The organism is Actinophytocola sediminis (assembly GCF_054779715.1).
The window spans coordinates 1-54,514 of the sequence record NZ_BAAGXS010000060.1 but is presented as its reverse complement, the minus strand read 5'-3'; the positions used below and the strand labels follow the sequence as shown (position 1 = coordinate 54,514).

Below are 54,514 nucleotides of genomic sequence, written 5' to 3'. Positions count from 1 at the left end.
CCGGGCGGCTGGCCATGATCGACGGCGCGGGCGTCGTCGCCATCGACGTCGAGCGGGCCAGCGGCGGTCGGTTCGGCCCGGACCCGCAGGGCGTCTACGACGACTGGGCGGAGTTCGTCGAGTGGGCGGCCGGCGTCGACCCCTCAGGGGGGCAGCCGTTCCGCGTGGCGGAGCTCGGTCCGCCGGCCCCGGCCCCTCGGCAGGTACTGGCGATCGGGCTGAACTACGCCGACCACGCGGCCGAAGCCGGCCTGGCCGAACCCACCGCCGCGACCGTCCTGTTCACCAAGTGGCCGTCCTGCCTGACCGGACCCGTCAGCGACGTCGAACTGCCGGCGGGCGGCCGGGTCGACTGGGAGGTCGAGCTCGTCGTCATCATCGGCCGGTACACCCACCGCGTCCGCGAGGACCGGGCCTGGGACAGCGTCGCCGGGCTGACCGTCGGTCAGGACCTCTCCGAACGCATCCTGCAGACGGCCGGGCCCGCGCCCCAGTACAGCCTCGGAAAATCGCTTCCCGGCTTCGGTCCGATCGGCCCGTGGCTGGTGACCCCCGACGAGATCGAGGATCGCGACGACCTCGAGATCGGCTGCTTCGTCAACGGTGAGCAGGTCCAGCGGAGCCGGACCAGCAACCTGATCTTCTCCGTCCCGTCGATGGTCGCCCAGCTGTCCGAGAACCTGCCGTTGCTGCCGGGAGATGTGCTGTTCACCGGAACGCCGGGCGGCGTCGGCGTGGCCAGGACGCCGCAACGCTGGCTGGCTCCCGGTGACGAGCTCGTGAGCTACGTGTCCGGCATCGGCCAACTTCGGCAACGCTGCGTCACTGCCACCTCCTGACCACCGCAGAAAGGACGACGTTGTGCCACTGCACCGCCTGACCCAGATCGTCATGGGCGTACCCGACCCCGAGGCGACCGCGGCCTACTACACCGACTTCGGGCTCCAGCCGACCTCCGGCGAAACCCCTCCCACATCGACCTCACCCGGCGACCACGTCTTCGCCACCGCCGACGGCGGCGAGCAGTTGCGCATCGTGCACTCCGCACGCCGCCGGCTGCTGCGGCTGGGTGTCGGCGCCGACGATCCGGACGACCTCGACCGCGTCGCCGCGTCGTTGGCCTCGCTGGGCGTCACTCCGGAGCGCACCGCCGCCGGCCTCCGCGCGACCGACCCCGGCACCGGGGTCACCGTGCGGGTCGAGATCGCGGACCGCGTCTGGCAGGAGCCTCACCCGGCCCCGCCGTACAACAGCCCCGGCGTGGCCGCCCGCGTCGGCACGCGCGCCCCGGGCATCCTGCGCGACACACCGGTCCGGCCCCGCAAGCTCGGCCACGTCGTCCTCGGCTCCACCGACCAGGAGGCGTCCGAGGCGTTCTTCCAGCAGGGCATCGGGTTCAAGGTCAGCGACACCGTCCCCGGCCTGGCCGCGTTCATGCGGTGCTCCACCGATCACCACAACCTCGCCGTCCAGAACGCCCCCATCCAGTTTCTGCACCACACCTCGTGGCAGGTCGACGACGTCGACGAGGTAGGCCGCGGCGCGACCGCCATGCTGGCGAAGGACCCCGACCGGCACGTGTGGGGCCTTGGCCGCCACCACATCGGCTCGAACTTCTTCTGGTACCTCAGGGACCCGGCGGGCAACTTCTCCGAGTACTACTCCGACATGGACTGCATCGTCGACGACGCGCTCTGGCACGCCGAGGTCTGGGACGCCGCGCACGCCATGTACACCTGGGGTCCGCCACCACCGGCCTCCATGCTGGCTCCCGAGGATCTCGCGGGCTACATGGTCGGCGCACACTCCGCCACCGAGGGTGGGCCGCGATGAGCACACCGATGACCACACCGGACCAGCTGCTGGACCAACTGCTGTCCGCCCCGGAGCGCCCGGTGCTCATTCGGGGTGCCGCGATCGTCAGCATGGATCCGGCGGTGGGGGATCTCGCCGCCGGCGACATCCTGATCCGCGGCTCGAAGATCGAGGCGGTGGGTGCGGACCTGAGCGAGATCGCGGCCAGTGCCCAGGCCAGCGTCGTCGACGCGGCGGGCCAGGTAGTGATTCCGGGGATGATCGACGCTCACCGGCACTGCTGGCAGACCCAGGTGCGCCGGCTGTGGGCCGACGTCGACATCATGGAGTACTTCGCGCTGGCGCACACCCGCCTCGGTCCGGTGTACCAACCCCAGGACATGTACCTGGGCACGAAGCTCGCCGCTCTCGGCGCACTGGATGCCGGCGTGACCAGCGTGCTGGACTTCAGCCACAACATTCGCTCGCCCGAGTATTCCGATGCCGTGGTGGCGGCGTGGAAGGACTCCGGCGCGCGCGGCGTCGTCGCCTCCTCGCCGCCGATGGGCGGCGAGTGGGACCCGAGCTGGCTGACGGACCTGACGCGGGTGCGGGCCGAGCACTTCCCCTCGGACGACGCGCTCGTGACCCTGCGGATCGGACTGATTCCCCAGGTCCTGCCGACCCTCGAAGGCGACGCCCTGCTGTCGGGTGAGCGAATTCGCCAGGCGCGCGACCTCGGCATCGGCATCTCGGTGGACGGCGCGCAGGGGCCAGGGGCGGCCGCGCACATCCAGCGGCTGGCGGCGGAGGACGTGCTCGGCCCGGATCTGACGTGGATCCACGGCGGCACGCTCGACGATGCCGCCTGGAAGATCATCGCCGACACCGGCGGGCAGGTCGCGCTGGCCGTCACCTCCGATCAGCAGCTCGCGATCTTCGAGTCGATCTCGCCGGTCCAGAAGGCACTGGACGTCGGGCTGCGCCCGGCCTTCAGCATCGATGTCGAGTGCTCGCTGTCGTCGGACATGTTCACCCAGATGCGGGTGGCGCTGAACGTCCAGCGGATGCAGGCGGGGAACCGGCGTTTCCGCGGCGAGGCGGACGCTCCGGCGCCGATCGGGGTCCGTGACGTGCTCGAGTTCGCGACGGTGTCCGGCGCGAAGGCGAACGGCGTGTGGGATCGGGCGGGGTCGATCACGCCGGGGAAGGAGGCGGACCTGGTGCTCATCGACGCCGGCGAGTTCACCAACTTCCCGCTCAACAACTCGGTCGCCACCGTCGTGCTCGGCGCCGACGCGCGCAGCGTGCGCACGGTCTTCGTCGCGGGCAGACCGCGCAAGTGGCGCGGCGAACTGCTCGTCGAGGACGCGGCGCGGCTGCGCCGTGAGGTCGTCGAGTCACGCGACCGGCTCCTGGCGGCGATCGAGTACGACCTCGACATCACGGTGTGAGACGAGCCGTTCTCGGCGGTGATCCGTGTGCCACAATTGTGGCCATGACCACCGAGCCGTTGCGGGCCGTGCGGGACCACCTGTCGGAGTTCGTCGACAGGGCGGAGCGCGAGCATGAGCGTGTCGTGGTCACCCGCAACGGGCGTCCCGCCGCGGTGCTGATCGGATACGACGATCTGGCGGCGCTCGAGGAGACGCTGGAAGTTCTCAGTGATCCGGAGACCATGGCCGGTATTCGCGAAAGCCGCGATGAGGTCGACCGTGGGGACGTGGTTCGTGGGGTGGACGCGATCCGCGCACTACGACTGCGGCCGTGACCGAGTCCTATGGTCTTCAGGTTTCCACAAGCGCCGCCCGCACCATTCAACACACGCTGCCAGAAGGCGTCGCTGCGGCTGTGGTCGAGTTCATCACCAGTACATTGCTGGACAATCCGCACCGCGTCGGTAAAGCCCTCCGCTATGAACTGGATGGCATCCGATCGGCTCGACGGGGGGCGTTTCGTGTTCTGTACGAGATCGATGACGAGCGTCGAGAGGTCACGGTCCTTCGCATAGAACACCGCGCCGACGTCTATCGCCCGCGTTGACGTCAGGCGAGTTGTAACCTGTCGTCAAGGGTGAGCCGCCAGTACTGCCGCGAGGCCTTCCTGCAGGTCCTTGACGAAATACTCGGGAACCTCCAGCGATGGGAAATGTCCCCCGTTCTCCGGCGATCGCCATCGAACGATCTGCCGGTACCGCTCCTGTGCCCAGGCGCGCGGATACTTCTCGATGTCGCGGGGATACATACTGATCGCGGTCGGGACGTCGACCCGGAGTTCGGGGTCCAGCGAGTTGTGGCTTTCGTAGTAGATGCGGGCCGACGATGCACCGGACCGCGTCAGCCAGTACAGGGTGACGTCGTCAAGAACGCGGTCTCGGGAAATCGTCTCGAACGGGCTGTCTTCGGTGTCTGACCACTCGGCGAACTTGTCAAGGATCCAGGCAAGCAGCCCGACCGGTGAGTCGACGAGCGAGTAGCCGATGGTCTGCGGCCGGGTCGCCTGCTGCTTCGCGTACCCCGCGCGGTTGCGCCAGAAATCGCGCGTTTCCTCGGTCCACCCGCGCTCGACCGCCGTCAGCCCGTCCGTTGTCAATCCGGGCGGTCCCTCCGCGAACGTGGTGTGAATGCCGAGCACGTGTGCTGGGAACCTGCCGCCGAGAACCGTGGTGATATTGCCTCCCCAGTCGCCGCCGTGGGCTACGAACTTGTGGTAGCCGAGCCTGCCCATCAGTTCCACCCAGGCGGCCGCGATCTTTTCGGTTCCCCACCCGGTGGTGGCCGGCTTGTCGCTGTAACCAAAGCCGGGTAGCGATGGCACCACGACGTGAAATGCTGGCGTGTCCGCGTCGTGCGGATCTGCCAGCTCGTCCACTATGTCGATGAACTCGGCAATGCTGCCCGGCCAGCCGTGCGTCAGGATCAGCGGCGTGGCATCCGCGCGCGTGGATCGGCGGTGCAGGAAATGGATTCCCAGACCATCAATGGTCGTGCGGAACTGCCCGATCCGGTCAAGGCGCTCTTCGAACGACCGCCAGTCGTACCCGGTGCGCCAGTAGTGCACGACCTCGACGATGTCGGCGAGCGGGACGCCCTGGTCCCAGCGGCGAGGGTCGGGCGCGGCGCGATAGACCGTCTCGGCCTCCGGTAGCCGCGCCGCGGCCAGTCGCGCGCGCAGATCGTCGAGGTCAGCGTCCGTCGCGCGGGCGGCAAACGTTTGCACGTCACTGGTTTGGCGGGACATGAGACCTCCTGGCCATCGCGGCACCGGCTACAACCTGGGGAGAACCGGCTAAGACGGTTCTAACATGTCGTCGGGTCAGCGCGCAACCGGCTAAGGTGGTTCCATGGGTGCTGGGTTCCCCGACTTTCGCCTCGGTAGCGTGCTGGCGACCAGCTTCACGGGGACGCTGACGGAGCGGCGGGGCAACGCGGTGGAGCGCATTCCCACGCCGCAGCGACTCGTCGACTGGCTGGCGGTGAACGGTCTGGCCGTGGACTCCTGCACCGCCGCCCAGCTCGACCTCGCACGGGAACTGCGAGAGTCAATTCACGCCGCCGCGACCGCGACCGCGACGCACGACGCTCTCCCGGCGGCCGCCGTCCACATCATCAATGACCGCAGCATCCAGGGCCGGGCCGCGGCCGTCCTGACGCCAGCGAGAAATCGTGAATGGCGACTTGGCCCAGCTTCCCGCGTGGAAGACGCCCTCAGCGTGATCGCCGCCGACGCGATCAGCATCATCGCCGGCGAACGAGACGGAAGACTGGCCCTGTGCGCGTCGCCAACCTGTCAGGCCGCCTTCTTTGACACCAGCCAAAGTCGCACCCGCAAATGGTGTGACATGAACACGTGCGGGAATCGCCAGAAGAAGGCGCGCTTCAACGTCAACCAGCGCAAGAACGGGACAACCGCACGGAATGTGTTCGAATCTGAGATTTGAGAACCCTCCCGCATTACCTCATGAGGTGGTTGTCGAAGTGTTGGAGAGGGCTCTGCGCGACCGCTCACAGGAGAGCGAGGCAGCCCGCGTCCTGGTCGGCAGCGCGTTGAACGATGACGATGGGGAGTTTGTCGCGCAGTCCTGCGTGCGGGTTGGCACGCGGGCGGTATCGGGTAGTCCGCTGCTTGGGTTGGCGGGCCTGTGTCTGGGCCACGCCGCCCGGCGCTTCGGGCATCTCAACGATGAAGCCCTGGAGTTGGCAGCGTCGCTGGCGGCGCGCGCGGAGGCGGATCCGTCGGACGTGGACGGTCGGGCCATCGACGGTTATGACGACGTTCGGGATTTTCTGCGCCAGCGGTGAGTCATCAGTGTCGCGATGCGGGCCGCATCGAGTGGCCCCACCGGTGACTTCGTACTGCCAGCACGGCATGTCGCGCCCGTCGAACGTGCCGGTGCCGAGTTTGCCCTTCAGTTGGTGTTGGCGTGTTGTAGAAGGTTGCGGGCGTGGATTCGTGCGCAGCGCTTCCCATGCACGCAAAAGGTTGTGTGGGACCTGGCGGCACAGTTCTTCCCAGCCCTTGGCTGCGTCGTTGGTCGCGTACCGCAGGTCCCACTCGTCTGGACCGGGTGGCGGTGCCACCCGGTCTTTGCGTTTGGGGCTCATGACGCGGGTGGTTTGGACACTGCCCCGTAGTCCTTACCGTCTTGCGTGATGGCGGCGAAGACCTCAGGATCGGCATAGACCTCGGCGGTGTGCCGCCACTCGGTGATCACCTGAACCACCGGGGCGGGGCTGTCAAGTTCTTCGACCGCACGCAGGGTGCCGACCATCTCGACGAGAAAAGCCTGCACGTCCTCTCTGGGGAGGAACCGCACCCATGGGAACGCCTCAGGGATCACGTCAAGCAACAGCGCACGCGCCTGCTGGTCGTGCTGCATGAGTGCGACGAACAGGCGCGTCGTCGCGGAGACGAACTCCATGTTCTGCTCGGCACGCGCGGCAGTGGTGAGTACGAGGTCCTCGGCATCGCGGCGACGCAGCCGCAGGTCTCGCGACCCTCTCAGCTTGGCCACGGTGTCCTTCGGCTTGTTCACGAGGTCAGAGAACAGCGCCTCCATCATGACTTTTAAAGTACTTGAAAAGTCATCGTTGTCCATGTTTGTCCATGAAGAGCCGGTCGGCGCGCTGCCCACCCCAGTCGATCTCCGCCGCGGTCACCGGCCGAGCGTAATCGCCACCGGCACGTCAGGAAGTGTGTCGCTTCGCGATACTGAAAAGGTGCGCAACCACCGCGAACGCCGAGACACCCCGTGACTGCCGGCGCGACCGGGGGATACCTCAAGGGTCGGATCCGCCGGGAGGACATCCTCACCGCAGCGGTCGCGGTGTACGGCGAGGCCGGCTACCACGGCTCGTCCCTGCGGGAAGTGGCCAAACGGGCCGGCATCACCCACGCCGGCCTGCTGTACTACTTCCCGACGAAGGAGGCCCTGCTCGCCGCCGTGTTGGAGCGCCGCGACGCCGAGGACACCGAACGCGAACAGCTCGGCTGCCCACCCGGGCTCGCCCTGCTCCGCAACTTCATCACCCTCGCCGAGCACAACGTCGCCCATCCCGGCATCGTCGACCTCTACTCGCGCCTGGCCGCCGAGGCGGTCGCGCCCGACCATCCGGCGCACGACTACTTCGTCCGCCACTACCAGCTCGCCCGCTCCTCGGCGCTCGAGTCCTTCCGCGTGCTGGCCCACGACGGCGTGCTGCGCTCCGACGTCGACCCGCAGGTCGCGGCCGTCACGTTCATCGCGCTGATGGACGGGCTGCAGGTGCAGTGGCTGACCACCCCGGACGAGGTCGCCCTCGTCGACACCCTGCGCAGCTACCTGGACAGCGTGCTCGCGTAGGGATCCCAGTCCGCCGGCAGCGCCGCGGGCACCTCGACGGTGCTCGCCACGGCCACCGGCTGCTCCCGCGTGATCGACTCCTCGATGGACAGCATCGTGTCCAGCACGTGGTAGGCGAGCTCACCGGACGCCCGTTCCGGCACCCCGGCGCGCACCGCCCTGGCCAGCTCCAGCGCCCCGGTGCCCCGGGAGGACTCGTGGCCGCTTGGCGCCACCACCACCGGCTCGTCCTGGTCGAACAGATGCAGCTCCGTCGATCCGTCGAAGCGGTTCGGGTCGGGCAGCACCGCGGTCCCCAGCGTGCCGGTGACCTCCAGCAGCACCCGGCGCAGCGGCGAGTCGAAGCTCAGCACCAGCTGCGCGGACCCACCGCGCTCGAACTCCACCAGCGCGGTCACCGTGGTCGGCACCGCCACCGGGAACTCGGTGCCCGCCCTTGGCCCGGAGCCGATGACCCGCGTGTCGCGCGCCCGGCCGCCGGCCCCGCTGACCCGGCGCACCGGGCCGAACAGCTGCACCAGCTCGGTCAGGTAGTACGGCCCCATGTCCAGCAGCGGCCCACCGCCGGGCGCGTACAGGAACTCCGGCGCCGGGTGCCAGACCTCCGGTCCCGGTGTCTGGAACACCGCCAGCGCCGTGCGCGGCTCGCCGATCCGCCCGGCGTCCACTGCCCGCCGCGCGGTCTGCAGACCGGCGCCCAGCACGGTGTCCGGCGCGCTGGCCACCCGCAGGTCGCGTTCCCGCGCCCGGTCGAGCAGCTTGGCGCCGGTCTCGCGGTCCAGCGCCAGCGGCTTCTCCGCCCAGACGTGCTTGCCGGCCTCCAGCGCGGCGATGCCGACGTCGACGTGCGCGGCCGGGATCGTCAGGTTCACCACCAGCTCGATCGCCGGGTCGGCGAGCAGGTCGGGCACGCCGCCCGACGTCGGCACGCCGTGTTTGGCCGCCTGTGCGGCCGCCCGCTCCAGGTCGAGGTCGGCGACCATGAGCACCCGCAGGTCGGGGAAGCTGGTGAGGTTGGTCAGGTAGGCGTCGCTGATCACGCCCGCGCCGATCACCCCGACTCCGACTGGTCCGTCGGTCATCGGTCACCTCCGGTCAGGTAGGCGCGGCTGGCCGCGAGGCCCTCGAAGATGTCCCCGGCGTACTGGTCGAACTCGATCACGCGCAGCGCGTCCGGAGCCGCGGCCAGCACCTCGTCGACCGGCACCCGCCCCTGTCCGGCCGGGACCTGCCCGGTCGCGTCGGTGGCCAGGTCGCCGTCCTTGACGTGCAGCGCCCGGACCCGCGCGCCGAGCCGGCGCAGCAGTTCCGGCGCGTCCGCCCCGCCGGCCGCCGCCCAGTAGGTGTCGACCTCCAGCACCACCTCGGGGTCGAGGTGGTCGACGAAAACCTCCAGCGCGCTGCGGCCACCGATCTCGGTCGACAGCTCCCACCAGTGGTTGTGGTAGCCGACGGTCAGGCCGTGCTCGGCGGCGAGCTTGGCCGCGCTGTTGAGCGCCGCCGCGGTGGCCGCGACGTCGGCCTCGGCCTGCCACTGCTCGGCGGGCACGTACGGGTCGATCACCAGCCCGACCCCGCACGCCGTCGCGGCGGCGAACACCGCCGGCAGGTCGGCGTCGACGAGCTTGGCGTGCGTGGTCGGCGCGGTGAGCCCGGCCGCCGGCAGCGCGGTCCGCAGCGCGGCCTCGTGCTCCAGCAGGCCGTAGGGCTCCACCTGGGTGAAGCCGATGTCGGCCAGGCGGGCGAGTGTCTCGCCGGGTTGGGCGGCGAAGGCCTCCCGGACCGAGTACAGCTGGACGGACAAACTGCTCATACCAACCCCCTGACCTCGACAAAAGCGCCTGTGAGAGCGCTCCCACACATTTCTACCACGTGGTAGAAATGTGCACCAGGGGTCACATCGCGGGCGCCAGCTCGACCCGCCGTTCCCGGCGCAGGGTGGCCGCCAGCGCCACCCAGGCCACCGCGGCACCGCCGGTCATCGTGACCGCCATCGCCGGGCCGTCGTTGCCGAGCACCCCGACCAGCGGCGCGATCAGCGCGCCGAGCCCGAACTGGGTGGCCCCGAGCAGCGCCGCCGCGGTCCCAGCCGCCTCACCGTGGCGCGACAGCGCCAGCGCGGGCGCGTTCGGCAACACGAAGCCGACCGCGCCGAGCAGCACGAACAGCGGCAGCACGAACCCGAGCAGCCCGCCGACGCCGGTCGCGGTCAGCACGACCAACACCACCCCGGCGGCGACCGCCACGGTGAGCGCGTGCAACACGATCCGCGCCGGGGTCAGCCGGTTGAGCAGCACGACGTTGAACTGGGACGCGGCGATCAGCGCGACCGCGCCGATGGCGAAGACCAGCCCGAACTCCTGCTGGTTGAGCCCGTAGTGGTCCTGCAGGACGAACGACGAGCCGGACACGTAGGAGAACAGCGCGGACATCCCCAGCGCGGACACCAGGGCCAGCACCACGAACTCCCGGTCGAGCACCAGCGAGCGGTAGGTGGCCAGCACCGGGCGCACCGCCCCGGTCCGGCGCCGCTCCGGCGGCAGCGTCTCCTTCAGCAGGAACACCGCGACCAGGATCAGCGCCACGCCGAGCGCGGCCAGCACCGCGAACACCCCCCGCCACGAGCCGTTCAGCAGGATCGCCGCGCCGATGGTCGGGGCCAGGATGGGCGCGACCCCCATCACGAGCATCAGCCTGGACAACACCGTCGCGGCCGCGCGCCCACTGAACAGGTCACGGACCACGGCCATCGCGACCACCATGGCCGCCGCCGCGCCGACACCCTGGAACAGGCGGAACAGGCCGAGCACGGCGACGTTGGGCGCGATCAGGCAGAGCACGGAGGAGACGATGTGTAACGCGGTGCCCGCGATCAGCGGCAGCCGGCGGCCGACCGCGTCGGACAGCGGGCCGATCACGAGTTGGCCGAGACCAAGGCCGAGCAGCGTCCCGGTGAGCGTGAGCTGCACCGAGGAGGACGTGGTCAGCAGGTCGTCGGCGATTGCCGGCAGTGCCGGCAGGTACATGTCGATAGTCAGGGGACCGAGGGCGATCAACGCCCCGAGCACGAGGATGATCCGCACGCGGGCTAACCCGGTCGGAGCCACCGCGGTGTCCGATAAGGACGTTCTGGGCAGGGTGGCGTGAGCCATCGAGAGGCCTTTCACACAAGGGGAAGCGTGGACTGACGCCGGTGTCTCCCTGATCAGCAATCAGGCGAGGCGGATTTGTTCCAAGATCCCAGAATGTGATGTGCCTCAGATTTTCGGCGCGGCTCAGCGGCGCCAGGCGGTGCGCTGCCGCACGCGCGTCCAGATCAGCCCGGCGGCCAGGAACACGCCGATGCCGACCAGCCAGAGCTGCTCGGTGCGCGCGACGTGGTTGCCGACGAAGGCCATCACGAACATGCCGATCGTGGTGAACCAGCCCGCGATCTCCCGGCCACGCGGGAACCGGCCGTGCCAGCCCCACTCCGCGGACGGCTCCTCGTGGGGGTCGACCGCGTTCTTCGGCCGCTTCACCAGCTGTGAGCCTGCCACGTTCCCTCCCGGCACCCGAGCATTCCCTTGCCGGGAAATGATCCCACACGACCCTGACCCGCTCCGCGCACCATCCGGGAGCGCCTCGGCGGGCATCGGGAAGAATGTGCCCGATGACCAGACGTAGCGTCCTCGTTCTCGGCTCGACCGGCTCGGTCGGTGTCCAGGCACTGGACGTGCTCGCCGCCAATCCGGAGCGGTTCGAGGTGGTCGGCGTCGCCGCCGCGGGCGGCGATCCGGGCGCCCTGGCCGCGCAGGCGGTCGCGAGTGGCGCCCGAGCGGTCGCGGTGTCCCGCTCGACCGCCGCCGAGGACGTGGCGCTCGCCCTGTACGCCGAGGCCAAGAAGCGCGGCTACGAGGCGGGCGACTTCGCCATGCCGCGCATCCTGGCCGGCCCGGAGGCGATCAGCGAGCTGATCGACACCGCCAGGGCCGACATCGTGCTCAACGCCATCACCGGGTCCATCGGCCTGGCGCCGACGCTGCGCGCGCTGGCCACCGGCGCGACCCTGGCCCTGGCGAACAAGGAGTCGCTGATCGCCGGCGGCCCGCTGGTGCTGCGCGCGGCCAAGCCCGGCCAGATCGTGCCGGTCGACTCCGAGCACTCGGCGATCGCCCAGTGCCTGCGCTCCGGGCGGGCGAGTGAGGTCGCGCGGCTGGTGCTGACCGCCTCCGGCGGCCCGTTCCGCGGCCGGCGGACCAGCGAGCTGGCCGATGTCACGGTCGAGGCCGCGATGGCCCACCCCACCTGGGACATGGGCCCGGTGATCACGATCAACTCCGCGACCCTGGTCAACAAGGGCCTGGAGCTGATCGAGGCGCACCTGCTGTTCGACGTGCCCTATGAGCGGATCGACGTCGTGGTGCACCCGCAGTCGATGATTCACTCGATGGTGGAGTTCGTCGACGGGTCGACGATCGCGCAGGCCAGCCCGCCGGACATGCGGCTGCCGATCTCGCTGGCGCTTGGCTGGCCGGACCGGGTGCCCGGCGCCGCGCGGCCCGTCCGGTTCACCGAGCCCACCGCCTGGACCTTCGAACCCCTGGACAACGACACTTTCCCCGCCGTGCGGCTGGCCAGGCAGGCCGGCGAGGCGGGGGGCTGCCTGCCGGCGATCTACAACGCGGCCAACGAGGAAGCGGTGGCCGCGTTCACGCGAGGACACACGACCTTCACCGCCATTGTGGACACTGTGCACCGAGTGCTCGACGACGCGGACGACTGGCACGCCGATCCGTCCGGGGTCGACGAGGTGCTCGCCGCGGAGACCTGGGCACGGACCACGGCCAGGCAGCGGCTCGGGGCAACGGTTGAGCCCGGTACCACCGGGCGGGGAGAGGACTGACAGACGTGCTCGTGTGGATCCTGGGGATCATCCTCTTCGCGCTCGGCATCTGTATCTCGGTGGCCCTGCATGAGGCTGGTCACATGGTGGCCGCCAAGGCCTTCGGCATGCGGGTGCGCCGCTACTTCATCGGCTTCGGCCCGACCCTGTTCTCCTTCCGCCGGGGCGAGACCGAGTACGGCGTCAAGGCGATCCCGTTCGGCGGTTTCTGCGACATCGCCGGCATGACCGCCCTGGACGAGGTCACCCCGGAGGAAGCGCCGCGCGCGATGTGGCGCTACGCGACGTGGAAGCGCTTCGTCGTGATGGTGGCCGGGTCCATCACCCACTTCATCGTCGGCTTCCTGATCCTCTACCTGATGGCCATCACCATGGGCCTGCCCAACGTCGGGGTCACCGCCGCGACCGAGCCCCCCGAGGTCGGCACGGTCAACGACTGCGTGGTCGACAAGGGCACCACCTCCGAGGACGGCTGCGCGCCGAACGCGGCGGCGCCGGCCAAGGACGCCGGCCTGCGCCAGGGCGACCTGGTGCTCTCCGTGGCCGGCACCCCGACGCCGACCTGGGGCGACATGGTCAAGAAGGTCGAGGGGCTCTCCGGGCCGACCGAGTTCGAGATCCGCCGGGGCGCCGAGACCCTCACCCTGACCGTCGACGTCGCGCAGGTCTCGACCGCCGACGGCGGCAAAGCGGGTGCCATCGGCGTCTCCGTCGCCCTGCCGCCGGCGATGATCGCCTACGGCCCGCTCGACGGCCTCGGCGGCGCGACGGAGTTCACCGGGGACATGTTCGTCGGCGTGTGGAACGGCCTGCTCGCGTTCCCGGAGAAGATCCCGAAGGTCATCGAGGCCATCGGCGGCGGGGAGCGCGACCCGGAGACCCCGGTCAGTGTCGTCGGCGCGAGCATCATCGGCGGGGACGCGGTCGAGAAGGGCATCTGGGAGCTGTTCCTGATCGTGCTCGCCACGCTGAACTTCTTCGTCGGCGTGTTCAACCTGCTGCCGCTGTTGCCGCTGGACGGCGGCCATATCGCGGTCCTGTTCTACGAGAAGATCCGGGACTGGCTACGCAAACTGCGCGGCAAGCCCGCGGGCGGCCCGGTCGACTACACCAAGTTGTCGGCCGTGACGATGGTCTTCGTCCTCATCGGTGGCGCGATAGTCCTGTTGACGGTCACCGCCGACATCGTGAACCCGATCCGTATCGAGTGACCACGATTCGCGGGCCCCGAGCGCCGATAAGTAGGCTGAAAGCATGACCGAGAGCATCATGTTGGGCACGCCGATCCCGCCGCCGCTGCTGGCGGAGCGACGCAGGACCCGACAGCTGCAGGTCGGCCGCGTCGGCGTCGGCAGCGAGCACCCGATCTCGGTGCAGTCGATGACCACGACGGTCACCGCGGACGTCAACGCGACCCTGCAGCAGATCGCCGAGCTGACCGCCGCCGGCTGTGACATCGTCCGGGTGGCCTGCCCGTCGCAGGACGACGCGGAGGCGTTGCCGGCGATCGCCGCGAAGTCCCAGATCCCGGTCATCGCCGACATCCACTTCCAGCCGAAGTACGTGTTCGCGGCCATCGAGGCCGGTTGCGCTGCGGTCCGGGTGAACCCGGGCAACATCAAGAAGTTCGACGACAAGGTGCGCGAGATCGCCGCCGCCGCGCGCGACCACGGCACCCCGATCCGGATCGGGGTCAACGCCGGCTCGCTCGACCCCCGGCTGATGGCCAAGCACGGCAAGGCAACGCCGGAGGCGCTGGCGGAGTCGGCGCTGTGGGAGGCGTCACTGTTCGCCGAGCACGACTTCCACGACCTGAAGATCTCGGTCAAGCACAACGACCCGGTGGTGATGATCCGGGCCTACGAGATCCTCGCCGAGCAGTGTGACTATCCGCTCCACCTCGGCGTCACCGAGGCCGGGCCGGCGTTCCAGGGCACGATCAAGTCGGCGGTCGCGTTCGGCGCGCTGCTGCGCCAGGGCATCGGCGACACGATCCGGGTGTCGCTGTCCGCGCCGCCGGTCGAGGAGGTCAAGGTCGGCACGCAGATCCTGCAGTCGCTGAACCTGCGCCCCCGCAAGCTGGAGATCGTGTCCTGCCCGTCGTGCGGGCGCGCGCAGGTCGACGTCTACAAGCTCGCCGACGAGGTGACCGCCGGTCTGGAGGGCATGGAGGTCCCGCTGCGGGTGGCCGTGATGGGCTGCGTGGTCAACGGGCCGGGCGAGGCCCGCGAGGCCGACCTCGGCGTCGCCTCCGGCAACGGCAAGGGCCAGATCTTCGTCAAGGGCAAGGTCATCAAGACCGTGCCGGAACACCAGATCGTGGAGACGCTGATCGAGGAGGCCATGCGCATCGCCGAGGAGGCGGGGGAGACCGCCGAGGCCGGCGAGCCGGTCGTGACGGTCTCCTGACGCCTACTTCTTCTTCTCGTAGCGCAGCAGCACCACGCCGCCGTCGAACGTCTTCGTCTCCACCAGCCGCAGCTCCACCCAGCTGGTCAGGTCGCGGAAGAACGGCGTGCCGGCGCCGAGCGCGACCGGGAAGTAGTACAGCCAGTACTCGTCGACCAGCCCGGCCCGCACGGCCGTGCTGCCCAGGGTGGCGCCGCCGATGTCCATCGAGCCGCCGTCGGTCGCCTTGAGCCGCTCGATCTCCGCCACCGGGTCGCCCCGGTGGAGCCGGGTGTTCCAGTCGACCTCGGTCACCGTCGAGGAGAACAGCACCTTCGGCCGCGCCACCCAGCGCTTGGCGAAGTCGCTCGAGACGGCGTCCGCGTCCGGGTCGTCCAGGACCGACGGCCAGTAGGGGACCATCGCCTCCCACAGCCCGCGCCCGTAGAACGTGAGGCCGTCCTCGGTGGCCTTCTCGTTGTGGTGCCGGTGTAGTTCGTCGCTGGGCATGGACCAGTCGAGGTTACGACCGGGTGCCTCGATGAAGCCGTCGAGCGACACGCTCAGGCTGTAGATCAGCTTTCGCAAACGTCTTCCCCTTCTCGCAGCTCAGGCGGCGGTTGGGCGGCGGTCGGCGCGCCCGCCGCGATCTGTGCGCGAAGGTACTCCTCCTGCGCGCGCAGCTCAGGGCTCAGCGTGTCGGCGAAGTCGGCGGGTTGGTCAGGTGCGATGACGGCGTCCTTCATCGCATCGGGCGGGACATCGGGCCGGTCGGGCATGGCGGCCTCCTGGGCTCGTGTTGGTGTCGGTGATGCGTCGAATCGGGACATGCCGAATCGACTGGCCGGCCTTGGCTGTCCCACGAGCCGGACTTCTGGCACGCTTGAGCATGTGTTGCGGCTTGCTGGAGCGCGGCTACTCGACGAGCGGGATCGGCTGGGCGTGCGCTCGATGCTCACGGCGGATCCGGTCTCGTCCTGCATGGTCGCCTCGCGCATCGAGACCCTCGGCATGGATCCATGGCGGCTGGGCGGTGAGTTGTGGGGTTGTGAGCCCCGCGGGTTCCGCGGTGGCCGCCTGGACGCCCTGTGCTTCGCCGGCTCGAACCTGATTCCCTTGCAGGGCAACCGGGCGGCGCTGCGCGCGTTCGCCGACCGGGCGCTGCGCAGGCGGCGGATGTGCTCGTCGGTGGTCGGCCCGGCCGAGCAGGTGCTCGGCCTGTGGGAGGAGCTCGAGCTGGACTGGGGCCCCGCCAGGGAGGTACGGGCCGAGCAGCCGCTGATGTCGATGGACCGCGAGTCGCTGATCCCGGCCGACCCGCTGGTCCGCGCGGTGCGCCCGGCCGAGCTCGACCGCTACCTGCCGGCGGCCATCGCGATGTTCATCGAGGAGGTCGGCGTCGACCCCCGCACCGGCGACGGCGGCGCCAGCTACCGGGCGCGGGTCGCCGAGCTGATCGCCGCCGGCCGGGCGTTCGCCAGGTTCGACGGCGGCGATGTGGTGTTCAAGGCCGAGATCGGCGCGCTGTCCAACGCGGTCGGCCAGATCCAGGGCGTCTGGGTGCACCCGGACCGGCGGGGCAAGGGCCTCGGCTCGGCCGGCACGGCCGCGGTGGTCAACCGGCTGGTGTGTGGGCTCGGGCGGACCGCGAGCCTCTACGTCAACGGCTACAACGTGGTCGCCCAGGCCGCCTACAAGCGGATCGGCTTCGCCACGGTGGGTCAGTACGCCACGGTGCTGTTCTGAGTGTCGGTGCGCTGAGCCATACTCGCCGAGTGCGTGCCTTCCACCGTCGTCGCCGGCTCATCGGCCTGGTCTTCGCCCTGCTGCTCACCCTGCCGCTGGCCGGCTGCGGCCTGTTCGGCGACTCCGGCCCTGGCCCTGGCGACGCCGCCGGCGACTACCTCGGCGCGTTCACCGCTGGCGACAACGCCAAGGCCGCGGCACTGACCGACTCACCGGACTCGGCGCGGAAGCTGCTGGACGAGGTCCGCGAGAAGCTCGGCCCGGAGAAGGTGTCGGCCAAGCTGGGCAGCGTGGCGGCCAACGACGACGAGACCTCGGCCTGGGCCAACTTCGACGTCACCTGGGACTTCGGCCACGGCCGGGAGTGGCAGTACGGCGGCCGGATGGAGCTGCGCGCCAAGGACGACGCGTGGCGGGTCCACTGGACCACCACGGTCGTGCACCCCGAGCTGGGCGAGCAGCAGTCGGTGGCGATCGAGAACGAGCAGCCAGACCTCGCGCCGATGCTCGACCGCGACGGCGCGCTGCTGATGTCGCCCGACCACGTGGTGTCGGTGCTGTTGGAGCCGGCGAAGGCGGGCGACGTGCGTGCCGTGGCCGGCGCGCTCGCCACCTCGCTGGCCAGGTTCGATCCGGCCATCACCCAGAAGTCCATCCTCGACGGCGCGGCCAAGGCGAAGCCCGACCAGCCCTACCAGGTGGTCACGCTGCGCTCAGCCGACTACGAACGGGTGAAGCCCCGGATCTACGAGCTGCCCGGGGTGCGGTTCACCTCGGCGCCCCGATTACTCGCGGCGGACAAGACGCTCGCGCCGACGCTGCTGCCCGGCATCCGCAAGCTGGTCGAGGACGAGCTGATCGGCAAGGCGGGCTGGCGGATCTACACCACCGACGTGTCCGGCGCCGAGGTGACCGAGCTGCACGCGCAGGCGCCGCAGCCGGCGGAGGCCGCGCGGGTGACGCTGAGCCGGGACGTGCAGGGCGCGGCGCAGGCGGCGATCGCGGGGGAGCGGAGCGCGGCGATGGTCGTGGCCGTGCAGGCGTCGACCGGTGAGCTGCTCGCCGTCGCCCAGAACCCGGTGGCCGACAAGCAGGGCCCGGTCGCGCTGACCGGGCGCTACCCGCCCGGCTCGACGTTCAAGATCGTGACCACGATCGCGGCGATCGAGGCCGGCAAGGTGAAGGCCGACCAGCCCGTCGCCTGCCCGCCGACGGTGGTGATCGACGGCCGGGAGATCCCGAACAACGACCGGTTCGACAAGGGCACGGTGCCGCTGCACAGCGCGTTCGCCTTCTCCTGCAACACGACGTTCGCCCAATTGGCCACCACGCTTGGCCCGTCGGCGATGACCGACGTGGCGCGCCGGCTCGGGATCGGCGCCGACTTCGTACTGCAGGGCGCGACGACGGTCACCGGGTCGGTACCGCCGGCCACGAACGTGGTGGAGCGGGCCGAGGACGCGATCGGTCAGGGCAAGGTGGTGACCAGCCCCTTCGGCATGGCGCTGGCCGCGGCGACGGTCGCGTCCGGCACGATGCCGACGCCGTCGCTGCTGGCCGGGACCAGCACGAAGAGCGACACCGAGAACCCGAAGCCGGTCGACCCCGCGCTGCTGACCTCGGTACGGCAGATGATGAAGGAGGTCACGCAGCGGACACCGGCGATGGCCGGGTTCCCTGACGTGCACGGGAAGACGGGCACCGCGCAGTTCGGGGACGGGAAGCGGTCACACGGGTGGTTCGTCGGGTTCCGTGGGGACGTGGCGTTCGCCGTGTTGATCACCGACGCGGGCACCTCGGCCAAGGCGGTCGCCGCGACCACCAGATTCCTCAGCGGACTGAAGTAACCAGAGCAACGAACGCCGTCGACGCAACGGTCAGCTGACCGCCTGCACGGTTCTTCGAGTCCCGCAGCCTGGTCGCCAGTGCGGTGAGGCGCACCTCGACGCAGTTGTCGCTTCCGGAGGAGCTGCGGCTGCTCTTGAACCATCCGCTGTCACGCATGGCTGACCTCGCGCAGTAAGGCGGCAAACGCAGACGGGGTGACTGTCAGGTGACCAGCATCAGGCTTCTTGGAGTCCCGCAGCTTGGTGATGTCCTCGGTGAGGCGCACCTCGACGCAGTTGTCGCTCGCGGCGGAGCTGCGGCTGCTCTTGAACCATCCGGTGTCGCGCACGGTCAATTCTCCTTGTCGATCCGGCGGATCAGCTGCGCTGAGGCCTTCTGATCCAACGCTAGCTCCATGAGCCGCTGGAACCCTCGGAGCAATGCCGTCGTGTCCGACTCCTGGTGGAGATAGGTAGACGGACCGAAGAGCACTGAGCAGAAGCCGACCGGCGGGCCTTTGTCTCCGAATCCGAAGACGGTGAACCCATTGCCCCGCGCGGGGTTGCCGTAGACCCTGCTCGGCAACACGCGCACGGCCAGGTTCGGGTTGCTCTCCAGCATCTCCAGGATATGCCGCCGCTGCTCCCGCATGACGTCCGGACTGCCGACACCACCACGCAAGGCGTCCTCAGTGAGTACGAAACGGATGCGCTTGGTGTCGCTCCCGAGCACCGAAGCCTGCCTGTCAAACCGGAACCTGATGCGTTCCTCCCGCTCGTGATGGGAGGCCGTCCACCAGACGCCGTCCCCGGAGTCGATCGTTGCGCGGACGTAGCCCAGTGATTGCAACAGACCGGGCACGAGGCCCACTTCGTAAGCGTTGATCTCGGTTGCGCTTGACTCCAGATCGGCGAACCGCTGGAAGGAGCCCGGCAGCAGGTCGGTGTAGGCCCGGCGCTTCTTCTGTCTGGTCCTGGCCAGGGTGCCCAGGTCCAGGGCTATCTGGCGCTCCTTGCCGGAGACGCCATAGAGATCGAGCAGGTCGGCCAGCTCGTCGGCGGTGACCGTGAACCGGCCGTCCTCCAGCTCGCCGATCCTGGTGCGGGCCTTGCCAAGCGTTTCCGCCGCCTGCTGCTGCGACTTTCCCGCCTCATCGCGGAGTCGCCGGAGCGTGAGCCCCAACTGGCGCCGCTCGAACGTCTGGCGGGCCTGGCCCATCTCAGCTCACTTTCACTCGAATGAACATGGCGATCTGTCGTGTCACACGACTAGATTAGCCGTGCTGCACGACGAATATTTCGTGCTTATAGAAACCCTAAACTGTGGAGGTTGTGACCGTGAGTATGGGGCTGTACACGATACCCAGCGTCTACCAGGCGACTTGGATCGAGATGAAGGCTGCCGTCACCATGAGCTACGAGGTCGACCGGCTGAACGAGAACGCCACCCTCAAGTTCGGCACCAGCGACGAGTACATGCTCACCATCGGCATCCAGAACCTGAACCAGCTGATCGAACTGGCCTCCGCCGCCCAGCTCGACCTCACCAGGTGCCAGGCCCGCGAAGGGTAACTCCGGTGCGGCGGACCGGAATATGCGTCGTAGGCTGGAACACATGCCAGTTCGTGCCCCACTACAGCCCGGCGTCCAGACCCCACGCCGGCCGGTGCCGTCGCCCATCGCGCGCCCCGAGTACGTCGACAAGCCCGCGCCCAAGCGCAACACCGAGCCCTGGGTGCAGACCGACGAGACCATCGAGGCCATGCGGGTCGCCGGGCGGATCGCGGCGCAGGCGTTGCAGGAGGGAGGCAAAGCCGTCAAGCCGGGCGCGTTGACCGACGACATCGACGCCGTGGTGCACGAGTTCATCCTCGATCACGGCGCCTACCCGTCCACCCTGGGCTACCGAGGGTTCCCCAAGTCGTGTTGCACCTCACTCAATGAGGTGATCTGTCACGGCATTCCGGACTCGACGCTCATCGAGGACGGCGACATCGTCAACATCGACGTGACCGCCTTCATCGGCGGCGTCCACGGCGACACCAACGCCACCTTCCTGGCCGGCGATGTCGCCGAGGACGTCCGGCTGCTGGTCGAGCGCACGCACGAGGCGACCATGCGCGCGATCAAGGCCGTGCGCCCCGGCCGGGCACTGAACGTGATCGGCCGGGTGATCGAGTCCTACGCCAAACGGTTCGGCTACGGCGTCGTCCGCGACTTCACCGGTCACGGCATCGCCCGCGCGTTCCACAGTGGACTCGTGATCCTGCACTACGAGGAGCCGTCGGTGGACACGGTGATCGAGAAGGGCATGACGTTCACCATCGAGCCGATGATCACCCTTGGCGGCATCGACTACGACATGTGGTCCGACGGCTGGACGGTCACCACCAAGGACAAGAGCTGGACCGCCCAGTTCGAGCACACCATGGTCGTCAACGACGACGGCGCCGAGATCCTCACCCTGCCCTGATTAACTCGGCGAGCACCTCCAGCACGGCCGTGGCGACCGGCTCCGGGTCGGCGGCCGGCGCCAGGTGCGACGAGGTCAGGCGGCGTACCGGCCAGCCGAGTGCCTCGGCCTCGGCGGCGTCCGGCGCGTACGGCTCGGACAGCGCGACATAGCCCGCCGGTCCGGTCCACGTCACCTCCGGCCGGGGCTCCTTGAGGAACGCCACCGGCACCTCGGGAGCCTCGTCCGCGATCTCCGAACGCAGGTCGGCGTCGGCGATCAGCTCCACCAGCGGGTCGGGAGTGAACCAGCGCTGCCAGCGCGGCAGCTGACCGTCCCGCGCGGCGCTCTTGAGCTGGTTGTACAGCTCGGCCGGCACGGTGTCCCGCCAGCTGCGGCCCGGCGTCGGCAGCCCGGCGTCGACGAACACCAGCCCGGTCACCGTGTCCTCCAGCACGTCGGCGAACGCCGGCAGCAGCGGGCCTGCGCCGCTGTGCCCGACGAGCACCACGTCGCCGGTGAGCTCCTCCTCGCTCATGGCGTCGGCGAACGAGCCGAGCAAGACCTGGTGCACCGGCGGGGCGACCACGCTCGGCCGTAGGTCCAGCAGCAGCGCCGGATGGCCGAACGCGGCGAGCGCGTCGGCCAGCGGGCGCAGGCTCGCCGGTCCGAGGAACGGGCTGTGCACCAGGACGGCGGTGATCGGGGACATGTTCGTCGGGGCCGGCATGTCCGCGATGATGGCAGACGTGCGTGGCGGGTTGTTGGTCGCTGGTACGTCCTCGGACGCCGGCAAGAGTGTGCTTGTCGCCGGCCTGTGCCGGTGGCTGGCCAGACAGGGCGTGCGCGTGGCGCCGTTCAAGGCGCAGAACATGTCCAACAACTCGGCGGTGACGCCCGAGGGCGGCGAGATCGGCCGCGCGCAGGCGATGCAGGCCGCCGCGTGCGGGCTGGCACCGAGCGTGCGGTTCAACCCGGTGCTGCTCAAACCGGGATCGGACCGCAGCTCGCAGGTCGTGGTCCTCGGCCGGCCGGCGGGGCAGGCCACCGCGCTGTCCTATCGGGACCGGACGGCCGGGCTGCGCGACGTCGTGCTGTCCACATTGGAGGAACTGCGGGCGGAGTTCGACGTGGTGGTCTGCGAGGGCGCCGGCTCACCGGCGGAGATCAACCTGCGGGCGGGTGACATCGCCAACCTCGGCCTGGCGCGCGCGGCGAACCTGCCGGTGCTGGTGGTCGGCGACATCGACCGTGGCGGGGTGCTCGCGCACCTGTTCGGCACGCTGGCGATCCTGGACCCGGCCGACCAGGCGCACCTCGCGGCGTTCGTGATCAACAAGTTCCGGGGTGACCCGGCGCTGCTCGCCCCCGGCCTGACCCGGCTGACCGAACTGACCGGCCGCCCGGTGCTCGGCGTGCTCCCGTGGCAGCCCGACCTGTGGCTGGAGGCGGAGGACTCGTTGTCCTACAGCGCCGACGGCGTCATCGGCCGGCCGACCGCGCCGGTGGGGGAGCAGTGGCTGCGGGTGGCCGTGGTCCGGCTACCTCGGATCTCCAACGCGACCGACGTGGAGGCGCTGGCGTGCGAGCCGGGAGTGGCGGTGCGTTTCGTGACCGACCCGTCGAGGCTGGCCGACGCCGACCTGGTGGTCCTGCCTGGCACGAAGTCCACGGTGGCGGACCTGCGCTGGCTGCGTGCGCAGGGCCTGGCGCGGGCGATCACCGCGCACGTGCGCGCCGGCCGCCCACTGCTCGCCCTGTGCGGCGGCTACCAGATGCTGGCCGACACGATCGTCGACGACGTCGAGTCGGCCGCCGGTGAGGTCGATGGCCTCGGCCTGCTCGACCTGACCGTGACGTTCGCGAAGTCCAAGACCCTGGCCCGCCCCACCGGCACCGCGATGGGCGAGCCGGTCTCCGGCTACGAGATCCACCACGGCCAGATCACCCGCCGAGGCGCCGTCCCGCCGCTGATCGAAATACTCGGCGAACCGGAAGGCGCGCTCACCGGCCCCATCGCCGCGACCCACTGGCACGGCCTACTCGACAACGACCCGTTCCGCCGCGAACTCCTCCGCTGGGCCGCAACGCACGCCGACCGCCCCCATTTCCGCCCCGCCCCCGACACCGACGTCACCGCCGCCCGCGAAGCCCAACTGGACCTCCTGGCCGACCTGGTAACCACCCACCTGGACACCCATTCCCTAACCCACCTGATAGAGCAGGGCCCACCCGCCCTGCCCCCGTTGCGGGTAACGCAGTGAAGGGTCCCTTCGCTGCACTGGCCGCAGCGAAGGGACCCTTCACTGCATTGGCCGCAATGGTGGGTCGAGGTCGGCCCGATCCTCGATACCTGGATGTACTACGTCAAGGCCGCCGAAAGGCACGTGTTCATCGTGACCTACGGATGTCATCCGATCGGGCACACTCGGCCGGTGCTTTCCCACGAGCACAGGGAAATCGGCCTGTTCGGCGAGGACGAGGTGTCATCACTGTCTATGCCGGATGGTTACCGGCGCTCGATCTCGACCTGGTACGCGCGGCTGCGCCGGTCAGTCCAGGGGGAGGGCCAGTAGGGCGTTCTCGACCAGCTCTGGCATGGCGGGGTGGATCCAGTACTGGCCGCGGGCCATGTCGCGGGCGCTCAGGCCGAAGCTCATCGCCTGGATCAGCGGCTGGATGAGGGTCGCGGCCTGTGGGCCGATGATGTGCGCGCCGAGGAGCTGGCCGGTCGCCGGGTCGGCGAGCAGCTTGGCGAAGCCGGAGGTGTCCTCCATCGCCCAGCCGTAGGCGATGCCGGCGTAGTCCTGGGTCGCGGTCACGCAGCGCACGCCCCTGGCCTTCGCCTGTGCCTCGGTCAGCCCGACCGACGCGATCTGCGGCGAGGTGAACACCGCGTGCGGCACGAACCGGTGATCGGACTCGATCGGGGCGTCCGGGTGCAGCAGGTTGTGCTGCACCACCCGGGACTCGTGGTTGGCCACGTGCTTGAGCTCGTAGGGCGAGGAGATGTCGCCCAGTGCCCACACGCCGTCGGCCGTCGTGCGTTGGGTGTCGTCCACGACCACGTGTCCGGAGGGCGCCACCTCGATCCCGGCCGCCGGCAGGTTCAGCAGGTCCGAGTTCGGGGTGCGGCCGACGGCCACCAGCACCAGGTCGGTCTCCACCGACGAGCCGTCGGTCAGGTCGATCCGGATGCCGCCGTCGACCTCGGTCGCGCCGGTCGGGGTCGCGGTCAGCCGCAGGTCCCAGCGCTGCCGGGCCAGCTCGGTGAACCGTGCGCTGATGTCGTCGTCCTCGTAGCGCAGCATCGTCCCCGACCGGCCGAGGACCGTCACGTCCACGCCGAACGAGGAGAACACGTGCGCGAACTCGGCGGCCACGAACCCGGTGCCGACGATCACCATCCGGCGCGGCAGCTCGTCGATGCGCATCACGGTGTCGCTGGTGTGGTGGGGCACGTCGGCGAGTTCGGCGGGCACCACCGGCCGGCTGCCCGAGGCCAGCACCACCCGGTCGGCGGTCAGCTCGGCGGTGCTCCCGTCCGGCAGCTCGACCAGCAGCGCGCGCGGGCCGGTGAAGTGGGCGGTGCCCTGGAACACAGTGACGTTCGCGTTGTCCGCGTGGGTGCGGCGGTAGGTCAGCCCGCCCTGGGCGATCGGGTCGATCCGGCCGAAGATCCGGTCGCGCACCTCGGGCCAGCGCACGCCCTGGAACTCCAGGTCGACGCCGAGCTTGGCGGCCGAGACCGGCGAGGCCGCCAGATCCGCGCTGTGTACGTACATCTTCGTCGGGATGCAGCCGACGTTCAGGCAGGTGCCGCCGAAGACGCCCTTCTCGACGATCGCCACCCGCCAGTCGGCGAAGCGCTTGTCGAGGATGGAGTTGCCGGAGCCGGTGCCGATGATGACCAGGTCGAAGTGCGTCACGTGTGCTTGAACCGCACCGGTACCGGCGGTCATTCCCTAGTGCTGGTAGGTCGGCGTGATGATCGCCCTGGCGAGGGTGTGGAAGGCCAGGTTGAAGCTGACCACGGCGGCCGAGGCGTCGGCGGTCACGTCCAGGGCGTCCACGTCGACCGCGTGCACCACGAAGTAGTACCGGTGCACCTGGTCGCCCTGCGGCGGCGCGGCGCCGCCGTACTCGCGGGTGGAGAAGTCGCTGCGGACGTGGAACGCCTCGCCGGGCAGGCTCGCGTCGTCGGTGCCCGCGCCCGCCGCCAGCTCGGTCGTCGAGGCCGGCAGGTTGACCGCGATCCAGTGCCAGAAGCCGCCGGGGATCGGCGCGTCCGGGTCGTAACAGGTGACCACGAAGCTCCTGGTCTCCGCCGGGAACCCGGACCAGGCCAGCTGCGGGGAGGTGTTCTGCCCGCCCGCGCTCTGGTGCACCGCGCTCGGCGGCAGCTGCTGGCCGTCCCGCACGTCGGTCGACGTCACGGTGAAGCTCGCGGCGGCGGGCAGCAACGCGTACGGGTCAGGCGAAACGGGACGTTCGAGGCTCATCGTCGTCTCCCGGGATGGTGATCTTTTACGGAGCGCGTTCACCCTAGTCTTTCCCCATCGGCCCCGCCGGGCCCGGATCGGGCATACCCTGGCCGGGACCGAGGATTGGGGTGCCACGTGAGCGAAGCAGACGGCCGAGGCGACGAGCTTGAGCCGATGACGAGGGTGCGGTTTCCGGGGATCAGCCCGAGGGCCTACGAACACCCCGCCGACCGGGGCGCGATGGCGACCCTGCGCGCGGTGCCCGGCGTGGCCTCGGTGCTCAAGGCGGTCGCCGGCATGTGGAACGAGCGCGCCGAGCGGCTGTTCGCCGTCGCGTCCTCGATCCGGGTGAGCGAGAAGCAGTACCCCCGGGTCAACCGGATGCGGGTGGACTGCGCCGAGACGCTCGACCTGGACACCGTCCCCGACCTGTTCGTGGCGCGCAGCCCGATCGCGAACGCCTACGCGATCGGCATCGACAAGCCGTTCATCGTGCTCACCACTGGTCTGGTCGAGGCGCTCGACCGGGACAGCCTGCGCGTGGTCATCGGGCACGAGACCGGCCACATCCTCTCTGGCCACAACGTGTTACGCACGCTGCTGATGCGGCTGCTTCGCTTACAGGCGACCGTGTCCTGGGTGCCGGCCGGCGCGCTCGGGCTGCGCGCGGTGATCGCGGCGCTGCTGGAGTGGTACCGCAAGGCCGAGCTCACCGCCGACCGCGCCGGGCTGCTGTGCGGGCAGGACCCGGCGGCCGCGCTGCGCCAGCACGTGTACATGGCCGGCGGCACCAGCATGGACGACATCGACATCCCCGAGTTCATGGCGCAGGCCAAGGAGTACGAGGAAGTCGACGACATCCGCGACAGCATCCTCAAGCTGATGACCGTGGAGAACATGAGCCATCCGTTCTCCGTGGTGCGCGCCGCGCAGCTGCAGAAGTGGGCGGCCTCCGAGGAGTACCGCGCGATCCTCGCCGGCGACTACCTGCGCCGCGCCGACGACGCCGAGGGCGGCTCGATGATGGACGACATCAAGTCGGCCGGCCGCTCCTACAAGGAGTCCTGGTCCAACTCGGCCGACCCGCTGGCCAAGGTGCTCGGGGACGTCGGCGAGGCGGTGTCCGGCGCCGCCGGCAAGGTCTTCAACAGGTTCGGCGGTGGCGGCTCGTCCACGGACGACACGGAGCCCAACGGCCGCAACTAGTACCCTGGGCCAACTCCGAAGGCCTGGCCTGTGCCGTTGTGGTCCGGTTGGGAACTGCCCTGAATGCCTCATTCGGGACGTTGAACGTCGCCAATGCCTCATTCAGGGCGTTGCGGCCGGTGCGGTTGTCAGCGGCGGGTTTCCTTTGGGACCAGGGTGAGTAGTTCGTCCACCGACCACTGGTCGTTGGCGTGCTCGCCGTACTTGCTGGCCACGGTCGTGCCGTCGGGCGCGATCAGGAAGTCGCCGGGCAGGCCGAGCCGGCCGCCGACCACCTTGCGCGGCGGCGGGCGGTCGCCTCGGCGCAGCGCGATGGCGATCGCGCGGACCATGCCCGGCCAGGCCCTCGGGTGCAGCAGCGAACGGGGCGTGGACTCGATGCCGAACTCGCGGTAGAGGTGCTTGTCCGGGTCGGCGATGACCGCGAACGGCAGGTCGGCCGCGTGCTCGAGCAGTTCCTCCCTCGGGGAGTGGAAGACGACCACCTCCCGTACGCCGGCGGCCTGGATCTCCGCGTGCCGGGTGACGATCGAGCGCAGGTGCAGGTTGCACAGTGGACAGCCGGCGAAGCGCCGGAACTGCAGGTGCACGAGCGTGTCCGGATCGGGTAATGCCACCTCGCTGCCGTCGATCGCGGTGAGCGTGCGCATCAGGGCCTCCCTCGTAGGCGTACAACGTACATCTACGTTGTATAGCGTATCTTGTACGCTGTCAACTCGTGCCCCGACCACGCTCACTGACCAGGCAAGGGATCGCCGCCGCCGCCCTCGCGGTGATCGACCGCGACGGCCTGGAGGCGCTCACCATGCGGTCGGCGGCCAAGGAGCTCGGCATGGCGACCATGTCGCTGTACCGCTACGTCGCCGACCGCGAGCAACTCGAGGTGCTGGTCGTCGACCACGTCCTGGGCGGCCTCGACCTCGCGCTCCCCGACGCCGACTGGCGCGGTCGGCTGACGGCGCTGCTGGACCGGCTGCGCGAGGTCTGTGGCGCGCACCGGGGGATGGTGCCGCTGCTCCTGCGCCACCGCCACGCCTCCCCGGCGTCGCTGCGCTGGATCGAGGTGATGCTCGGCGTGCTCGCCGAGGCCGGGTTCGCCGGCCGGCGGCGGGTGATCGCGCAGCGCACGCTGATCGGCTTCGTGCTCGGCGTGCTGCAGAACGACTACTACGGCCCGCTCGCCGGCGCCGGCACCGCCACCATGGCCCAACTGTCCACAGAGGACTTCCCGATGCTCGCCGAGACGGCCGCCCAGGCCCGCGAACTGTCCTCGGTCGAGGAGTTCCGTGGCGGGCTTGCGGTCGTGCTGGCCGGCCTGGCACTGACCGCCACCGGCGAGGAACCACTCTGAGTCGACCGCTTTCACCTGGTCGTGCGCCGTGTTCAACTTGCCTGCGCGGGAGCCTCGCGAAACTCTGGGTGACGCACTGTTGCTCATCGTGAGGAGAAGACATGGGGGGAACCTCCCGGGTCACGCGGCTGTTGCTCGCCGCGCTCGTGACCGCCACCGGCGCGGTCGCCGTCGGAGCCGGCCCGGCCGGCGCGGACGAGCGGATCGTCGGCGGCCACCGGGTCAGCATCGAGGACCACAGCTACACCGTCTACCTGTCCACACCGGACGGTTTCCAGTACTGCGGCGGCACCCTGGTCGCCGAGGACAAGGTGGTGACCGCGGCCCACTGCACGGCCGGCAAGCAGCCGGCCGACCTGGTGGTGGTCGCCGGCAGGGAGGACAAGGAGAGCGCCGAGGGCACCGTCTCGCCGGTGGTCTCGATCTGGATCCACCCGGAGTTCACCGACATCCGCTCCGGCGCGGACATCTCGGTACTGACCCTGGCCGACCGGCTGCCATATGCCCAGCTGCCGCTGGCCGACCTGGCCGACCAGGCGCTGTATCAGCCAGGCTTGCCCGGACTGGTCCTGGGCTGGGGCCGCACGGCCGCCGACGGCGCGCCGTCGCAGCACCTGCTCGGGGCGACCGTGCCGATCGTCGCCGACGACGACTGCCGCACGGCCTACCCGGCCTACCTGGCGGCGTCGATGGTCTGTGCCGGCCTGCCGCAGGGCGGGGTCGACTCGTGTCAGGGCGACTCCGGCGGCCCGTTGGTCGTCTTCGGCGTGCTGATCGGGATCACGTCCTGGGGTGAGGGCTGCGCCGAGCCGGGCAAACCGGGCGTCTACACCAGGATCGCGACCTACGCCGCAGACCTCGCCGGACAGATCTGATATCCAGCAGGGGTGACAGATCCACGTTTCGCCACCGGCGACGAGCTGACGGTCGCCGAGTTGTACGCCCTGCTGAAACTACGCATCTCCGTGTTCGTGGTGGAGCAGCGCGCGCCCTATCCGGAGCTGGACGGGCGTGACCTGCTGGCGGACACCGAACACCTCTGGTACCCGCCGGCCGGCGAGCCCCAGGCCTATCTGCGCCTGGTGCCCGAGCCGGCCGGCGGGTGGCGGATCGGGCGGGTGTGCACCACCCCGGCCGTGCGCGGCACCGGTCTCGGCGGCCGGCTGATGGCCGAGGCGATGACCCGGATCGGCGACGCGTCCGCGGTGCTCGACGCGCAGACCTACGCGCAGGACTTCTACGCGCGCTACGGCTTCGTCCCGGTGAGCGAGCCCTACGACGACGACGGCATCGAGCACATCACGATGCGGCGGCCGGCGGTGGAGCACAGCGGGTAACCACCTCGACCGCCCGGTCGAGCTCACCCTCGGTCAGGTCGGCGCGGGCGGTCAGCCGCAGCCGGGACACCCCGTCGGGCACCGAGGGCGGGCGGAAACAGCCGACCCAGACCCCGGCGGCCCGGCAGTCCTCCGCCCAGCGCACCGCCGACTCCGGTGACGGCGCGAGCACCGACACCACGGCCGCCGCCGGGTCGGTCACCCGCAGGCCGGCCGCGCGCAACCGCTCGGCCAGCGCCAGCGCGTTGGCGCGGACCCTGGTCGGCAGCTCGGGCTCGTCGCGCAGGATGTGCAGCGCGGTCAGCGCGGCCGCCGTGCTCGCCGGGGCCAGCCCGGTGTCGAAGATGAAGCTGCGGGCCGAGTCGACCAGGTGCTTGATCACCCGCCGGGGCCCGAGCACCGCGCCGCCCTGGGCGCCGAGGGCCTTGGACAGGGTCATCGTGGTCACCACGTCCGGCTCGCCGATCAGGCCGGCGTCGGCCACCGCGCCCCGGCCGCCGTCGCCGAGCACGCCAAGGCCGTGGGCGTCGTCCACGACCAGCGCGGCCTTCGTGGCCCGGCAGGCCTCGAACAGCGCCGGCAGCGGGGCCAGATCGCCGTCGACGGAGAACACCGAGTCGGTCACCATGAGCGCGCGTTCGGTGCGCCGGGTGCGCAGCGCGTGGGCCGCGGCGGCCGGGTCGGCGTGCGCGACCACGGCGACGTCGGCCCTGGACAGCCGGCAGCCGTCGATCAGCGACGCGTGCAGGTAGGCGTCGGTGACGATCGCGCTGCCCTTGCCCGACAGCGCGGTCACCGCGCCGAGGTTGGCGGTGAAGCCGGAGGAGAACACCAGCGCCGCCTGCGTGCCGCAGAACGCGGCCAGCTCGTGCTCCAGCTCGGTGTGCGCCTCGATCGTGCCGGTCACCAACCGGGAGCCGGTCGAACCGGCGCCCCAGCGCAGCGCCGCCGCGGCCGATGCACCGGCCACCCGCTTGTCCCTGGACAGCCCGAGGTAGTCGTTGCCGGCCAGGTCCAGCAGGTCGGAGCCGGGCCCGCGCGGGCGCAGCGTGCGCACCAGACCGGCCCGTCGCCGCTCGTCGGCACGGGTGTCCAGCCAGTCGAAAACCGAGGTCACGGGCACGAGTCTGACATCCGCCCAATCACCGGACGCTCGAGGCCATCCGGTGGGGTCAGCGATGCCGAGTACTCCCCAACCGCACCTCAGGGGAACGTGACGCGACCCAGCCACAAGTACGTACCCAACCAGCACCCTCAGTCCCCAACAGGACCAACACATCAGAGCGCGGGGAGGCGGACTAGCGCGGACTAGTAACGGTTTTGCATGATCCTTGCCCGGCTTCGCCGCTACCCGTTACCGTCCGAACCTGGCGTGATCGACGTCACGTCATCGGGTTCGGGGTTGTCAGGGGCTCATCGCGGAGCGGCCGTGTCAGCAACGCCATCCACATCGCCATCCACCGGGCCGCCGATTCTGGCGGTCGCCAATCTCGAGGTCGTCTACGACGACGTCGTCCTGGTCCTGCGCGGCCTGTCGGTCGAGGTGCCGGCGGGTGCGGTCGTCGCCCTGCTCGGGGCCAACGGCGCGGGCAAGACCACGTTGCTGCGCGCGGTCACCGGCCTGCTCATCGCCCACCGAGGGAAGATCGTCAAGGGCTCGGTCGCGATCGCGGGCGAGGAGACCACCGGCGCGGACCCGGCGCAGGTGGTCCGGCGCGGGGTCGGTCAGGTCATGGAGGGTCGGCGGATCTTCGCCGAGATGACCGTGGAGGAGAACCTGCGCGCCGGCGCGCACAGCCGCCCGCGCGCCGAGTACCGGGAGTCCATGACCAGGGTGTTCGACCTGTTCCCGGTGCTCGCCAAGCGCAGGCGCGGCACGGCCGGCTACCTGTCCGGTGGGGAGCAGCAGATGCTGGCCATCGGCCGGGCGCTGATGGCCAGGCCGAGGTTGCTACTGCTCGACGAGCCGTCGCTCGGGCTCGCGCCCAAGCTCGTCGAGCAGGTCCGGGAGATCGTCGTGCAGATCAACCAGCAGGGCACCAGTGTGCTGCTGGTCGAGCAGAACGCGGTGATGGCGCTGTCGATCGCGCACTACGGCTACGTGCTGGAGGTCGGCAAGGTCGTGCGGGACGGGCCGGCCGGCGAACTGCTCGTCGACGAGGACATCCGCGAGTTCTACCTCGGCGCCCTTGACGAGAAAGGCGGCGAGACCGCGCGGCGGCGCTCGTTCGCGGAGGTCAAGAGCTACCGGAGGAAGAAGCGATGGAGCGCCTGACCCCGCTGCTGGAGGTGGCGGACCTGACGCTGCGCTTCGGCGGGGTGACCGCGTTGGACGGGGTGAGCTTCGAGGTCGGCCGGGGCGAGCTGTTCGCGGTGATCGGGCCCAACGGCGCCGGCAAGACGTCGATCTTCAACTGTCTCAACGGGGTCTACCGGCCCCAGCAGGGCACGATCACGTTGGCCGGCAAGCGGATCAACGGCCGGTCGCCGGCCGCGATCGCCGGTCTCGGGGTGGCCAGGACCTTCCAGAACCTCGGGTTGTTCGAGCAACTGACGCTGGTCGAGAACCTCATGCTCGGCCGCCACCACCTGATGCGCACCGGGATGGTGGCCGGGATGGTGTGGTGGGGCAGGGCCAAGCGGGAGGAGATCGAGCACCGCGCGGCCGTCGAGGAGATCATCGAGCTGCTGGAGCTGGAGCCCTACCGGCACAGCTTCGCCGGCCTGTTGCCCTACGGCGTGGCCAAGCGCGCCGAGCTGGGCCGGGCGCTGGCCATGGCGCCGACGCTGTTGCTGCTCGACGAGCCGGTGGCCGGCATGAACGTCGAGGAGACCGAGGACATGGCCAGGTACCTGATCGAGGTCCGCCGTGAGCTCGGCCTCGCGATGATCCTGGTGGAGCACGACATGCGGCTGGTGATGGACGTGGCCGACCGGGTGCTCGCGCTGGACTTCGGGGTGCCGATCGCCAGTGGCACACCGGCGGAGATCCAGCGCGACCCCAACGTGATCGAGGCCTATCTCGGGGGTGGCGCGTGACGCTGACTGAACCGTCCACAGTGGACCAGCTGACCGGGACGCTGCCGGCCAGGCTGCTCGAGCACGCCCGCGCGTCGCCGGGACAGGTGGCGATCAGGGAGAAGTACCGGGGCTGCTGGCGGGAGTGGACCTGGTCCGGGTACGCCGAGCGGGTCGCCGCGGTGGCCGCCGGGCTGCGCTCGCTGGGGGTCGGGCCCGGCTCGCGGGTGGCCATCCACGCGGAGAACCGGCCGGAGTGGGTGCTCGCCGACCTGGCGGCGCAGGGGATCGGCGCCTGCGCGGTCGGGGTGTACCCGACCTCGCCGGCCGCCGAGGTGGCCTACCTGCTCGCGCACTCCTCGGCCGAGGTGCTGATCGCCGAGGACGAGGAGCAGGTGGACAAGGCGCTCGCGGTACGGGCGGAACTGCCGCTGCTGCGCCATATCGTGGTGATGGACCCGCGTGGGCTGCGGCTGGCCGACCTGCCGGGGGTGCTCACCTTCGCCGAGGTGGAGCAGCGTGGCGCCACACCGGCGGCGCTGGGCGCCTACGCCGACGCGGTGGCCGAACTCGACCAGGAGGCGACCGCGATCCTGGTCTACACCTCCGGCACCACCGGGCCGCCGAAGGGCGCGATGATCTCGCACGCGAACCTGGCCGCGGCCGGCAGGACGTTCGTGGAGCTGGGGGCGGTGCGCGGCGACGAGGTGCTCAGCTACCTGCCGCTGTGCCATGTCGCGGAGCGGCTGATCTCGGTGATCGACGGCGTGTGGGCCGGTCTGGTGGTGAACTTCGGCGAGGGCGGGGCGTCCTTCCAGCAGGACCTGCGCGACGTGCAGCCGACGCTTTTCCTTGGCGTGCCACGGGTGTGGGAGAAGATGCTGGCCTCGGTGGAGATCCGGATGGCCGACGCGTCCCGGCTCAAACGGGTGCTGTACCAGGCCTGTCTGCGTCAGGGCAGGCGGATCGCGCCGCGGCGGATGCGCGGGCGGACGACGGTCGGCGACCGGCTCGTGCTCGCGGTGTGCGAGCTGGTGATGTTCCGCGCGCTGCGGGAGAAGCTGGGCATGTCCCGGGTGCGGGCGGCCATCAGCGGCGCCGCGCCGATCGCGCCGCAGGTGCTGGAGTTCCTGTGGGCCATCGGGATTCCGGTGCGTGAGGGGTACGGGCAGACCGAGAACACCGCGATCTGCACGCTCAACACCGAGCACGACATCCGGCTCGGCACCGTCGGCCGGCCGCTGCCGGGTGTGTCGGTGCGCATCGCCGAGGACGGCGAGATCCTCACCCGCTCCGCCGGGGTGTTCGTCGGTTACCTGGACAACGCGGCGGCCACCGAACAGACCGTCGACCAGGACGGTTGGCTGCACACCGGCGATGTCGGCGCGTTCGACGAGGACGGGTTCCTGCGGATCACCGACCGCAAGAAGGACATCATCATCACCGCGGGCGGCAAGAACGTCTCGCCGTCGGAGATCGAGAACCTGCTGAAGGTCTCGCCGTTCGTGCGCGAGGCGGTGGTGATCGGTGACCGTCGCCGGTACCTGACCGCGTTGGTGGGCATCGAGCTGGACACGGTCGGCGACTGGGCGGCCCGCCGGGGGCTGGCCTACACCACCTACGCCGACCTGTCCGCGAAACGTGAGGTGGTCGCGTTGATCGACGGCGTGGTCCGGGCGGCCAACGAGCAACTGTCCCAAGTGGAACGGATCAAACGCTTCACCCTGATCCCCAAGGAACTAGACCACGAGGACGGCGAGCTAACCGCCACCCAAAAAGTCAAACGCACCGCCATGGCCAGCACCTTCGCCCCCCAAATCGAAGCCATGTACCCATGACCCGCCGACCAGGCCCACGCACCGCAGCGAAGGGCCCCATCGCTGCACTCGGCGCAGTGAAGGGACCCTTCGCTGCATGGAAACCGGGGGTGGGACGGTGACCACTTTTCTGACGAACGTTTTTGCCGGGGTGGCGTTGGGGTCCACGTACGCGTTGGTGGCGTTGGGGTTCGTGGTGATCTTCAAGTCCACCGGGGTGATCAACTTCGCGCAGGGTGGGTTGCTGGCGTTGGGTGCCTACCTCGGGTACACCTTCGCCAACGATCTCGCGTTGGCGTTCGGGGTGGCGGTCCTGCTGGCCTGTCTGGCCGCGGCGGTCGCCGGCGCCAGCGTGGAACGGTTGGTGCTGCGGCGGATGGTCGGCCAGCCGCCGTTCGCGGTCATCATGATCACGATCGGGCTGCTGTTCGTGATCGAGCCGCTGATCACCGCGATCTGGGGGTTCGACAACCTCAACGTGGCCAACCCGTGGAACATCCAGACGGTCGAGGTCGGCGGGCTGGTGCTCGGCGTGCGGGACCTGTGGACCATCGGGCTGACCGCGGCCGTCGTGGTCGCGTTCTTCCTGTTCTTCCGCTACAGCGCGTTCGGGCTGGCCATGCGGGCCACCGCGTTCGACCCGGAGGCCGCGCTGGCACAGGGCATCAGCGCCCGCAAGGTGTACGCGGTGTCCTGGGCGATCGCCGCCGCACTGGCCGCGCTCGCCGGGATCACGCTGGCCGCCGGGCCGGGCGGGCTGTCGCCGTCGATCAGCTTCATCGCGCTCGCCGCGTTCCCGGCGATGATCCTCGGCGGGCTGGACTCCCCGGCGGGGGCGGTGCTCGGCGGGCTGATCATCGGCCTTGCCGAGGCGCTCACCCGCGGCTACCAGGACGAGCTGTTCTCCTGGGCGGGCTCGAACGTGTCGTTGATCGTGCCCTACGTGTTGATGATCGTCATCCTGCTGATCCGGCCGTACGGACTACTCGGCACCAAGGACGTGAGGCGGGTCTGATGCCCAAAGTCGTGAAGCCGCACCGCAACCTCGTCCGTGGCTATGCCAGGGAGCTGCGGCTGTTCGGCACGCCCCTGTCCCGGGTCGGGCTGTTTCTGATGCTGGGCGGCCTGCTCGTGGCACCGACCGTGGTGCAGGACGACTTCTGGCTGTCGGTGCTGATCTACTCCGGGATCACCGCGATCGGCGCGATCGGGCTCAACCTGCTGACCGGCTACTGTGGACAGATCTCGCTCGGGCACGCGTTCTTCATCGGCGCGGGTGCCTACTGCGCGGCGCTCGTCGGCGGCGAGGCGGGGTTGCCGCTGCCGTTGTGGCTGTTGGCATCGGCGGCCGTCGGCGCGGTGCTCGGCGGGCTGATCGGGCCGTTCGCGCTGCGGCTGCGCGGGCACTACCTGGCGATCATCACCCTCGGGCTGATCTTCATCGGCGAGCACCTGTGGCGCAACCTGCGCGGGGTCACCGGCGGCAACAACGGCACCTCGGTGCTCGCGCAGCCCACCATCGGCCCGGTCGACCTCGGCGCGCTGGAGATCGCCGGCGAGAGCTACTCGCGCAACCAGGGCTGGTTCTGGCTGGTGTGGGTGCTGGTCGCGATCGTCGCGCTGTTGGCGAAGAACCTGGCCCGCACCCGGCCGGGCAGGGCGCTGCGCGCGGTGCGTGACCACGACCAGGCCGCCGAGGTGATCGGCGTGCGCGCCGGCCGGTACAAGATCGGCGCGTTCATGGTGTCCAGCGCGATCGCGGCGATGGCCGGCGCGCTGTTCGGCGCCTACCAGCAGCACGTCACGCCGGACGAGTGGACGCTGCTGCTGTCGATCCAGTACATCGCGATCATCATCGTCGGCGGGCTGGGCACGGTGTTCGGCTCGATCCTCGGCGCGGTGTTCGTCGGCGCGCTGCCGGCGCTGATCGACGAGTACTCCGACGCCATCCCCGGCGTCTCCAGCTCGGCCGGCGGCGACGGGTTCATCAGCGTCTTCGCGCTCAACCAGGCCATTTTCGGCCTGTTGATCGTGCTGTTCCTGGTCTTCGAACCTCGGGGGCTGGCCGGGATCTGGTTCCGGGTCAAGGCCTACTTCAAGGCCTGGCCGTTCTCTTACTGAGGTACTGACAGGAGGCACCTACGGTGCGGGATATGAGGAGAGGGCTGGTTGCCGGGTTCGTGAGCTTGGCGTTGGTGCTGAGCGCGTGCGGCGGTGCGGGGGAGGACACCGAGTCCAGCGGCGGCGAGGCTGGGAACCCGGGTACCACCGCGGGATTCGACGGCAAGACCATCAAGCTCGGCGTGCTCACCCCGCTGTCGGGCACGGTCGCGGTGATCGGGGAGCCGCTGACCGCCGGCAACGAGGTGTGGTTCGACGCGCTCAACGCCAAGGGCGGCATCGCCGGCAAGTACCAGGTCGAGCTGGTGCAGGAGGACACCCAGTACCAGCCGGACATCGCGGTTCAGCAGTACAACAAGATCAAGGGCGACGTGGTCGCGTTCACCCAGGTCCTGGGCACCGCGCCCACGCTGGCCGTGCTGCCGCAGCTGCGCACCGACAAGATCCTGGCCGCGCCCGCGTCGCTGGACGCGTTGTGGGTGCGCGAGGAGAACCTGCTGCCGGTCGGCGCGCCTTACCAGGTGCAGGCGATCAACGCCATGGACTACTGGTTCACCGACGGCGGCGGCGCGACCAGCGACCGGATCTGCACGATGATCCAGGACGACGTCTACGGCGAGGCCGGCCAGCAGGGCATCGACTTCGCCGCCGAGAAGTACGGCTTCTCGGTGACCAACACGCAGAAGTTCAAGGTCGGCACGGAGAACTACGCCGGCCAGATCGGCGCGCTGGCCGGCGCGGGCTGCCAGGTCGTGTTCCTGGTCGCGACTCCCTCGGACGCGGCGCGGATCTGGGGCACCGCGGCCCAGGCCAGGTTCGCCCCGCAGTGGTTCGGCCAGTCGCCGAGCTACACCGGCGCGCTGGCGCAGTCACCGATCGCGCCCTACCTGCAACAGTCGGTGCTCATCGTGGCCGAGGGCACGGAGTGGGGCGACGAGTCGGTGCCCGGGATGAAGCAGATGGTCGCCGATCTGGAGGCGCACGCGCCGGACGAGCCGCCGGACTACTACTTCGCCTTCGGCTACAACCAGGGCCGGGCGATGACCGCGGTGCTGGAGAAGGCGGTCGAACTCGGGGATCTCTCGCGCGACGGCATCCTCGCCGCCTCCCGCCAACTCGGCACGGTCGGATTCGACGGTCTGACCGGTGACTACCGCTACGGGACCGTCGAGGATCGCAATCCGCCCAGGTCGACGACCATCTTCCGGGTCGATCCGAGCAAGCCGTTCGGCCTAGCGAAGATCAAGTATCTGCTGGAGTCGGACGCGGCCAAGGAGCTCAAGATCGAGAAGGCCGATCTCTGATACTCAATAGTCGGAAATTTTCTCCCACACACCAGTGAGGACATGGTCGAATTGGTCGCATGACGGCAACGGTGACCGTAATCGGCGTGAACGGCCACAACCTCCCGCCGGGCGCGGAGTCCGCCATCTCCGCCGCCCGGTTGGTGGTCGGTGACCACTCGGCGCTCCAGCGCTGGGCGGCCGCCGCACTGGCGGCCGGCGGTGGGTCCTCGGCCGTCCAGGACGACGGGCCACGCATGATCGAGCTCGCCGTGCCCGACGAGGTCCCCGACACCGCGCTGGCCGACCTGGCGGCGGCGGTCGAGGCCGACGAGCCCGCGGTGGTGCTGGTCACCGGCGACCCCGGCTACTTCGGCGTGTTGCGGGCGCTGCGGGGCTACCGCCTGCCCACGGTGTGCTGGCCATCGCCGTCCTACCTGCAGCGGATCGCCGCGATGATCCAGCGGCCGTGGGACGACGTCACCGTGGTGCACACGCAGGACGGGGCGTTCGGCAAGGCGGTGAACGTGTGCCGGGCCCGGCCCGCGGTCTGCGTGCTCACCGGACCCGGCGCCGGACCGGCCGAGCTGGGCGCCGAGCTCGTCGGCTGGCGGCGCACGCTGGTCGTGGTCGAGGACCCGAGCGGGCCGGCCGAGCAGCTGTCGATCGTCGACCCGGTCGAGGCGGCCGGCCGTACCTGGCGGGAGCCGGTGGCGGTGCTGTGCCTGGCCGACCTCGACCACGAGGGCACCAGGGGCTGGCTCGGCGGGGGCGAACCCGTGCCGCCGGTGGACGGGTGGGCACTGCCGGCCGACGAGTTCACCTTCCGGGACGGCTTCGGCAGCCAGCCGGAGATGCGTGCGCTGGCGTTAGCCAGACTGGCGCCCCGGCCGGGCACGCTGGTGTGGGAGGTGGCGGCCGGCTGCGGGGCGCTCGGCGTGGAGGCGGCGCGGATGGGCGCCGCGGTGATCGCGGTGGAGAACGACCCCGGCCTGTGCGTGCGGATCGTGGCGAACGCCAAGCGCCACGGCGTGGACGTGCGGATGGTCGACGGCCAGCTGCCCGCCTCGCTGGTCGGGCTGCCCCGGCCGGACGCGGTGTTCCTGGCCACCGCCCGGCCCGACGTGCTGCGCGCGTGCGCGACCGTCGGCGCGGACCGGATCGTGGTCGAGGTGCGGGAGTTCGGCAGCATCGGCCCGGCGCGCGACGTGCTGACCGACGCCGGGTACGCGGTGGACGGCCGGCTGCTGTTCGCCGCGCCGATCGAGGGGCTCTCGCGCGGCACGGCGGCGGTGGACCAGGCGTCCTCGACGTTGCTGCTGTGGGCCACCCGCAGGTAGCCCGACTGGCCGTTGGCGGCCAAGTCCAGCCGATCGTCTGGTGCCGGCCAGGGCCGCGTTTCCCCAGGTGACGGGCTGATCCTTGACCTTGTTACCCCGTTCGGTCTACTACGAACGGGCGTTGTGGCTAGGGGTGAGCACCTTGTAGCCATGAGTCAACCCGTGAGGACCTGCTCTCGCGGGAGGCGAACAAGGGAGAAGAGACTATGGCTGAGGCAAGGCGCCTGTACCGCCTGTTCGGGGTTGCCGCAGCGGTTCTCGTGTCGGTCGGGGTGGCGGCGACGGTGTCGACCGCGAGCGCGGACGAGACACCGGCCGACGTGCAGCCGATGATCATCGGTGGCGAGGAGACCACCATCGAGGAAAACCCGTTCGTGGTCGCGCTGACCACGCCGGACGGGTTCCAGTTCTGTGGCGGCACGATCGTCGCGCCGACGAAGGTGCTCACCGCCGCGCACTGCACCGAGGGCACCGACCCCGCCGAGATCCAGGTGGTGGCCGGGCGCACCGCGCTCAGCGGCAGTGACGGCACGGTCGCCGGGGTGACCGACATCTGGATCCACCCGGACTGGGACTCCGCGGCGCTGAGCAACGACGCCTCGGTGCTCACCCTGGACACCAGCCTGTCGCAGGAGCCGATCGCGCTGGCCTCGCCGGCCGACAGCGACCTGTACACCGCGGGCGCGACCTCGACGGTCCTCGGCTGGGGCGTCACCGAGAGCGGCTCCACCTCGGACACGCTGCGCAAGGTCTCGGTCCCGGTGACCGCGGATGACACCTGCGCCGCCTCCTATGCGGACTCGTTCGACGCGGCCACGATGGTCTGCGCCGGGCTGCCCGAGGGCGGCAAGGACAGCTGCCAGGGCGACTCCGGCGGCCCGCTGGAGGGTGTGGCCGCGGACGGCACGCGCAAGCTGATCGGCATCGTGTCGTGGGGCCAGGGGTGTGCTGAGCCGGAGTTCTACGGCGTGTACGGCCGGGTGGCGGCCTTCCACGACGTGCTCCAGGAGCAGATCGGCTGACCGGGTCGAGTACGCGGGGCCGCTTCCGGGTGGGGGGCGGCCCCGCTTCTTTTTGGCTAGCCGAACCAGGGCGGCTCGTTGCCCGGGGTCCACTTGATGTTGCAGCCGATGCTGGGCAGCTGGCCGACCTCGATGTCCTCGCCGGCGACCACCGAGGCCACCGCGGCGTCGAGCTCGTCGCCGGTGACCGGCACGCCGTTGCCGGGGCGGGCGGCGTCGAACCGGCCGCGGTAGACCAGCCGGCGGCCGGCGTCGAACAGGAAGAAGTCGGGCGTGCAGGCGGCGCGGTAGGCCAGCGCGGTGGCCTGGTCGGGATCGGCGACATACGGGAAGGTCCAGCGCCACGCGGTGGCGTTGGCCGCCATCCGCGCCGGCACCTCGTCCGGGTAGGCCGCCGGGTCGTTGGAGTTGACGCCGATGACGCCGACGCCCTGCTGGCGCCAGCCGGCCGCGGCCGCGCCGAGCGCGACGGCGATGTGCTTGACGAACGGGCAGTGGTTGCACAGGAACGCGACCAGCGTGCCGCGCGGGCCGGCGACCTTGTCGAGGGTCCAGCTGATCCCGGCCGGGTCGGGCAGGGCGAAGGCGGGCGCCTCGGTGCCCAGCGGCACCATCGTGGAGTTGACCGAGACCATCCGCTGACCCTACCGGCCAGGCCGGGCATGCTGTTCGGCATGACGGAGCTGCACTATCTGGCCGGGCTCGACCTGGCGGGACGCCGGGTCGTGGTGGTCGGCGGCGGGACGGTGGCCGCCAGACGGCTGCCGAGGCTGGTCGAGTCCGGGGCCGAGGTGGTGGTGATCTCGCCGTCGGCCACCCCGGCGGTGGTCGCGCTGGCGGCCGGGGGCGCGCTGGCCTGGCAGGAGCGCCCCTACGCCGACGGCGACCTCGACGGCGCCTGGTACGTGCTGTGCTGCACCTCCTCGCCGGAGGTGAACGCGGCGGTGTCGGCCGAAGCGCAGGCGCGGCGGGTGTTCTGCGTGCGCGCGGATGCCGGTTCGGCGGGCAGCGCGGTGACCCCGGCGACCGGCAACCACGACGGGCTGCTGGTCGGCGTGCTGGCCGGCGGGGACCACCGGCGGTCGGCGACCGTGCGCGACGGGCTGCTGCGGGAGTTGCGCTCCGGGACGGTGCCCTCGGGCGCGCGGCCGGTGGGCGTCGCGCTGGTCGGTGGGGGACCGGGGGACCCGGACCTGATCACCGTGCGCGGGCGGCAGTTGTTGTCGGCCGCGGACGTGGTGGTGGCCGACCGGTTGGCGCCGGGGTCGCTGCTCGACGAGCTGGCGCCGGGGGTCGAGGTGGTGGACGCGGCGAAGATCCCCTACGGGCGGGCCGCCTCGCAGGACACGATCAACGCGCTGCTGGTCGAGCACGCCAGGGCTGGCCGGTTCGTGGTGCGGTTGAAGGGCGGCGACCCGTTCGTGTTCGGCCGCGGGTTCGAGGAGGTGCTCGCGTGCGCGGCGGCGGGCGTGCCGGTGACCGTGGTGCCCGGGGTGACTTCGGCGTTCGCGGTGCCGGCGGTGGCCGGGGTGCCGGTGACCCACCGGGGGGTGGCCCACGAGGTGGTGGTGGTCTCCGGGCACCTGCCGCCGGGACATCCGGAGTCCCTTGTGGACTGGCCGGCGCTGGCGGCGCTGCGCGGGACGGTGGTGTTGATGATGGCGGTGGAGCGGGCGGGCGCCTTCGCCGAGGCGTTGCTGGCCGGTGGCCGGCCGGCGAACACCCCGGCGGTGGTCGTCCAGGAGGGCACCACCAGGTCCCAACTCGTCGTTCGGTCCACTTTGGACAAATTGGCGGCGGACGTGCTGGCTCAGGGGGTCCGGCCGCCGGCGGTGATCGTGATCGGCCCGGTCGCCGCGCTGGGGGAGGACCTGTCCAGGTGAGTCACCTGGTCGCCACCAGCATGACCAGCGGTGGCCATGGGCGCTGGGCCATGGCCACCGGGCGGTTGTCGTGCGGGTCCCACAGGTCGACGTGGTCGAAGGTGTCCCGGATGGCCGGGGTGATGTCCTCGCCGCTGGCGCCGGCCAGGCCGCGGTAGAGCGCGCGGAACAGCCAGATCGCCGGCGCCGCGCGGCCGCCGGGCACCAGCCGCACATCGGCGACGAACAGCCGGCCGCCGGGGCGCAGCGCGGTGTGCGCGCGGCGGATGGCGGCGCGGTAGTCGGGGATCGCGCTGAGCGAGTACATGGCGAAGGCCGCGTCGTAGCGGGCATCGCCGAGGTCGGCGGTGGCCGCGTCGGCGTGCTCGACCGCGACGTTGGACCAGCCCAGGCGCGCGATCCTGGCCCGGGCGCGACGCACGGACGCCTGGCTGAGGTCGACGCCGACCAACTGCCCGGTGTCGCCGATCGCGGCCAGCACGGGGGCGAAGTACCCGCCGGTGCCGCAGCCGAGATCGAGCACGGTGTCGCCGGGGCCGATGCCGGTGGCGCCGAGCATCGCCCGGTGCATGGCCCCGATGGTCGGTAGCCGCTCGACCAGCGCGGAGGTGCAACTGAGGTAGTCCCAGACGCGACTCATGCCGGACTCCTTCCAATACACTTGTATGACATCAGCCATGGTAATACAGATGTATTGGAAACGGATGCCCAAAAAAGTCGACCATGAACAGCGGCGCGCGGACATCGCCGAGGCCGTGTGGCGGGTGACGGTCGAGGAGGGGCTGCCGGCGGTGTCGATGCGCCGGGTGGCCGAGGTGGCCGGCGTGTCGCTCGGCCAGGTGCAGCACTACTTCGCCGGCAAGGACGACCTGCTGCTGGTCGCCGTCGAGCTGATCAGCGAGCGGTTCACCCGGCGCTACGCGTCCGCCCAGCCGGCGACGCCGACCCCGCTGGCCAACGCGCGCGCGTTTCTCACCCAGCTGCTGCCGCTCGACGAGGAACGCAGGCTCGAAGCCCACGTCGGCGCGGCCTTCCTCGCGCGCGCCATGCACTCACCGCGGATCGCGGCGTTCCAGCGTGACGGCTTCGGCTGGGCCAGCGGCCTGCTGGTCGGCTGGATCGAGGACGGCAGACGAGCCGGACAGGTCGACGCGGCCGTGGACGCGCGCCACGCGGCCAGGGCGTTGCTCGCGCTGGTCGACGGGCTCGCCGCGCACACGCTGGTCGGGCACTACCCGCCCGCCGAGGCCGAGGAGGCGCTGGACGCGCACCTCCTCGACCTGTTCGGTGAGAGTTAGCGCTCGGTGCGCCGCGGCCGGGGACGGCCGGGGCGGTTGCCGAAGCGGCCGCGCGGGGCACCGCTGCGCGGCGGGCGACGGACCGGCTCCGGGTCGACGACGGGGTCGCCGGAAGGGGTCCGCGCGCCGGTGATCCGGACCAGGTCGGCGTCGCCGGGGGCGACCTTGGTGCGCTCCGGCTGGACGCCTGCCTGCTCGGTCATGCGGAACACCGTGCGGCGCTCCTGGTGGGTCACCACGGTCACCACCGTGCCGGTCTCGCCCGCGCGGGCGGTGCGGCCGGCGCGGTGCAGGTAGCCCTTGGCGTCGGCCGGCGGGTCGACGTGCACGACCAGGCTGATGCCGTCGACGTGGATGCCGCGGGCGGCGACGTCGGTGGCGACCAGCACCGGCAGGCTGCCGTCCTTGAACTCGCCGAGCACGCGGTTGCGCGCGCCCTGCGGCTTGCCGCCGTGCAGCGCGCCCGCGCGCACCCCGACCGCGCGCAGCTGCTTGGTGAGCCGGTCGACGTGGTGCTTGGTGCGCAGGAACAGGATCGTGCGACCGTCACGGGCGGCCATCTCGGTGACCACGGCCTGCTTGTCGTCCCGGGAGACCAGCAGCAGGTGGTGGTCCATCGTGTCGACCGTGGCCGTCGCCGGGGACACCGAGTGGGTGACCGGGTTGTTGAGGTAGCGGTCGACGAGCTTGCTGACGTCGCGGTCAAGCGTGGCCGAGAACAGCAGCCGCTGGCCGTCGTCGGGGACCAGGTCCAGGATCGCGCGCACCTGGGGCAGGAACCCCATGTCGGCCATCTGGTCGGCCTCGTCGAGCGTGGTGAAGCGGACGTCGTCGAGCTGCAGCGTGCCCTGGCGGACGTGGTCGGACAGCCGGCCGGGGGTGGCGATCAGCAGGTCGCAACCACGGCGGAGCTGGTCGACCTGGCGGCTGAAGGACATGCCGCCGACGACCGTGCGGCACCACAGGCCCAGCGGGCGGGCCAGCGGGCGGAGGGCCTCCTCCACCTGCATGGCCAGCTCACGGGTGGGCACCAGGATCAGCCCACGGGGGCGCTGCGGGCGGCTGTGGCCGCCGTTGAGGCGGGTCAGCAGCGCGAGGCCGAAGGCGAGGGTCTTGCCGGAGCCGGTCTGCGCGCGGCCGAGGACGTCCCGACCGCCGAGCGCGTCGGGCAGGGTGGCCGCCTGGATCGGGAACGGCGCCTCCATGCCGGCGGCGGTCAGCGCGTCGAGCAGCGGGGTGGGCAGGCCCAGCTCGGCGAAGGTCACCGACTGGCGCTTGCGGGTGGGGGTGTCGACGATCTCGCCGTCCCACGCCGGACCGGCCGGGCGGTCCTCGCGGTGGGCGTTGGCGGTGAAGGGCTTGCGGGCCGGGCGGGCGTCGTTGTCCCGGCGCGGACGCCGGTCCTCGCCGAACGACCGGGAGTTGGCGTCCCGCCGGTTGTCCCGGTTGTCGCGGTTGTCCCGGTTGTCACCGAAGGAACGGCGGTCGCCGCCGGCCGAGCGGTTGTCCCGCCGGTTCTCGCCGAACGACCTACGGTCGCCACCGGCGGAGCGGTTGTCGCGCTGGTTGTCGCCGTAGGGCCGGGAGTCACGGCGGTTGTCGCCGAACGAGCGCTGGCCTCGGCGGTCGCCGTTACCGGCGTTGTTGCCCGCGTTGTCGCGGTCGCCGGTGTTGTCGCCCCGGCGGTTGTCGGCCCGGCGGTCGTTGGACCAGGTGCCGCGCTGCTCGCCGCGCTGGCGGGGCTCGTCGGCCCAGGCGCGCCGCGGGTTGTCGTGCTGGGTACGGGTGGTGGTGGTGCGTGCGGCAGTGTTCTGACGCGGCTTGGTGCTGTGCGCGTTTCGGCGCACGGTGCTGTTCGGCACGGATTCCTCTCCGAGTGTGGCACGTCTCGGGAGGCCCCTAGGAAAGGCAACAATCTCGCGCGGACGAGCCCGGCGCCCAGGTGGCGCCGTGAATGGAAACTTGGTCATCGCTGGCCAGCCGACTTCGTCGCCGGGCGGGGAGCGGCACGGACCGCTCGCGATGCACGATCAAGGCTACCTGATCCCGTCTCGATCCCATCGCGGCGGTCCGTGACCAACCCCTTCCCCGACCCCCGGTCGGTACCTCAGTCGAGGCCGGCCGCCCAGAGCAGGCGGGCCGTCACCTGCGCGGCGTCGGCCAGATCGTCGGGCAGACCCCGCGACCGGAACCAGCCCATGACATTCGCCACGTCACGGGCCAGGAACTCGGTTCCGCGCGGGTTGGCGACCACGTCGACGATCTGGGGCAGGTCGATCAGCATCACCTGCTCGTGGTGCACGAGCAGGTTGTACGCCGACAGGTCACCGTGGGTCATCCCCTCACCCGCGAGCAGTTCCAGCGCCGCCACCAACTGGTGCCACAGCTCGATCAGCTCGTCGGGCTCGGGCCGGGTCTCGGCCAGCCGGGGCGCCGCGGTGCCGTCCTCGTCGCCGAAGAACTCCATCAGCAGCTCGGTTCCGCTGCGCTGCACCGGATACGGCACCGGCGCGCCGATCGACCACAGCCGCGACAGCGCCGCGAACTCCGCGACCGCCCACTGCTCGGCGATCAGGTTCCTGCCGAACGCGGTGCGGTTGGTCATCGCCCGCATCTCCCGGCTGCGCCGCATCCGCCGCCCTTCGAGGTAGCCGGCGTCCCGGTGGAACAGCCGGTGCTCGTTGCTGCGGTAGCGCTTGGCGGCCATGACAGCCTCGCGGCCGGTGTCGGGCACCGCCCGCCGGATCAGATGGACATCCGCCTCCTTGCCGGTCTTGAGCACCCCCAGCTCGGTGTCGGCCGCGGCCAGTTCGGTCACGACCCAGTCGGGCCTGGGGAGCGGTCCCTGTTCGCCGTCGCCCCAGGTGGTCCAGCGGTTGGTCCCCGGTGGCAGCGGCGGTGCGGCGAGCGCGCTCTCCCGCACGGCGGCGAGTCGGGCGCGTTCCTGTTCGGTTAGCCGGCCGGCGCGGCTCGACTGTGGGTCGAACACGTCCTGCGGCTCATGGGACCTGGCGACCTCCGACCGCTTCGGTTTGCGCGGGCGGGTTCGCTGGTCGTAAGGGCTGTCATCATCGAGATAGTCGTCGATATCGTGCCTACGCACTGGTGGGTTCTCCTCAGAAATGCGAGTTGAGCGCCCCACCGGCGCATGGCGAACGAGGACCAGGCGACTCTCAGCGGGGCGGGCGGACGCGGGCGTACCCCGTCCAGGCGACTGTCTTCATCACAGGAGCACCTCCCTGAAAGTCCGCCGGCGAACCACCGGCGCGCGGGTCTGACGCGACTCAGGCTGCCGGACCCGGCGCCGCGCCGCAACTGATTTTCCCGGCAGTCCTCAGTGGTACGCGCCGACGCAGAACTCGTTGCCCTCCGGGTCGGCCAATACGGTCCACTCCAGACCGGGTACCGAGTGGTCCGCGCCGCGGACGGCACCCAGCGCGACCAGCCGCTCGACCTCGCCCTCGCGGTCGGTGGTCGCGAGATCGACGTGCACCCGGTTCTTGCCCGCCTTCGCCTCCGGCACCCGTTGCAGGGCGATGGCCGGCCGGGCAGGCTCGGCGGCCGAGGACAGCTGGACGTACTCGCCGTCGGCGTCGAAGGCGATGTGCAGGTCGAGCGCCTTGAGCCAGAACTCGGCGAGCGTGCGCGGCTCGGCGCAGTCGATGGTGACGCCACCCAACTTGAGGTTCATGGATAAGACGTTAGGACCGAGGTCCGACAGAATGGACACATGCGCTCCATCGACTGGCGTGACGACCACATCGTCGCGATCGACCAGACCAGGCTGCCCGGCGGCCTGGTGGAGATCGACATCGACTCGGTCGAGGAGCTGGTCATCGCCATCCAGCGGCTCGCCATCCGCGGCGCGCCGACACTGGGCGCGGCCGGCGCGCTCGGGGCCGCGCTCGCCGTCCGGGCCGACCCCGCCCGCCGCGACCACGACCTCGCCGCGCTGCGCGCCGCCAGGCCGACCGCGGTGAACCTCGCCTGGGGCGTCGACCGCGCCCTCACCCGGCTCGGCGACGGGCCGGCGGCCGTGCTCGCCGAGGCGATCGTGGTGCTCGAGGAGTGTCTGGACAGCAACCGCGCGCTCGGCCTGCGCGGCGCGGACTGGCTCGCCGGGCTGGTCGACGGGCCGATCGCGCTGCAGACCCACTGCAACGCCGGCGGCCTGGCGTGTGTGGAGTGGGGGACCGCGCTTGGCGTGGTGCGGTCGCTGCACGACCGTGGGCGGTTGCGCCACGTGTACGTCGACGAGACCCGGCCGCTGCTGCAGGGCGTGCGGCTGACCGCCTGGGAGCTGGCTCATCTCGGCGTCCCGCACACCGTGGTGGCCGACGCCGCCGGCCCGACCGTGCTGGCCAGGGGACTTGCCGACGCGGTGGTCGTCGGGGCCGACCGGATCGTGGCCAACGGCGACGTGGTGAACAAGATCGGCACCTACCCGCTGGCCATGGCCGCCGCGCGGGCCGGGGTGCCGTTCCTGGTCGCCGCGCCGGAGTCGACGATCGACGCGTCCATCGAGTCGGGGGACAAGGTGGAGATCGAGGTCCGGGACGGGGCCGAGCTGCTGTCCTTCGGCGGCACCCGGACCGCGCCGACCGGCACCCAGGCGCTGAACCTGGCCTTCGACGTGACGCCCGCCGAGCTGGTGTCCGCGATCGTCACCGAGGAGCGGCTGATCCGTCCGGCACTCGGCGAGCGCCCGGCGTAACCGGTTGGAGCGGCGCGGGTCCGGTTCACTACGCTTCCGGCAGCTTCCCCGACAAGGAGTACTGCCGTGATCACCAGGATGTCGTCGCTGTTCCTGCGCACACTGCGTGACGATCCGGCGGACGCCGAGGTGCCGAGCCACAAGCTGTTGGTGCGCGCCGGGTACGTCCGCCGAGTGGCTCCTGGCGGTTACTCCTGGTTGCCGCTCGGCCTTCGGGTGCTGCGCAACATCGAGCGGATCGTGCGCGAGGAGATGGAGGGGATGGGCGCGCAGGAGATCCAGTTCCCCGCGCTGCTGCCCCGCGAGCCCTACGAGATCTCCAACCGCTGGACCGAGTACGGCGACAGCCTCTTCCGGGTCAAGGACCGCAAGGGCGGCGACTTCCTGCTCGGCCCGACGCACGAGGAGCTGTTCACGCTCACGGTGAAGGGGGAGTACAGCTCCTACAAGGACTTCCCGGTCGTGCTGTACCAGGTGCAGACCAAGTACCGGGACGAGGCGCGGCCCCGCGCGGGCATCCTGCGCGGCCGCGAGTTCCTGATGAAGGACTCCTACTCCTTCGACCTCACCGACGATGGCCTCGCCGAGTCCTACCAGCGCCACCGCGACACCTACATCAGGATCTTCGACCGGCTCGGGCTGTCCTACGTGATCGTCTTCGCGATGTCCGGGGCGATGGGCGGCTCGGCGTCCGAGGAGTTCCTCGCCGACACGCCGACCGGCGAGGACACGTTCGTGCGCAGCACCGAGTCCGACTACGCGGCCAACGTCGAGGCGGTGGTCACGCCCGCGCCGCCGGCGTCGCCGGTCGAGGACAAGCCGGACTCGCAGGTGCACCACACGCCGGACACGCCCACGATCGAGACGCTGGTGAACTTCCTCAACGGCGCCGGCCTCGGCCGGACGTTCACCGCCGCCGACACGCTGAAGAACGTGCTGGTGAAGGTGCGCGCGGCCGGCGCGAAGGACTGGGAGCTGCTGGCGGTCGCGGTGCCCGGGGACCGCGAGGTCGACACCAAGCGCCTCGAGGCCGCGCTGTACCCGTCGGAGTTCGCGCTGCTCGACGAGGCCGACTTCACCGCCAACTCGTTCCTGGTGAAGGGCTACATCGGGCCGAAGTCGTTGCAGGACAACGGGGTCCGCTACCTGGTCGACCCGCGTGTGGTCACCGGGACGGCGTGGGTCACCGGCGCGGACAAGGTCGACCACCACGTGGTGGACCTGGTGTGCGGGCGCGACTTCACCCCCGACGGCACGATCGACGTGGCCGACGTGCGCGCGGGCGACCCGTCGCCGGACGGGCACGGCACGCTGGTGGCCGCCAGGGGCATCGAGATCGGCCACATCTTCCAGCTCGGCCGCAAGTTCGCCGACGCGTTCGGCCTGGACGCCCTCGGGGTGGACGGCAAGCCGATCCGGATCACCATGGGCTCCTACGGCATCGGGGTCTCCCGGCTGGTCGGGGTGATCGCCGAGCAGTCCCACGACGAGCACGGCCTGATCTGGCCCCGCGCGGTCGCGCCGGCCGACCTGCACATGGTGATCGCCGGCAAGGACGACTCGATCCGCGAGGGCGCGGAGCGGCTCGCCGAGCAGCTCGACGCCGCCGGCCTGTCGGTGATCCTGGACGACCGCACCGCCACCCCCGGGGTGAAGTTCGCCGACGCCGAACTGGTCGGCGTGCCGACGATCGTCGTGGTCGGCCGAGGGCTGGCCAAGGGCGTGATCGAGGTCAAGGACCGCGCCACCGGCGAGCGGGTCGAGGTGGCGGTGGACGAGGCCGTCGCCCACCTGACCGCCCTCGTGCGGGCCTAGCCTGCGCCGTTGTGGTCGGGTTGGGTGAAGGGCCCTGAATGCCCCATTCGGGACGTTGAGCGTCGCCAATGCCTCATTCAGGGCATCGGGTTAGGCCTGCGGGAGCAGGGCGGCCAGGACGGCGGGGGTGTCGGCGAGGTCGGGGAGGACCACGTCGGCGCCCGAGGCCGCCAGCTCGTCCACGGTGAACCGGCCGGTGGCCACGCCGACGGTGACCGTGCCGTGGTGGCGGCCGGCCGCCACGTCGGCCGGCGTGTCGCCGACGACCACCACCGACGCCGGGGAGAACGTGCGCCCGTGCTTCGCGCCGGCCTGCGCGATCGCCGCCGCCACCAGGTGGTGGCGGTGTTCGGACAGCGAGCCGTAGCCGCCGATCTCCAGGTCGAGGTGGTGGTGCAGGTCGAAGGCCGCCAGCTTCCACGACGCCAGCGACGGCAGGTTGCCCGTGACCAGCGACTGGACCACGTCGCCGCGGGCGGCCATGGCGGCGAGGATCTCCGGCGCGCCGGCCAGCGCCCTGCCCAGGTTCGGTAACGACTCCCGCGAGGCCAGCGCGACCGCCTCCAGCTCGGCGTAGAGGCGCTCGATGCGCTCGTCGTCGTCCGGCTCGTCGTGGGCGGTGAGGATCTCGCGCACGAGCGAGCGCTCGGTGCGGCCGGGAAAGAACGGCAGGTGACTCAGCTCCTTGCCGACCGCGTTGACCAGCGCCTGCGCGTACCACTCGCGGCCGAGGCCGCTGTAGTCGACGAGCGTCAGATCGATGTCCCAGAGCACGAGGTTGTCCACCCCGACATCGTGGCACGAGCCGCCGACCGTCCCATATTTCAACACCGGTTGACTTCATTGGCTGGCCGGGCGTACGTTGGGCGCTGAATTCAACGAACGATGAACTAGATGGAGGGGGAGAACCGATGAACGTCCGCCGACCCGTTCTCGTCGCCGTCCTGCTCGGCCTGGTCGGCGCCGTGGTCGCCACGGTGCTCGGCTTCCTGACCTTCGGCGCGCAGGCCACCGTCGCGCCCGATCGGGTGCCGGTCGCGGTGTCCACCGCGGACTCGGCGCCACCACAGCTGCACGCCGCGGCCGAACAACTCGCCGGGCACGGCGGCGACGCGATCGACTGGCAGGTCACCGACCCCGACCGGGCCCGGGAGCTGCTGGCCGACAAGGAGGTCTACGGCATCCTTGAACTGGCCGCCGACCAGCGCGGCGTCGCGCCGACGATCGTGGTCAGCGGCGCGGTCAACCCGCAGGGCACCCAGGTCGCCCAGCAGATGCTCACCGGCGCCGCGCAGGGCCTGGCCGGGGCGCTGAGCCAACAGGGTGTCCAGGTCGTGCCGCCGACGGTCGAGACCGTGCACCCGGCCAGCACCGCCGCGCGCACCGGCCCGCTCGCGGCCAGCGCGCTGCTGTGGATCGGCGGCCTGGTCGCGGCGATGGCGTTCGGCCTGCTCGTCGTGCGCGAACGGCTGGCCGTCGGCCCGCTGGCCCGCGCCGCCCTGCTCACCTCGGCCAGCGTGCTGACCACCGGGGTCGTGCTCGGGTTCCTGCGGCTGTGGGACGCGGACCTGCCGATCAGCACCGAGGTCGTCGGCTTCGTCGCGCTCACCGCGGTCGCGTTCGCCTCGGTGCAGGGCGCGCTGCTGCGCCTGCTGCGGCTGCGCGCCGCGGCCGTCCTCGGCCCGCTGTACCTGATCGCGCCGGCCGTGGCCGGTCAGGTGCCGGAGATGCTCGACCCGGCCTACCGCACGCTGCTGTGGTCGTGGACGCCGTTCCGGTTCTCCACCGAGGGCCTGCGCAGCCTGCTGCTCGGCACGCCGGACGCGCCCGACGTGCGCACCGGGGTGCTCGTGCTCGGCGGGATGGCCGTGGTCGGCCTGGTCGTGATGCTGTGGCCGGGACGGGCGCGGGTCGAGCCGCAGCCGCGCCCGGTCGAGTCCCGCGAGCCGGTGCTAACCGGTTAGGAAGCTGAACCGGACCCGGCGCACCGGGTTGTCGACGTTCGTGTCGACCAGACAGATCGACTGCCAGGTGCCGAGCGCGAGCTCACCGTCGAGCACCGGGACGCAGGCGTAGGGCGGGATCACCGCGGGGAGGACGTGATCCCGCCCGTGTCCCGGGGTGCCGTGCCGGTGGCGCCAGCGGTTGTCCGCCGGCAACAGCTCGCGCAGCTGGCGGAGCAGGTCCTCGTCGCTGCCGGCGCCGGTCTCGATGACCACGAGGCCGGCCGTGGCATGCGGCACCCAGACGTTGAGCAGCCCGTCCCGCGCGCCGGCCTCGGCCAGGAACGCGCGGCAGTCGCCGGTGAGGTCGTGGACCACCTCGCGGTCGCCGGTCCGGACCTCGATCTCCGTGGTGTGCATGCCGGACACGGTATTAGTAGGGGGGTGCGCGTTGCTTACGGACAACAGTTCGACCTCCCCGACGGCTACCTGAACACCGCGAGCGTCGGCGTCCCGCCCGCCTTCGCCGCCGACGTCCTGGAGGAGGAGGTGCGGCGCTGGCGCGGCGCGCTGACCCGCCCGCCGGACTACGACGAGTGCGTGGCCACCGCGCGCGACGGCTGGGCCGCGCTGGTGGGCGTGCCGGTCGGGCAGGTCGCGTCCGGGGCCAGCGCGTCCCAGCTGATCGGCCTGGTCGCGGCCAGCCTGCCGAAGACCACCCGGGTACTGACCGTCACCAGCGAGTTCACCAGCGTCACCTTCCCGTTCGCCGCCCAGGGCATGCCGGTGACCGAGGTGCCGGCTGCCGAGCTGCTCGACCACGTCGGCGAGCACGACCTGGTCGCGGTCAGCGTGGTGCAGTCGGCCGACGGCGCGGTGCTCGACCTGGACACGCTGCGCGCCGCGGCCGCCGACACGTTGGTGCTGCTCGACGTCACCCAGGCCGCCGGCTGGCTGCCGCTCGCCCTGGACTGGGCGGACTGGGTCGTCGGCGCCGGCTACAAGTGGCTGATGGCCCCGCGCGGCGCCGCCTGGCTGGCCGCGAGCCCGAGCGCGCTGGAGCGCACCGTGCCGCACGCGGCGAACTGGTTCGCCGCCGACGACCCGTGGACGGGCATCTACGGCCTGCCGCTGCGCCTGGCCCGCGACGCCCGCCGGCTGGACCTCTCTCCTGCCTGGTTCTCCCAACTCGGCGCGGCGGCGACCGTGCCGTGGGTCGCCGGCCTCGATCTCGCCGCGGTGCGCGACCACTGTGTCGGCCTGGCCGACGCGGTGCTCGTCGCGCGTGGCGAGCAGCCGAGGGGCTCGGCCATCATCTCCCTCGAACTGACCCCCGACCAGGCGAAACGACTGACCGATGCCGGGGTCGTCGGCAGCATCCGCGCAGGTCGTACCCGGCTGTCCTTCCACATGTACAACACCGTCGCCGACGTCGAACTGGTCGTCGATAGCACGGCCCGTGGTCGGCTCGGGTAGCACCTCACCCTGGTTAACCCTGGGTTTGTCCGGTTACGGTGGCGCCCGTGTCGGCTCCCTATCGCCCCGGGCAAGCTCCATGGCCCGAGAACCAGCCGCAGCGGCCGGACCGGCCGCCGCCCATCCAGTTCCACGACGGGCCGCCTGCCGGTGGTGGCAACCCGGCGCTGGACTGGACGTTGCGGATCATCGGCCTGGTGGCGGTCGCGGTGGTCTCCGGGTTCCTGTGGTGGTTCCTGAACAACGAGTCCCCGGCCGACGAGACCACCGGCCTCGGCGGTGGGCCGACGACCCCGCCGACCACCACCGGCGAGTTCGACTTCACCCTGATGATCGACAAGCCGATCGTCGACAAGGACTGCCCGGAGCACGCGTACGGCCAGATCAAGAAGTTCCTCGCCGAGTCCGACTGCGCCCGGCTCGTGCGGGCGATCTACACCGCCGATGTCGACGGCCGGACGGTGCTCACCTCGGTGTCGGTGGTCGAGATGGCCAAGGAGAGCCAGGCCGCGGAGCTGCGCGAACTCACCGACACCGACAACACCGGCAACGTCAACGACCTCGTCCGCGAGGGTGAGGTGCCGGTCGAGGGACTGAAGACGTTGAGCGCGGGCGGTGGCTACGACTCCGAGCAGAACGGCAAGGAAGTGGTCATCGTCGAGTCCGACTACGACCCGTCGGCCGCCGCCGGCGGCTCGTCCGACGAGCTGGACAAGGTGTGCGCCGACGCCCTGCGCCTGGCCGTCGAGATGGACGCGGCGGTCAGCTAGTCGGGCTGGCCGGGGAAGGCGCGGGTGGCCGGGGTCTCGCCGGCGGCGACGCGCCACTGGGCGGCCCGCACGGCGGCGTCGGTCAGCGCTCCCAGCGCGGACCCCCGCAACTCGCGGTCGGTCGTGCGTTCGAGCACCGCGCGCCAGGCGACCGCGGTGTCGGTCTCGGCGACGATGAGCACTGCCAGCGCCGATGGCTGGTCGGTCACCGGCTGCGGCGCGACGTAGGCGGGCTCCGGCGGCCGGGGCGTCTCCCCGGCCTCGGCGAGCAGCTGCTCGGTCGCCTCCCGGCGGGTGCGGTGGGCGGTGGTTCCCTCGTCGACCGGCCGGCCGAACTGCTCCGGCAGGAACGCGCTGACCAGGCCGTACACCCAGATCGCGGCGTGCTCGGCGCCCAGCGCCGACTGCGCGGCGGCCAGCGCGCCGGCCGGCAGGCGCGCCGCCGGCTTGGCCGAGGTCTGCTGGTTGACGCGAACACCGCCGGTCAGGCTCGCGCACGCGGCGGCGACCGAGCCGACCAGGCCCGCGCGGTGGGCGGGCAGCGTGGCGACCAGCTCGGCCGCCTGCTTCTCCGCCGAGGTCAGCGCCTCGACCAACAGCGCCTGGGCGGCCGCCTGGTCGGTCGGCGGCGGCGCGGGCGGCGTGGTCTTGGGCGCCGAGGTGACCGACGACGGCGGCGGGCGCTCCCGGTCGACCTCGGCCC

58 protein-coding genes and 2 pseudogenes (1 of these 60 cut by a window edge) are annotated in these 54,514 nt (G+C 70.9%); 35 read left to right on the top strand and 25 right to left on the bottom strand.

Translation table 11 applies throughout. From position 1 onward, the window contains the following. The 5 genes in view from ACYVIP_RS29700 to ACYVIP_RS29680 are tightly spaced (at most 44 nt apart) and all read left to right on the top strand, a layout consistent with a single transcriptional unit that may run on beyond the window. Positions 1-839, top strand: partial view of a fumarylacetoacetate hydrolase family protein gene (locus ACYVIP_RS29700; protein WP_460402244.1) — the 3' portion only. Its footprint begins 19 nt before the window's first position; only the last 839 of its 858 coding nucleotides appear in the window; the start codon falls outside the window, past its left edge; the stop codon is at positions 837-839. 22 nt (positions 840-861) lie between these two features. Beyond that, complete coding sequence (locus ACYVIP_RS29695) at positions 862-1,833, top strand: VOC family protein (RefSeq protein WP_460402242.1); 972 nt, start codon at positions 862-864, stop codon at positions 1,831-1,833. Then, on the top strand, positions 1,830-3,248 hold the full coding sequence (locus ACYVIP_RS29690) for an amidohydrolase family protein (protein ID WP_460402240.1): 1,419 nt from the start codon (positions 1,830-1,832) through the stop codon (positions 3,246-3,248). Before ACYVIP_RS29695 ends, ACYVIP_RS29690 begins: the two co-directional genes overlap by 4 nt. 44 nt (positions 3,249-3,292) lie before the next feature. Further along, positions 3,293-3,565, top strand: a complete 273-nt coding sequence (locus ACYVIP_RS29685; RefSeq protein ID WP_460402238.1) for a type II toxin-antitoxin system Phd/YefM family antitoxin — start codon at positions 3,293-3,295, stop codon at positions 3,563-3,565. Further along, entirely contained in the window at positions 3,562-3,837 is a 276-nt protein-coding gene (locus tag ACYVIP_RS29680) for a type II toxin-antitoxin system RelE family toxin (RefSeq protein ID WP_460402236.1), read from the top strand. The genes ACYVIP_RS29685 and ACYVIP_RS29680 overlap by 4 nt, the downstream gene beginning before the upstream one ends. A 24-nt stretch (positions 3,838-3,861) precedes the next feature. On the opposite strand, the gene ACYVIP_RS29675 is transcribed toward ACYVIP_RS29680, so the two are convergent. Further along, positions 3,862-5,034, bottom strand: coding sequence for an epoxide hydrolase family protein (locus ACYVIP_RS29675; RefSeq protein WP_460402234.1), 1,173 nt, complete (start codon positions 5,032-5,034; stop codon positions 3,862-3,864). A 103-nt stretch (positions 5,035-5,137) separates the two neighbouring features. Between ACYVIP_RS29675 and ACYVIP_RS29670 the strand changes: the two genes are divergently transcribed. After that, positions 5,138-5,734, top strand: coding sequence for a CGNR zinc finger domain-containing protein (locus ACYVIP_RS29670; RefSeq protein ID WP_460402232.1), 597 nt, complete (start codon positions 5,138-5,140; stop codon positions 5,732-5,734). 64 nt (positions 5,735-5,798) lie between these two features. Here the strand turns inward: ACYVIP_RS29670 and ACYVIP_RS29665 are convergent, their stop codons facing one another. Together ACYVIP_RS29665 and ACYVIP_RS29660 are read right to left on the bottom strand one after the other, a co-directional pair. Beyond that, complete coding sequence (locus ACYVIP_RS29665) at positions 5,799-6,398, bottom strand: hypothetical protein (protein ID WP_460402230.1); 600 nt, start codon at positions 6,396-6,398, stop codon at positions 5,799-5,801. Next, complete coding sequence (locus tag ACYVIP_RS29660; RefSeq protein ID WP_460402228.1) at positions 6,395-6,892, bottom strand: hypothetical protein; 498 nt, start codon at positions 6,890-6,892, stop codon at positions 6,395-6,397. Before ACYVIP_RS29660 ends, ACYVIP_RS29665 begins: the two co-directional genes overlap by 4 nt. 153 nt (positions 6,893-7,045) lie before the next feature. Here ACYVIP_RS29660 and ACYVIP_RS29655 point away from each other — a divergent pair, with 153 nt between their 5' ends. After that, on the top strand, positions 7,046-7,636 hold the full coding sequence (locus ACYVIP_RS29655) for a TetR/AcrR family transcriptional regulator (protein WP_460402226.1): 591 nt from the start codon (positions 7,046-7,048) through the stop codon (positions 7,634-7,636). On the opposite strand, the gene ACYVIP_RS29650 is transcribed toward ACYVIP_RS29655, so the two are convergent. The 4 genes from ACYVIP_RS29650 to ACYVIP_RS29635 all read right to left on the bottom strand — a co-directional run bounded on the left by ACYVIP_RS29650 (position 7,612) and on the right by ACYVIP_RS29635 (position 11,175). Further along, complete coding sequence (locus ACYVIP_RS29650; RefSeq protein WP_460402224.1) at positions 7,612-8,718, bottom strand: Gfo/Idh/MocA family protein; 1,107 nt, start codon at positions 8,716-8,718, stop codon at positions 7,612-7,614. The two genes, ACYVIP_RS29655 and ACYVIP_RS29650, sit on opposite strands and share 25 nt — an antisense overlap. Next, entirely contained in the window at positions 8,715-9,449 is a 735-nt protein-coding gene (locus tag ACYVIP_RS29645) for a sugar phosphate isomerase/epimerase family protein (protein WP_460402222.1), read from the bottom strand. The genes ACYVIP_RS29650 and ACYVIP_RS29645 overlap by 4 nt, the downstream gene beginning before the upstream one ends. Positions 9,450-9,531: 82 nt before the next feature. Continuing rightward, positions 9,532-10,719 carry a multidrug effflux MFS transporter gene (locus ACYVIP_RS29640; RefSeq protein ID WP_460402220.1) on the bottom strand — a complete coding sequence of 396 codons (1,188 nt, stop codon included), beginning with the start codon at positions 10,717-10,719 and terminating at the stop codon, positions 9,532-9,534. 192 nt (positions 10,720-10,911) lie between these two features. Continuing rightward, entirely contained in the window at positions 10,912-11,175 is a 264-nt protein-coding gene (locus ACYVIP_RS29635) for a DUF2631 domain-containing protein (protein WP_460402218.1), read from the bottom strand. 113 nt (positions 11,176-11,288) lie between these two features. On the opposite strand from ACYVIP_RS29635, the gene dxr reads away from it, so the two are divergent. The 3 genes from dxr to ispG are packed head-to-tail and all read left to right on the top strand — an operon-like array spanning position 11,289 to position 14,930. Beyond that, positions 11,289-12,521, top strand: coding sequence for a 1-deoxy-D-xylulose-5-phosphate reductoisomerase (dxr, locus tag ACYVIP_RS29630; protein ID WP_460402216.1), 1,233 nt, complete (start codon positions 11,289-11,291; stop codon positions 12,519-12,521). Between the two features lie 5 nt (positions 12,522-12,526). After that, positions 12,527-13,732: a M50 family metallopeptidase gene (locus tag ACYVIP_RS29625; RefSeq protein ID WP_460402214.1), complete on the top strand. Its 1,206-nt coding sequence runs from the start codon at positions 12,527-12,529 to the stop codon at positions 13,730-13,732. 43 nt (positions 13,733-13,775) lie between these two features. Beyond that, a complete protein-coding gene (ispG, locus tag ACYVIP_RS29620) occupies positions 13,776-14,930 on the top strand; it encodes a flavodoxin-dependent (E)-4-hydroxy-3-methylbut-2-enyl-diphosphate synthase (RefSeq protein WP_460402212.1) in 1,155 nt (384 codons plus the stop codon). A 3-nt stretch (positions 14,931-14,933) separates the two neighbouring features. Here the strand turns inward: ispG and ACYVIP_RS29615 are convergent, their stop codons facing one another. Together ACYVIP_RS29615 and ACYVIP_RS29610 are read right to left on the bottom strand one after the other, a co-directional pair. Then, entirely contained in the window at positions 14,934-15,497 is a 564-nt protein-coding gene (locus ACYVIP_RS29615; protein ID WP_460402210.1) for a dihydrofolate reductase family protein, read from the bottom strand. Next, a complete protein-coding gene (locus ACYVIP_RS29610) occupies positions 15,485-15,688 on the bottom strand; it encodes a hypothetical protein (RefSeq protein WP_460402208.1) in 204 nt (67 codons plus the stop codon). Before ACYVIP_RS29610 ends, ACYVIP_RS29615 begins: the two co-directional genes overlap by 13 nt. Positions 15,689-15,800: 112 nt before the next feature. Here ACYVIP_RS29610 and ACYVIP_RS29605 point away from each other — a divergent pair, with 112 nt between their 5' ends. Then, positions 15,801-16,655, top strand: a complete 855-nt coding sequence (locus ACYVIP_RS29605; RefSeq protein WP_460402206.1) for a GNAT family N-acetyltransferase — start codon at positions 15,801-15,803, stop codon at positions 16,653-16,655. 29 nt (positions 16,656-16,684) lie between these two features. Next, positions 16,685-18,502, top strand: a complete 1,818-nt coding sequence (locus tag ACYVIP_RS29600; RefSeq protein WP_460402204.1) for a penicillin-binding transpeptidase domain-containing protein — start codon at positions 16,685-16,687, stop codon at positions 18,500-18,502. Here the strand turns inward: ACYVIP_RS29600 and ACYVIP_RS29595 are convergent. Genes ACYVIP_RS29595 through ACYVIP_RS29585 form a run of 3 tightly spaced genes read right to left on the bottom strand, consistent with a single transcriptional unit; the run spans position 18,486 to position 19,700 of the window. Continuing rightward, the gene (locus ACYVIP_RS29595) at positions 18,486-18,659 is read right to left on the bottom strand and encodes a DUF397 domain-containing protein (RefSeq protein ID WP_460402202.1); all 174 of its coding nucleotides are present in this window, start codon (positions 18,657-18,659) and stop codon (positions 18,486-18,488) included. The two genes, ACYVIP_RS29600 and ACYVIP_RS29595, sit on opposite strands and share 17 nt — an antisense overlap. Continuing rightward, a complete protein-coding gene (locus ACYVIP_RS29590) occupies positions 18,652-18,831 on the bottom strand; it encodes a DUF397 domain-containing protein (protein WP_460402200.1) in 180 nt (59 codons plus the stop codon). Before ACYVIP_RS29590 ends, ACYVIP_RS29595 begins: the two co-directional genes overlap by 8 nt. Before the next feature lie 2 nt (positions 18,832-18,833). Next, positions 18,834-19,700, bottom strand: coding sequence for a helix-turn-helix domain-containing protein (locus tag ACYVIP_RS29585; RefSeq protein WP_460402199.1), 867 nt, complete (start codon positions 19,698-19,700; stop codon positions 18,834-18,836). 119 nt (positions 19,701-19,819) lie between these two features. Here ACYVIP_RS29585 and ACYVIP_RS29580 point away from each other — a divergent pair, with 119 nt between their 5' ends. Then, positions 19,820-20,053: a hypothetical protein gene (locus tag ACYVIP_RS29580; protein ID WP_460402197.1), complete on the top strand. Its 234-nt coding sequence runs from the start codon at positions 19,820-19,822 to the stop codon at positions 20,051-20,053. A 43-nt stretch (positions 20,054-20,096) separates the two neighbouring features. Further along, on the top strand, positions 20,097-20,954 hold the full coding sequence (gene map / locus ACYVIP_RS29575; RefSeq protein ID WP_460402195.1) for a type I methionyl aminopeptidase: 858 nt from the start codon (positions 20,097-20,099) through the stop codon (positions 20,952-20,954). On the opposite strand, the gene ACYVIP_RS29570 is transcribed toward map, so the two are convergent. Further along, the gene (locus tag ACYVIP_RS29570) at positions 20,941-21,663 is read right to left on the bottom strand and encodes a hypothetical protein (RefSeq protein WP_460402193.1); all 723 of its coding nucleotides are present in this window, start codon (positions 21,661-21,663) and stop codon (positions 20,941-20,943) included. The two genes, map and ACYVIP_RS29570, sit on opposite strands and share 14 nt — an antisense overlap. A 10-nt stretch (positions 21,664-21,673) precedes the next feature. Between ACYVIP_RS29570 and ACYVIP_RS29565 the strand changes: the two genes are divergently transcribed. Both ACYVIP_RS29565 and ACYVIP_RS29560 read left to right on the top strand, forming a co-directional pair. Beyond that, positions 21,674-23,197: a cobyric acid synthase gene (locus tag ACYVIP_RS29565; protein WP_460402306.1), complete on the top strand. Its 1,524-nt coding sequence runs from the start codon at positions 21,674-21,676 to the stop codon at positions 23,195-23,197. A gap of 93 nt (positions 23,198-23,290) precedes the next feature. Next, positions 23,291-23,509: an NUDIX hydrolase gene (locus ACYVIP_RS29560; RefSeq protein ID WP_460402191.1), complete on the top strand. Its 219-nt coding sequence runs from the start codon at positions 23,291-23,293 to the stop codon at positions 23,507-23,509. Here the strand turns inward: ACYVIP_RS29560 and ACYVIP_RS29555 are convergent. Both ACYVIP_RS29555 and ACYVIP_RS29550 read right to left on the bottom strand, forming a co-directional pair. Further along, positions 23,486-24,862 carry a mycothione reductase gene (locus ACYVIP_RS29555; protein WP_460402189.1) on the bottom strand — a complete coding sequence of 459 codons (1,377 nt, stop codon included), beginning with the start codon at positions 24,860-24,862 and terminating at the stop codon, positions 23,486-23,488. The two genes, ACYVIP_RS29560 and ACYVIP_RS29555, sit on opposite strands and share 24 nt — an antisense overlap. Positions 24,863-24,898: 36 nt before the next feature. Next, the gene (locus ACYVIP_RS29550; protein WP_460402187.1) at positions 24,899-25,435 is read right to left on the bottom strand and encodes a YbhB/YbcL family Raf kinase inhibitor-like protein; all 537 of its coding nucleotides are present in this window, start codon (positions 25,433-25,435) and stop codon (positions 24,899-24,901) included. Between the two features lie 156 nt (positions 25,436-25,591). Here ACYVIP_RS29550 and ACYVIP_RS29545 point away from each other — a divergent pair, with 156 nt between their 5' ends. Continuing rightward, complete coding sequence (locus ACYVIP_RS29545) at positions 25,592-26,623, top strand: M48 family metallopeptidase (RefSeq protein ID WP_460402304.1); 1,032 nt, start codon at positions 25,592-25,594, stop codon at positions 26,621-26,623. 128 nt (positions 26,624-26,751) lie between these two features. Here the strand turns inward: ACYVIP_RS29545 and ACYVIP_RS29540 are convergent, their stop codons facing one another. Next, entirely contained in the window at positions 26,752-27,273 is a 522-nt protein-coding gene (locus ACYVIP_RS29540; protein WP_460402185.1) for a peroxiredoxin-like family protein, read from the bottom strand. Positions 27,274-27,341: 68 nt separating this feature from the next. On the opposite strand from ACYVIP_RS29540, the gene ACYVIP_RS29535 reads away from it, so the two are divergent. The 3 genes from ACYVIP_RS29535 (at position 27,342) to ACYVIP_RS29525 (ending at position 29,311) form a co-directional block, all read left to right on the top strand. Further along, positions 27,342-27,974, top strand: coding sequence for a TetR/AcrR family transcriptional regulator (locus ACYVIP_RS29535; RefSeq protein ID WP_460402183.1), 633 nt, complete (start codon positions 27,342-27,344; stop codon positions 27,972-27,974). A 101-nt stretch (positions 27,975-28,075) separates the two neighbouring features. After that, positions 28,076-28,849: a S1 family peptidase gene (locus ACYVIP_RS29530; RefSeq protein ID WP_460402181.1), complete on the top strand. Its 774-nt coding sequence runs from the start codon at positions 28,076-28,078 to the stop codon at positions 28,847-28,849. Positions 28,850-28,861: 12 nt separating this feature from the next. Continuing rightward, complete coding sequence (locus ACYVIP_RS29525) at positions 28,862-29,311, top strand: GNAT family N-acetyltransferase (protein WP_460402179.1); 450 nt, start codon at positions 28,862-28,864, stop codon at positions 29,309-29,311. Here the strand turns inward: ACYVIP_RS29525 and ACYVIP_RS29520 are convergent. After that, complete coding sequence (locus ACYVIP_RS29520) at positions 29,274-30,434, bottom strand: 8-amino-7-oxononanoate synthase (protein ID WP_460402177.1); 1,161 nt, start codon at positions 30,432-30,434, stop codon at positions 29,274-29,276. The genes ACYVIP_RS29525 and ACYVIP_RS29520 overlap by 38 nt on opposite strands. Before the next feature lie 348 nt (positions 30,435-30,782). Between ACYVIP_RS29520 and ACYVIP_RS29515 the strand changes: the two genes are divergently transcribed. The 8 genes from ACYVIP_RS29515 (at position 30,783) to ACYVIP_RS29480 (ending at position 39,912) form a co-directional block, all read left to right on the top strand. Next, the gene (locus ACYVIP_RS29515; protein ID WP_460402302.1) at positions 30,783-31,586 is read left to right on the top strand and encodes an ABC transporter ATP-binding protein; all 804 of its coding nucleotides are present in this window, start codon (positions 30,783-30,785) and stop codon (positions 31,584-31,586) included. Then, positions 31,574-32,350 (top strand): ABC transporter ATP-binding protein, encoded by a 777-nt coding sequence (locus tag ACYVIP_RS29510; RefSeq protein WP_460402175.1) that lies wholly within the window; start codon positions 31,574-31,576, stop codon positions 32,348-32,350. Before ACYVIP_RS29515 ends, ACYVIP_RS29510 begins: the two co-directional genes overlap by 13 nt. Further along, positions 32,347-34,167, top strand: a complete 1,821-nt coding sequence (locus tag ACYVIP_RS29505) for an AMP-dependent synthetase/ligase (RefSeq protein ID WP_460402173.1) — start codon at positions 32,347-32,349, stop codon at positions 34,165-34,167. Before ACYVIP_RS29510 ends, ACYVIP_RS29505 begins: the two co-directional genes overlap by 4 nt. A 97-nt stretch (positions 34,168-34,264) precedes the next feature. After that, positions 34,265-35,161 carry a branched-chain amino acid ABC transporter permease gene (locus ACYVIP_RS29500; RefSeq protein WP_460402171.1) on the top strand — a complete coding sequence of 299 codons (897 nt, stop codon included), beginning with the start codon at positions 34,265-34,267 and terminating at the stop codon, positions 35,159-35,161. Continuing rightward, positions 35,161-36,267, top strand: coding sequence for a branched-chain amino acid ABC transporter permease (locus tag ACYVIP_RS29495; RefSeq protein WP_460402169.1), 1,107 nt, complete (start codon positions 35,161-35,163; stop codon positions 36,265-36,267). The genes ACYVIP_RS29500 and ACYVIP_RS29495 overlap by 1 nt, the downstream gene beginning before the upstream one ends. Before the next feature lie 32 nt (positions 36,268-36,299). After that, complete coding sequence (locus ACYVIP_RS29490) at positions 36,300-37,571, top strand: ABC transporter substrate-binding protein (protein ID WP_460402167.1); 1,272 nt, start codon at positions 36,300-36,302, stop codon at positions 37,569-37,571. 59 nt (positions 37,572-37,630) lie between these two features. After that, positions 37,631-38,890: a bifunctional cobalt-precorrin-7 (C(5))-methyltransferase/cobalt-precorrin-6B (C(15))-methyltransferase gene (locus ACYVIP_RS29485; protein ID WP_460402165.1), complete on the top strand. Its 1,260-nt coding sequence runs from the start codon at positions 37,631-37,633 to the stop codon at positions 38,888-38,890. 206 nt (positions 38,891-39,096) lie between these two features. After that, on the top strand, positions 39,097-39,912 hold the full coding sequence (locus tag ACYVIP_RS29480; RefSeq protein WP_460402163.1) for a S1 family peptidase: 816 nt from the start codon (positions 39,097-39,099) through the stop codon (positions 39,910-39,912). Between the two features lie 56 nt (positions 39,913-39,968). On the opposite strand, the gene ACYVIP_RS29475 is transcribed toward ACYVIP_RS29480, so the two are convergent. After that, on the bottom strand, positions 39,969-40,547 hold the full coding sequence (locus ACYVIP_RS29475) for a thioredoxin family protein (protein ID WP_460402161.1): 579 nt from the start codon (positions 40,545-40,547) through the stop codon (positions 39,969-39,971). Between the two features lie 39 nt (positions 40,548-40,586). Between ACYVIP_RS29475 and cobA the strand changes: the two genes are divergently transcribed. Then, a complete protein-coding gene (cobA, locus tag ACYVIP_RS29470) occupies positions 40,587-41,795 on the top strand; it encodes a uroporphyrinogen-III C-methyltransferase (RefSeq protein ID WP_460402159.1) in 1,209 nt (402 codons plus the stop codon). Between the two features lies 1 nt (position 41,796). Here the strand turns inward: cobA and ACYVIP_RS29465 are convergent, their stop codons facing one another. Next, a complete protein-coding gene (locus ACYVIP_RS29465) occupies positions 41,797-42,435 on the bottom strand; it encodes a class I SAM-dependent methyltransferase (protein WP_460402157.1) in 639 nt (212 codons plus the stop codon). A 49-nt stretch (positions 42,436-42,484) separates the two neighbouring features. Here ACYVIP_RS29465 and ACYVIP_RS29460 point away from each other — a divergent pair, with 49 nt between their 5' ends. Then, positions 42,485-43,093: a TetR/AcrR family transcriptional regulator gene (locus ACYVIP_RS29460; RefSeq protein WP_460402155.1), complete on the top strand. Its 609-nt coding sequence runs from the start codon at positions 42,485-42,487 to the stop codon at positions 43,091-43,093. 26 nt (positions 43,094-43,119) lie between these two features. On the opposite strand, the pseudogene ACYVIP_RS29455 reads toward ACYVIP_RS29460, so the two are convergent. The 3 genes and pseudogenes from ACYVIP_RS29455 to ACYVIP_RS29445 all read right to left on the bottom strand — a co-directional run. After that, positions 43,120-44,391 (bottom strand): annotated as a pseudogene (locus tag ACYVIP_RS29455) (DEAD/DEAH box helicase); the annotation flags it as partial. A gap of 809 nt (positions 44,392-45,200) precedes the next feature. Further along, positions 45,201-46,196, bottom strand: a complete 996-nt coding sequence (locus ACYVIP_RS29450) for a serine protein kinase RIO (protein ID WP_460402153.1) — start codon at positions 46,194-46,196, stop codon at positions 45,201-45,203. A gap of 231 nt (positions 46,197-46,427) precedes the next feature. Then, positions 46,428-46,784: a VOC family protein gene (locus tag ACYVIP_RS29445; protein WP_460402151.1), complete on the bottom strand. Its 357-nt coding sequence runs from the start codon at positions 46,782-46,784 to the stop codon at positions 46,428-46,430. Positions 46,785-46,814: 30 nt separating this feature from the next. Between ACYVIP_RS29445 and mtnA the strand changes: the two are divergent. Beyond that, positions 46,815-47,807, top strand: a pseudogene (gene mtnA, locus ACYVIP_RS29440) (S-methyl-5-thioribose-1-phosphate isomerase); the annotation flags it as partial. 66 nt (positions 47,808-47,873) lie between these two features. Then, positions 47,874-49,622: a proline--tRNA ligase gene (locus tag ACYVIP_RS29435; RefSeq protein ID WP_460402149.1), complete on the top strand. Its 1,749-nt coding sequence runs from the start codon at positions 47,874-47,876 to the stop codon at positions 49,620-49,622. Positions 49,623-49,712: 90 nt separating this feature from the next. Here the strand turns inward: ACYVIP_RS29435 and ACYVIP_RS29430 are convergent, their stop codons facing one another. Further along, positions 49,713-50,453, bottom strand: coding sequence for an HAD family hydrolase (locus ACYVIP_RS29430; protein ID WP_460402147.1), 741 nt, complete (start codon positions 50,451-50,453; stop codon positions 49,713-49,715). A gap of 80 nt (positions 50,454-50,533) precedes the next feature. On the opposite strand from ACYVIP_RS29430, the gene ACYVIP_RS29425 reads away from it, so the two are divergent. Further along, positions 50,534-51,586 (top strand): ABC transporter permease, encoded by a 1,053-nt coding sequence (locus tag ACYVIP_RS29425; protein WP_460402145.1) that lies wholly within the window; start codon positions 50,534-50,536, stop codon positions 51,584-51,586. On the opposite strand, the gene ACYVIP_RS29420 is transcribed toward ACYVIP_RS29425, so the two are convergent. Continuing rightward, entirely contained in the window at positions 51,575-51,985 is a 411-nt protein-coding gene (locus ACYVIP_RS29420) for a secondary thiamine-phosphate synthase enzyme YjbQ (RefSeq protein WP_460402143.1), read from the bottom strand. The two genes, ACYVIP_RS29425 and ACYVIP_RS29420, sit on opposite strands and share 12 nt — an antisense overlap. 24 nt (positions 51,986-52,009) lie before the next feature. Here ACYVIP_RS29420 and ACYVIP_RS29415 point away from each other — a divergent pair, with 24 nt between their 5' ends. After that, entirely contained in the window at positions 52,010-53,041 is a 1,032-nt protein-coding gene (locus ACYVIP_RS29415; protein WP_460402141.1) for an aminotransferase class V-fold PLP-dependent enzyme, read from the top strand. A 47-nt stretch (positions 53,042-53,088) separates the two neighbouring features. Continuing rightward, positions 53,089-53,811: a hypothetical protein gene (locus ACYVIP_RS29410; protein ID WP_460402139.1), complete on the top strand. Its 723-nt coding sequence runs from the start codon at positions 53,089-53,091 to the stop codon at positions 53,809-53,811. Here ACYVIP_RS29410 and ACYVIP_RS29405 read toward each other — a convergent pair. Further along, the coding region (locus tag ACYVIP_RS29405) for a ferritin-like domain-containing protein (RefSeq protein WP_460402137.1) at positions 53,808-54,514 on the bottom strand (707 nt) is incomplete at its 5' end. The two genes, ACYVIP_RS29410 and ACYVIP_RS29405, sit on opposite strands and share 4 nt — an antisense overlap.

Excerpts from the sequence above, each read along its gene's own strand:
- ACYVIP_RS29690 (WP_460402240.1), top strand. The coding sequence starts at position 1,830 with ATGAGCACACCGATGACCACACCGGACCAGCTGCTGGACCAACTGCTG.
- ACYVIP_RS29685 (WP_460402238.1), top strand. The coding sequence starts at position 3,293 with ATGACCACCGAGCCGTTGCGGGCCGTGCGGGACCACCTGTCGGAGTTC.
- ACYVIP_RS29675 (WP_460402234.1), bottom strand. The coding sequence starts at position 5,034 with ATGTCCCGCCAAACCAGTGACGTGCAAACGTTTGCCGCCCGCGCGACG.
- ACYVIP_RS29670 (WP_460402232.1), top strand. The coding sequence starts at position 5,138 with ATGGGTGCTGGGTTCCCCGACTTTCGCCTCGGTAGCGTGCTGGCGACC.
- ACYVIP_RS29665 (WP_460402230.1), bottom strand. The coding sequence starts at position 6,398 with ATGAGCCCCAAACGCAAAGACCGGGTGGCACCGCCACCCGGTCCAGAC.
- ACYVIP_RS29660 (WP_460402228.1), bottom strand. The coding sequence starts at position 6,892 with ATGGACAACGATGACTTTTCAAGTACTTTAAAAGTCATGATGGAGGCG.
- ACYVIP_RS29650 (WP_460402224.1), bottom strand. The coding sequence starts at position 8,718 with ATGACCGACGGACCAGTCGGAGTCGGGGTGATCGGCGCGGGCGTGATC.
- ACYVIP_RS29645 (WP_460402222.1), bottom strand. The coding sequence starts at position 9,449 with ATGAGCAGTTTGTCCGTCCAGCTGTACTCGGTCCGGGAGGCCTTCGCC.
- dxr (WP_460402216.1), top strand. The coding sequence starts at position 11,289 with ATGACCAGACGTAGCGTCCTCGTTCTCGGCTCGACCGGCTCGGTCGGT.
- ispG (WP_460402212.1), top strand. The coding sequence starts at position 13,776 with ATGACCGAGAGCATCATGTTGGGCACGCCGATCCCGCCGCCGCTGCTG.
- ACYVIP_RS29610 (WP_460402208.1), bottom strand. The coding sequence starts at position 15,688 with ATGCCCGACCGGCCCGATGTCCCGCCCGATGCGATGAAGGACGCCGTC.
- ACYVIP_RS29595 (WP_460402202.1), bottom strand. The coding sequence starts at position 18,659 with ATGCGTGACAGCGGATGGTTCAAGAGCAGCCGCAGCTCCTCCGGAAGC.
- ACYVIP_RS29585 (WP_460402199.1), bottom strand. The coding sequence starts at position 19,700 with ATGGGCCAGGCCCGCCAGACGTTCGAGCGGCGCCAGTTGGGGCTCACG.
- map (WP_460402195.1), top strand. The coding sequence starts at position 20,097 with ATGCCAGTTCGTGCCCCACTACAGCCCGGCGTCCAGACCCCACGCCGG.
- ACYVIP_RS29570 (WP_460402193.1), bottom strand. The coding sequence starts at position 21,663 with ATGCCGGCCCCGACGAACATGTCCCCGATCACCGCCGTCCTGGTGCAC.
- ACYVIP_RS29565 (WP_460402306.1), top strand. The coding sequence starts at position 21,674 with ATGGCAGACGTGCGTGGCGGGTTGTTGGTCGCTGGTACGTCCTCGGAC.
- ACYVIP_RS29560 (WP_460402191.1), top strand. The coding sequence starts at position 23,291 with ATGTACTACGTCAAGGCCGCCGAAAGGCACGTGTTCATCGTGACCTAC.
- ACYVIP_RS29550 (WP_460402187.1), bottom strand. The coding sequence starts at position 25,435 with ATGAGCCTCGAACGTCCCGTTTCGCCTGACCCGTACGCGTTGCTGCCC.
- ACYVIP_RS29545 (WP_460402304.1), top strand. The coding sequence starts at position 25,592 with ATGACGAGGGTGCGGTTTCCGGGGATCAGCCCGAGGGCCTACGAACAC.
- ACYVIP_RS29540 (WP_460402185.1), bottom strand. The coding sequence starts at position 27,273 with ATGCGCACGCTCACCGCGATCGACGGCAGCGAGGTGGCATTACCCGAT.
- ACYVIP_RS29530 (WP_460402181.1), top strand. The coding sequence starts at position 28,076 with ATGGGGGGAACCTCCCGGGTCACGCGGCTGTTGCTCGCCGCGCTCGTG.
- ACYVIP_RS29510 (WP_460402175.1), top strand. The coding sequence starts at position 31,574 with ATGGAGCGCCTGACCCCGCTGCTGGAGGTGGCGGACCTGACGCTGCGC.
- ACYVIP_RS29495 (WP_460402169.1), top strand. The coding sequence starts at position 35,161 with ATGCCCAAAGTCGTGAAGCCGCACCGCAACCTCGTCCGTGGCTATGCC.
- ACYVIP_RS29490 (WP_460402167.1), top strand. The coding sequence starts at position 36,300 with ATGAGGAGAGGGCTGGTTGCCGGGTTCGTGAGCTTGGCGTTGGTGCTG.
- ACYVIP_RS29485 (WP_460402165.1), top strand. The coding sequence starts at position 37,631 with ATGACGGCAACGGTGACCGTAATCGGCGTGAACGGCCACAACCTCCCG.
- ACYVIP_RS29480 (WP_460402163.1), top strand. The coding sequence starts at position 39,097 with ATGGCTGAGGCAAGGCGCCTGTACCGCCTGTTCGGGGTTGCCGCAGCG.
- ACYVIP_RS29475 (WP_460402161.1), bottom strand. The coding sequence starts at position 40,547 with ATGGTCTCGGTCAACTCCACGATGGTGCCGCTGGGCACCGAGGCGCCC.
- cobA (WP_460402159.1), top strand. The coding sequence starts at position 40,587 with ATGACGGAGCTGCACTATCTGGCCGGGCTCGACCTGGCGGGACGCCGG.
- ACYVIP_RS29465 (WP_460402157.1), bottom strand. The coding sequence starts at position 42,435 with ATGAGTCGCGTCTGGGACTACCTCAGTTGCACCTCCGCGCTGGTCGAG.
- ACYVIP_RS29460 (WP_460402155.1), top strand. The coding sequence starts at position 42,485 with ATGTATTGGAAACGGATGCCCAAAAAAGTCGACCATGAACAGCGGCGC.
- ACYVIP_RS29445 (WP_460402151.1), bottom strand. The coding sequence starts at position 46,784 with ATGAACCTCAAGTTGGGTGGCGTCACCATCGACTGCGCCGAGCCGCGC.
- ACYVIP_RS29425 (WP_460402145.1), top strand. The coding sequence starts at position 50,534 with ATGAACGTCCGCCGACCCGTTCTCGTCGCCGTCCTGCTCGGCCTGGTC.
- ACYVIP_RS29420 (WP_460402143.1), bottom strand. The coding sequence starts at position 51,985 with ATGCACACCACGGAGATCGAGGTCCGGACCGGCGACCGCGAGGTGGTC.